The 55,705-nt window shown below is 61.2% G+C and carries 55 protein-coding genes and 2 pseudogenes (2 of these 57 cut by a window edge); 17 read left to right on the forward strand and 40 right to left on the reverse strand.

All coding sequences use genetic code 11. From position 1 onward, the window contains the following. From ACFSM5_RS21130 to ACFSM5_RS21140, 3 genes are all read right to left on the reverse strand, one after another. Window positions 1-1,681, reverse strand: the start of a protein-coding gene (locus tag ACFSM5_RS21130) for a cadherin-like domain-containing protein (RefSeq protein ID WP_379878743.1). Its footprint begins 2,492 nt before the window's first position; the window shows 1,681 of its 4,173 coding nt (coding positions 1-1,681); the start codon lies at window positions 1,679-1,681; its stop codon lies beyond the left edge, outside the window. A 2,022-nt stretch (window positions 1,682-3,703) separates the two neighbouring features. Continuing rightward, entirely contained in the window at window positions 3,704-5,047 is a 1,344-nt protein-coding gene (locus tag ACFSM5_RS21135) for an HlyD family type I secretion periplasmic adaptor subunit (protein WP_379878745.1), read from the reverse strand. After that, a complete protein-coding gene (locus tag ACFSM5_RS21140) occupies window positions 5,044-7,275 on the reverse strand; it encodes a peptidase domain-containing ABC transporter (protein ID WP_379878747.1) in 2,232 nt (743 codons plus the stop codon). The genes ACFSM5_RS21135 and ACFSM5_RS21140 overlap by 4 nt, the downstream gene beginning before the upstream one ends. Window positions 7,276-7,644: 369 nt before the next feature. On the opposite strand from ACFSM5_RS21140, the gene ACFSM5_RS21145 reads away from it, so the two are divergent. Next, window positions 7,645-7,899, forward strand: coding sequence for a hypothetical protein (locus ACFSM5_RS21145; RefSeq protein WP_379878749.1), 255 nt, complete (start codon window positions 7,645-7,647; stop codon window positions 7,897-7,899). Window positions 7,900-8,059: 160 nt separating this feature from the next. Here ACFSM5_RS21145 and ACFSM5_RS21150 read toward each other — a convergent pair. The 5 genes and pseudogenes from ACFSM5_RS21150 to ACFSM5_RS21170 all read right to left on the reverse strand — a co-directional run. Next, a pseudogene (locus tag ACFSM5_RS21150) lies at window positions 8,060-8,455 on the reverse strand (transposase); the annotation flags it as partial. Window positions 8,456-8,510: 55 nt separating this feature from the next. After that, complete coding sequence (locus tag ACFSM5_RS21155; protein ID WP_379878751.1) at window positions 8,511-9,179, reverse strand: hypothetical protein; 669 nt, start codon at window positions 9,177-9,179, stop codon at window positions 8,511-8,513. Window positions 9,180-9,203: 24 nt separating this feature from the next. Next, entirely contained in the window at window positions 9,204-9,587 is a 384-nt protein-coding gene (locus tag ACFSM5_RS21160) for a hypothetical protein (protein WP_379878753.1), read from the reverse strand. A gap of 2 nt (window positions 9,588-9,589) precedes the next feature. Then, window positions 9,590-9,955 (reverse strand): hypothetical protein, encoded by a 366-nt coding sequence (locus ACFSM5_RS21165; protein WP_379878755.1) that lies wholly within the window; start codon window positions 9,953-9,955, stop codon window positions 9,590-9,592. A 649-nt stretch (window positions 9,956-10,604) separates the two neighbouring features. Further along, on the reverse strand, window positions 10,605-11,159 hold the full coding sequence (locus ACFSM5_RS21170; protein ID WP_379878757.1) for a hypothetical protein: 555 nt from the start codon (window positions 11,157-11,159) through the stop codon (window positions 10,605-10,607). Window positions 11,160-11,324: 165 nt separating this feature from the next. Between ACFSM5_RS21170 and ACFSM5_RS21175 the strand changes: the two genes are divergently transcribed. From ACFSM5_RS21175 to ACFSM5_RS21195, 5 genes are all read left to right on the forward strand, one after another. After that, window positions 11,325-11,945 carry a hypothetical protein gene (locus tag ACFSM5_RS21175; protein ID WP_379878759.1) on the forward strand — a complete coding sequence of 207 codons (621 nt, stop codon included), beginning with the start codon at window positions 11,325-11,327 and terminating at the stop codon, window positions 11,943-11,945. After that, window positions 11,942-12,841 carry a 3'-5' exonuclease gene (locus ACFSM5_RS21180; RefSeq protein WP_379878761.1) on the forward strand — a complete coding sequence of 300 codons (900 nt, stop codon included), beginning with the start codon at window positions 11,942-11,944 and terminating at the stop codon, window positions 12,839-12,841. The genes ACFSM5_RS21175 and ACFSM5_RS21180 overlap by 4 nt, the downstream gene beginning before the upstream one ends. 140 nt (window positions 12,842-12,981) lie before the next feature. Beyond that, window positions 12,982-13,524, forward strand: a complete 543-nt coding sequence (locus ACFSM5_RS21185; protein WP_379878763.1) for a hypothetical protein — start codon at window positions 12,982-12,984, stop codon at window positions 13,522-13,524. 12 nt (window positions 13,525-13,536) lie between these two features. After that, window positions 13,537-14,064: a hypothetical protein gene (locus ACFSM5_RS21190; RefSeq protein ID WP_379878765.1), complete on the forward strand. Its 528-nt coding sequence runs from the start codon at window positions 13,537-13,539 to the stop codon at window positions 14,062-14,064. 178 nt (window positions 14,065-14,242) lie between these two features. Continuing rightward, window positions 14,243-14,923, forward strand: coding sequence for a hypothetical protein (locus ACFSM5_RS21195; protein ID WP_379878767.1), 681 nt, complete (start codon window positions 14,243-14,245; stop codon window positions 14,921-14,923). 426 nt (window positions 14,924-15,349) lie between these two features. On the opposite strand, the gene ACFSM5_RS21200 is transcribed toward ACFSM5_RS21195, so the two are convergent. The 6 genes from ACFSM5_RS21200 to ACFSM5_RS21225 form a co-directional block, all read right to left on the reverse strand. After that, a complete protein-coding gene (locus ACFSM5_RS21200) occupies window positions 15,350-15,721 on the reverse strand; it encodes a hypothetical protein (protein ID WP_379878769.1) in 372 nt (123 codons plus the stop codon). A gap of 110 nt (window positions 15,722-15,831) precedes the next feature. Beyond that, window positions 15,832-17,067 carry a hypothetical protein gene (locus ACFSM5_RS21205; protein WP_379878771.1) on the reverse strand — a complete coding sequence of 412 codons (1,236 nt, stop codon included), beginning with the start codon at window positions 17,065-17,067 and terminating at the stop codon, window positions 15,832-15,834. Then, the gene (locus ACFSM5_RS21210) at window positions 17,064-18,128 is read right to left on the reverse strand and encodes a hypothetical protein (RefSeq protein ID WP_379878773.1); all 1,065 of its coding nucleotides are present in this window, start codon (window positions 18,126-18,128) and stop codon (window positions 17,064-17,066) included. Before ACFSM5_RS21210 ends, ACFSM5_RS21205 begins: the two co-directional genes overlap by 4 nt. Beyond that, window positions 18,121-19,113 carry a hypothetical protein gene (locus ACFSM5_RS21215; RefSeq protein WP_379878775.1) on the reverse strand — a complete coding sequence of 331 codons (993 nt, stop codon included), beginning with the start codon at window positions 19,111-19,113 and terminating at the stop codon, window positions 18,121-18,123. Before ACFSM5_RS21215 ends, ACFSM5_RS21210 begins: the two co-directional genes overlap by 8 nt. A 146-nt stretch (window positions 19,114-19,259) precedes the next feature. Then, window positions 19,260-19,826: a hypothetical protein gene (locus ACFSM5_RS21220; protein WP_379878777.1), complete on the reverse strand. Its 567-nt coding sequence runs from the start codon at window positions 19,824-19,826 to the stop codon at window positions 19,260-19,262. Window positions 19,827-19,927: 101 nt separating this feature from the next. Further along, window positions 19,928-21,859: a recombinase family protein gene (locus ACFSM5_RS21225; RefSeq protein ID WP_379878779.1), complete on the reverse strand. Its 1,932-nt coding sequence runs from the start codon at window positions 21,857-21,859 to the stop codon at window positions 19,928-19,930. An 83-nt stretch (window positions 21,860-21,942) separates the two neighbouring features. Between ACFSM5_RS21225 and ACFSM5_RS21230 the strand changes: the two are divergent. The 3 genes and pseudogenes from ACFSM5_RS21230 to ACFSM5_RS21240 form a co-directional block, all read left to right on the forward strand. Then, a pseudogene (locus ACFSM5_RS21230) lies at window positions 21,943-22,821 on the forward strand (YifB family Mg chelatase-like AAA ATPase); the annotation flags it as partial. A 435-nt stretch (window positions 22,822-23,256) separates the two neighbouring features. Further along, window positions 23,257-23,547, forward strand: a complete 291-nt coding sequence (locus tag ACFSM5_RS21235; protein ID WP_379878781.1) for a muconolactone Delta-isomerase family protein — start codon at window positions 23,257-23,259, stop codon at window positions 23,545-23,547. A 3-nt stretch (window positions 23,548-23,550) separates the two neighbouring features. Continuing rightward, window positions 23,551-24,198, forward strand: a complete 648-nt coding sequence (locus ACFSM5_RS21240) for a LysE family translocator (protein WP_379878783.1) — start codon at window positions 23,551-23,553, stop codon at window positions 24,196-24,198. Between the two features lie 8 nt (window positions 24,199-24,206). Here ACFSM5_RS21240 and ACFSM5_RS21245 read toward each other — a convergent pair whose 3' ends face one another. From ACFSM5_RS21245 to ugpB, 17 genes are all read right to left on the reverse strand, one after another. Next, window positions 24,207-24,614, reverse strand: coding sequence for a DUF3995 domain-containing protein (locus ACFSM5_RS21245; protein WP_379878785.1), 408 nt, complete (start codon window positions 24,612-24,614; stop codon window positions 24,207-24,209). After that, a complete protein-coding gene (locus ACFSM5_RS21250; RefSeq protein WP_379878787.1) occupies window positions 24,614-25,267 on the reverse strand; it encodes a class I SAM-dependent methyltransferase in 654 nt (217 codons plus the stop codon). The genes ACFSM5_RS21245 and ACFSM5_RS21250 overlap by 1 nt, the downstream gene beginning before the upstream one ends. Next, entirely contained in the window at window positions 25,264-26,190 is a 927-nt protein-coding gene (ubiA, locus tag ACFSM5_RS21255) for a 4-hydroxybenzoate octaprenyltransferase (RefSeq protein WP_379878789.1), read from the reverse strand. The genes ACFSM5_RS21250 and ubiA overlap by 4 nt, the downstream gene beginning before the upstream one ends. Window positions 26,191-26,209: 19 nt before the next feature. After that, on the reverse strand, window positions 26,210-27,022 hold the full coding sequence (locus ACFSM5_RS21260; protein ID WP_379878791.1) for an alpha/beta hydrolase family protein: 813 nt from the start codon (window positions 27,020-27,022) through the stop codon (window positions 26,210-26,212). Window positions 27,023-27,111: 89 nt separating this feature from the next. Then, complete coding sequence (gene pnp / locus ACFSM5_RS21265) at window positions 27,112-29,238, reverse strand: polyribonucleotide nucleotidyltransferase (RefSeq protein WP_379878793.1); 2,127 nt, start codon at window positions 29,236-29,238, stop codon at window positions 27,112-27,114. Between the two features lie 273 nt (window positions 29,239-29,511). Continuing rightward, window positions 29,512-29,781, reverse strand: a complete 270-nt coding sequence (gene rpsO, locus ACFSM5_RS21270) for a 30S ribosomal protein S15 (RefSeq protein ID WP_379878795.1) — start codon at window positions 29,779-29,781, stop codon at window positions 29,512-29,514. Between the two features lie 18 nt (window positions 29,782-29,799). After that, complete coding sequence (gene truB, locus ACFSM5_RS21275) at window positions 29,800-30,723, reverse strand: tRNA pseudouridine(55) synthase TruB (RefSeq protein WP_379878797.1); 924 nt, start codon at window positions 30,721-30,723, stop codon at window positions 29,800-29,802. Further along, window positions 30,707-31,150 carry a 30S ribosome-binding factor RbfA gene (gene rbfA, locus ACFSM5_RS21280; protein ID WP_379878799.1) on the reverse strand — a complete coding sequence of 148 codons (444 nt, stop codon included), beginning with the start codon at window positions 31,148-31,150 and terminating at the stop codon, window positions 30,707-30,709. The genes truB and rbfA overlap by 17 nt, the downstream gene beginning before the upstream one ends. Window positions 31,151-31,305: 155 nt before the next feature. Further along, the gene (locus ACFSM5_RS21285) at window positions 31,306-32,037 is read right to left on the reverse strand and encodes a substrate-binding periplasmic protein (RefSeq protein ID WP_379878801.1); all 732 of its coding nucleotides are present in this window, start codon (window positions 32,035-32,037) and stop codon (window positions 31,306-31,308) included. A 126-nt stretch (window positions 32,038-32,163) separates the two neighbouring features. Beyond that, a complete protein-coding gene (infB, locus tag ACFSM5_RS21290; protein ID WP_379878803.1) occupies window positions 32,164-34,935 on the reverse strand; it encodes a translation initiation factor IF-2 in 2,772 nt (923 codons plus the stop codon). Window positions 34,936-34,954: 19 nt separating this feature from the next. Then, complete coding sequence (locus tag ACFSM5_RS21295; protein ID WP_379878805.1) at window positions 34,955-35,593, reverse strand: RNA-binding protein; 639 nt, start codon at window positions 35,591-35,593, stop codon at window positions 34,955-34,957. Continuing rightward, a complete protein-coding gene (nusA, locus tag ACFSM5_RS21300; RefSeq protein ID WP_379878807.1) occupies window positions 35,590-37,086 on the reverse strand; it encodes a transcription termination factor NusA in 1,497 nt (498 codons plus the stop codon). Before nusA ends, ACFSM5_RS21295 begins: the two co-directional genes overlap by 4 nt. Before the next feature lie 57 nt (window positions 37,087-37,143). Further along, window positions 37,144-37,677 carry a ribosome maturation factor RimP gene (rimP, locus tag ACFSM5_RS21305; RefSeq protein WP_379878809.1) on the reverse strand — a complete coding sequence of 178 codons (534 nt, stop codon included), beginning with the start codon at window positions 37,675-37,677 and terminating at the stop codon, window positions 37,144-37,146. Between the two features lie 154 nt (window positions 37,678-37,831). Beyond that, window positions 37,832-38,899 carry a sn-glycerol-3-phosphate import ATP-binding protein UgpC gene (locus tag ACFSM5_RS21310; RefSeq protein WP_379878812.1) on the reverse strand — a complete coding sequence of 356 codons (1,068 nt, stop codon included), beginning with the start codon at window positions 38,897-38,899 and terminating at the stop codon, window positions 37,832-37,834. 26 nt (window positions 38,900-38,925) lie between these two features. Continuing rightward, on the reverse strand, window positions 38,926-39,774 hold the full coding sequence (gene ugpE, locus ACFSM5_RS21315; protein WP_379878815.1) for a sn-glycerol-3-phosphate ABC transporter permease UgpE: 849 nt from the start codon (window positions 39,772-39,774) through the stop codon (window positions 38,926-38,928). Further along, window positions 39,774-40,658 (reverse strand): sn-glycerol-3-phosphate ABC transporter permease UgpA, encoded by an 885-nt coding sequence (gene ugpA / locus ACFSM5_RS21320; protein ID WP_379878817.1) that lies wholly within the window; start codon window positions 40,656-40,658, stop codon window positions 39,774-39,776. The genes ugpE and ugpA overlap by 1 nt, the downstream gene beginning before the upstream one ends. A gap of 113 nt (window positions 40,659-40,771) precedes the next feature. After that, complete coding sequence (gene ugpB / locus ACFSM5_RS21325; RefSeq protein ID WP_379878819.1) at window positions 40,772-42,082, reverse strand: sn-glycerol-3-phosphate ABC transporter substrate-binding protein UgpB; 1,311 nt, start codon at window positions 42,080-42,082, stop codon at window positions 40,772-40,774. A 93-nt stretch (window positions 42,083-42,175) separates the two neighbouring features. On the opposite strand from ugpB, the gene ACFSM5_RS21330 reads away from it, so the two are divergent. Genes ACFSM5_RS21330 through ACFSM5_RS21350 form a run of 5 tightly spaced genes read left to right on the forward strand, consistent with a single transcriptional unit; the run spans window position 42,176 to window position 46,561 of the window. Beyond that, window positions 42,176-42,898 carry a M48 family metallopeptidase gene (locus tag ACFSM5_RS21330; RefSeq protein WP_379878821.1) on the forward strand — a complete coding sequence of 241 codons (723 nt, stop codon included), beginning with the start codon at window positions 42,176-42,178 and terminating at the stop codon, window positions 42,896-42,898. Then, a complete protein-coding gene (locus ACFSM5_RS21335) occupies window positions 42,891-44,111 on the forward strand; it encodes a multidrug effflux MFS transporter (RefSeq protein WP_379878823.1) in 1,221 nt (406 codons plus the stop codon). Before ACFSM5_RS21330 ends, ACFSM5_RS21335 begins: the two co-directional genes overlap by 8 nt. Then, complete coding sequence (gene tsaD, locus ACFSM5_RS21340) at window positions 44,111-45,142, forward strand: tRNA (adenosine(37)-N6)-threonylcarbamoyltransferase complex transferase subunit TsaD (protein WP_379878825.1); 1,032 nt, start codon at window positions 44,111-44,113, stop codon at window positions 45,140-45,142. The genes ACFSM5_RS21335 and tsaD overlap by 1 nt, the downstream gene beginning before the upstream one ends. Beyond that, window positions 45,139-46,131 (forward strand): NAD(P)H-dependent glycerol-3-phosphate dehydrogenase, encoded by a 993-nt coding sequence (locus ACFSM5_RS21345; RefSeq protein WP_379878828.1) that lies wholly within the window; start codon window positions 45,139-45,141, stop codon window positions 46,129-46,131. The genes tsaD and ACFSM5_RS21345 overlap by 4 nt, the downstream gene beginning before the upstream one ends. 16 nt (window positions 46,132-46,147) lie before the next feature. Beyond that, window positions 46,148-46,561 carry an EVE domain-containing protein gene (locus ACFSM5_RS21350; RefSeq protein WP_379878830.1) on the forward strand — a complete coding sequence of 138 codons (414 nt, stop codon included), beginning with the start codon at window positions 46,148-46,150 and terminating at the stop codon, window positions 46,559-46,561. Window positions 46,562-46,691: 130 nt separating this feature from the next. Here ACFSM5_RS21350 and ACFSM5_RS21355 read toward each other — a convergent pair whose 3' ends face one another. Continuing rightward, window positions 46,692-47,318 (reverse strand): LysE family translocator, encoded by a 627-nt coding sequence (locus ACFSM5_RS21355; RefSeq protein ID WP_379878832.1) that lies wholly within the window; start codon window positions 47,316-47,318, stop codon window positions 46,692-46,694. A gap of 126 nt (window positions 47,319-47,444) precedes the next feature. Here ACFSM5_RS21355 and ACFSM5_RS21360 point away from each other — a divergent pair, with 126 nt between their 5' ends. Both ACFSM5_RS21360 and ACFSM5_RS21365 read left to right on the forward strand, forming a co-directional pair. Next, window positions 47,445-48,113, forward strand: a complete 669-nt coding sequence (locus ACFSM5_RS21360) for a sulfite oxidase-like oxidoreductase (RefSeq protein ID WP_379878834.1) — start codon at window positions 47,445-47,447, stop codon at window positions 48,111-48,113. 28 nt (window positions 48,114-48,141) lie between these two features. Beyond that, complete coding sequence (locus tag ACFSM5_RS21365) at window positions 48,142-48,600, forward strand: tetratricopeptide repeat protein (protein ID WP_379878836.1); 459 nt, start codon at window positions 48,142-48,144, stop codon at window positions 48,598-48,600. A 123-nt stretch (window positions 48,601-48,723) separates the two neighbouring features. Here the strand turns inward: ACFSM5_RS21365 and ACFSM5_RS21370 are convergent, their stop codons facing one another. From ACFSM5_RS21370 to fsa, 6 genes are all read right to left on the reverse strand, one after another. Then, window positions 48,724-48,918 carry a hypothetical protein gene (locus tag ACFSM5_RS21370; protein WP_379878838.1) on the reverse strand — a complete coding sequence of 65 codons (195 nt, stop codon included), beginning with the start codon at window positions 48,916-48,918 and terminating at the stop codon, window positions 48,724-48,726. Next, entirely contained in the window at window positions 48,915-49,877 is a 963-nt protein-coding gene (locus ACFSM5_RS21375; protein WP_379878840.1) for a tyrosine recombinase XerC, read from the reverse strand. The genes ACFSM5_RS21370 and ACFSM5_RS21375 overlap by 4 nt, the downstream gene beginning before the upstream one ends. A 46-nt stretch (window positions 49,878-49,923) precedes the next feature. Beyond that, on the reverse strand, window positions 49,924-50,556 hold the full coding sequence (locus tag ACFSM5_RS21380) for a hypothetical protein (RefSeq protein WP_379878842.1): 633 nt from the start codon (window positions 50,554-50,556) through the stop codon (window positions 49,924-49,926). 76 nt (window positions 50,557-50,632) lie between these two features. Continuing rightward, window positions 50,633-51,256, reverse strand: a complete 624-nt coding sequence (locus tag ACFSM5_RS21385; RefSeq protein WP_379878844.1) for a hypothetical protein — start codon at window positions 51,254-51,256, stop codon at window positions 50,633-50,635. A gap of 100 nt (window positions 51,257-51,356) precedes the next feature. Continuing rightward, window positions 51,357-52,091, reverse strand: coding sequence for a DUF484 family protein (locus tag ACFSM5_RS21390; protein WP_379878846.1), 735 nt, complete (start codon window positions 52,089-52,091; stop codon window positions 51,357-51,359). Window positions 52,092-52,112: 21 nt separating this feature from the next. Further along, window positions 52,113-52,766: a fructose-6-phosphate aldolase gene (gene fsa, locus ACFSM5_RS21395; protein ID WP_379878848.1), complete on the reverse strand. Its 654-nt coding sequence runs from the start codon at window positions 52,764-52,766 to the stop codon at window positions 52,113-52,115. Between the two features lie 97 nt (window positions 52,767-52,863). Between fsa and ACFSM5_RS21400 the strand changes: the two genes are divergently transcribed. After that, a complete protein-coding gene (locus ACFSM5_RS21400) occupies window positions 52,864-55,071 on the forward strand; it encodes a primosomal protein N' (protein WP_379878850.1) in 2,208 nt (735 codons plus the stop codon). Here ACFSM5_RS21400 and ACFSM5_RS21405 read toward each other — a convergent pair. Next, a complete protein-coding gene (locus ACFSM5_RS21405; RefSeq protein ID WP_379878852.1) occupies window positions 55,004-55,381 on the reverse strand; it encodes a hypothetical protein in 378 nt (125 codons plus the stop codon). The two genes, ACFSM5_RS21400 and ACFSM5_RS21405, sit on opposite strands and share 68 nt — an antisense overlap. Further along, window positions 55,378-55,705, reverse strand: partial view of an alpha/beta hydrolase gene (locus ACFSM5_RS21410; RefSeq protein WP_379878854.1) — the 3' portion only. 320 nt of this gene lie beyond the right edge of the window; the window shows 328 of its 648 coding nt (coding positions 321-648); the start codon falls outside the window, past its right edge — the gene reads right to left on this strand; it ends in the stop codon at window positions 55,378-55,380. The genes ACFSM5_RS21405 and ACFSM5_RS21410 overlap by 4 nt, the downstream gene beginning before the upstream one ends.

A 55,705-nucleotide genomic window follows, 5' to 3' on the forward strand; every position in this document is an offset into this window, starting at 1 on the left:
GGGCGTTGGTATCCTCGGTCAGGGCCAGGGTCTCGCCAAAGGCAACCGGCGCATCGTCGGTGCCCTCGACCGTGAGGGTGACGGTGGCGGTGGAGAAACCGCCCGCGCCATCGGCGATCTTATAGGTGAGCTGAGCCTGCCCGAAGAAATCGGCATCGGGCGTGAAAAGGATATCGCCCTCGGCCGAAATACTCGCGGTGCCGCCGGAGAGGGCCTCGGCCCCCACGATGGTCAGCGTATCGCCATCGACATCGCTGTCGTTGGCCAGCAGATCGGCGGCTTTCAGCAGCAGCGGGGTATCTTCCACCGCATCGGCCGTATCGTCGGCGGCGACCGGGGCATCATTGACCGGCGCCACCGCGACCGCGATATCGGCCTGGGCCAGATGGCCGCTGCCGTCGGAGACGAGATAGCGCAGCACCGCCGGGCCGTTGAAATCAGGCGCCGGGGTGAAGCTGATGGTGCCGTCGGGCAGCAGAACCGCCGTGCCGCCGGACAGGCTCTCGACCCCGACGATGGTCAGGGTGTCACCATCGGCATCGCTGTCGTTGGCCAGCAGATCGGCAGGCTGCAGGATGAGGGTGCCATCCTCGTCCATCTGCGCGGCATCGGCGCCCAGGACCGGCACGTCGCCCACTCCGGCCACCGCAACGGTGACCGAGGCCGTGGCGGTGCCGCCTTCGCTGTCGCTGATGGTGTAGGAGAAGCTCGCCAGCCCGGTGAAATCCGCATCGGGTATGAAGACGACCTTGCCGCCGACCAGCTCCACCGTGCCGCCGACGGCATCGAAGACCGCCGTCAGGGTGGGACTGGTGCCGTCGGCATCGGAGTCGTTCTTCAGCAGGGTGGCGGGATCGAGCACCAGGACGGTGTCTTCGGCCGTCTGCACGGTGTCTTTGCGGGCGACCGGCACATCGGCGACATTGGCGACCTGGAGGGTCGCCACCGCCGTGGTAACCCCGCCCTGACCGTCGCTGACGGTATAGGTGAAGCTGGCGGTGCCGAAGAAATCGGGCCTGGGGGTGAAACTGATGGTGCCGTCGGGCATCAGCACCACCGTGCCGCCGACGGCCGTGCCGACGCCGTTGACGGTCAGTGTGCCGCCATCGGCATCGCCGTCATTGGCCAGCAGATCGGCCGCGCTCAGGATTAGCGCGCTATCCTCGGTGGCGGCCAGCGTATCGGCGCCTGCCGTGGGCAGGACATTGGCGGGCGGCAGGATCAGATTGGGACCCGAGCCTCCCAGCACACCGCCACCGCCCGCACCGCCGCCCGACGCCGTGGTATCGGCAGCGGTCGTGGCGGTCAGGCTCGCCGTGGTGCGGCTCGTTCCCGCCAGCACACCGCTCGCCGCATCCACCGCGCCGACGGTCGCCCCCTGGCCGATCAATCCGATATCGAACGTATGACCCGCCTGCAACTCCCACCCGGTATCCAGCGCAACAACCGGCGCCACATAGGCCTTGTCCGCGGTGATATCGGCAGCGGTGACTTTGTCGATCTTGGGCTTGTAAGGCTTGGGCTCCTGACCGGGGATGTTGAGGTCCATCAGAACCCGGCCATCGATCCACTCTGTACCGTCGGCTTCGTGGTGGAAGGTGCCGATAAATGTCGATAATTCCGCCTTCGAGCCATTCAAGACCTTAACGCCGAATTCGGTTACTTCGGCAACAGTGGGCATCGAGACGGAACTCGCAGCTGCCGCTGCTATAGCTACGAAAGCGTCACGATTTTTTCGGTTTCGACTTTTCCAAAAATCCAATTGGTTCATCGAGGCGTCTTGGAAATACACTCGATGATCATCGGATAGTTTTGTTCCATGATTTTTATCATAACCGAACGTGACGTCAGCCAATGATCGGATTTTTCCGTCTGTCGTCTCGTATATTCCAATATTGTTTATTTTGTTGTTTCCTATGTCTATGCCTCCTTTGAAGCTGTACACAGGATTTAATTCTATTGATTTTACTTTTGCTTTCTTGAGCGTGAGTAGCTCGCCGGTTTGACTTATTCCATCTTGGTTCTTGTCGACCCAAATCCTGAATTTATTAAATTTTTCATCTTTCGCGTCGAAGCGACCGTCTTTATTGGTATCGAAGGCAGTTAATCCCTCTAAATCAGTGGTTGCCCCCTCCATGTGAGCGGCCATTGAGAGTTCTCGTCTTCCGGAAATCTTGCCGTCGCCATCTTCATCAAAGGCCAGCATTCCTGTGTTGGGGCCTGCCCAACCGGTCCTATAGCGATAGCCACTCGCTTCATTCCATGTATATGTGGTTGCACCCATGTTGACGATCTCAATCCCATCGCCAAGGTCCAGCAAAATAGGAGGTACTTCGCCGGTCTCTTCGCCGTCGCCTTTGTTTCCGCCGGTATTGCTGTTTGGGCTTGGGTCAGAGAAATCGCCTGCCTTATTGCCATTGCCCGGAGCTCCCATTGGGCCATGCTCTGAAATTCCATGATAATTATCGTGCCAAAAGCCGCCGACATACGAGCCATTGAATCGGCCAGCATACGCACCTTGGGCTTGGCCGAGAGTGCCAGTAGCTGCCCGACCAATAAAATGGTGTCCTAGGGGAAGGCCGGTCGACGTCATGAAGACGTTACCCATCATCAGATCTGTTACTGTGACGAGGCCGGTATCTCCCCATGTGGGATAGCCGTACGGGGTTAAGCTGCCGATCCCTCCTCCTAGTGGTTGCGCATATCCAATGGGGCCGCCAGTAAAAAAGCCGGCAGCATCTGTTGTGAATCCAAATATTGCGTCTTTATCTAAAGTGATATCAGTGCCTGGAACTCCGCCTTGGGCATTTGTCAATACATTGTAGTTATTTTTGTTACCAGATGCGAGATGATTTCCCATAAATACAGAAAGTGAACCATAGTTTATCATGTCTACGGCAAGAACTGCTGATAGGGCGGGTCCAATAGTTGTCATAAGGTGATTGTTGACTCTAATTACATCGGCTATGATGTTCCCGATGGTGTTTGTTCGTTGTGCAAATGAATTATAGTCTATTCTTATTCCTCCAAACGGATTTGATGCTATGTTTGCTATGAAATCATTTTGAGTTGGATTTACGGTGACTGAATTAGCAAGATTTTCAAGTTGTGGAAATGAATTTAGTATTCCTGGGGAGCTTAATGTTTGGGAGTATTCGACAATATCTGTCATGACGGCGCCGAGAACTTCAGCCCAATAACCTCCAAGGGAGTGGCCAGTTACTGAGATTTTATCGCCAACGAGATTTGATATGCTACGAGTGAAATCAGCAATTGTATTAAATTGAGCTCCGTGCAGGGCGCTAGATACTTCGTTGAGTAAAGCCTGGCCTATTGGGCCAGTGATGGTAGGTTGACCCGCTAAATTAAAGTCGGCCATCAGATCAGCGATATCTGTCGGCTGCGTTCCTGCAATGGCAACTGTTACCTGAGATGTTGAAATATTTTGTACGGCTATCGCCTGAACGCCGGTAGCGCTATTCATCGAAGCCATTACTTCGAATCTGTCTACAAAGGATTGAGCGACTTCGGCGCTAAAGCCGTTTCCCCTGATGGCGTCCATTATTTGAGCATTAGTGGAGGCTCCATTAATGTTCGTATCGTATGCCAATGCTGTCGCAACGGCGTTGTCAACTATAGATTGAGACAGAGATGTCGCCATTGTTTTTCCTATATTTAAAATTTAATGTGTTTGCGGTTTTGTTCACCGCTCTCTTCCCGCTTCATTCACCGCCCGCAGTACCGGCGTCAGGACGTATTCTATCAGCCGCCGTTCGCCGGTGACGATCTCCGCCGTTACGGCCATGCCCGGCGTCAGGCGCTGCGATTGGCCGTCGATGGTCATGCGGTCGCTGTCGAGCGCGATGCGAGCCGTATAGACGAGGCCCTGTTTCTCGTCCTTCACCGCATCGGCCGAGAGGCCCGTCACGGTGCCGGTCAGCAGGCCGTATTTCGTGAAGGTGAAGCTTTCGATCTTCACCTTCACCGGCTGGCCCGCCTTCACGAAGCCGATGTCCTTGTTCGGCAGCTGGGCGCGCACCTCCAGGGCGGTGCCCGACGGGATCAGCGCCATCAGCGGCTGGGCGGCGGTGACGACGCCGCCGACGGTGGCGAGCACCAGCTGCTGCACGGTGCCGTCCACCGGGGCGGTCAGGCGGGTGAGGTCCAGGCGGCGGCGCGCCTTGGTGGCGGCCAGATCGGCCGCCTGCCGCTTGCGCAGGGCCTCGGCCAGTTCGGTATTCAACGAGCGCTCATATTCCGCCTCCACCTGGGCGAGGGTCGCGCGGGCGGCATCGGCATTCGCTTCGGCCTCGCGCTGGCGCTGACGGCGCACCGGCACTTCACGGGCCTGTTCGATCTGCTGCTGTTGCAACTCCAGGAAGGCCATCTCCGATCCCGCCTGCCGGTCCAGCAGCGTGCGCCGGGCCGAAACCCGCCGCTCCAGCAGCGGCAGGATCGCCTCGATCTTTGTCGCTTCCGCCCCGTAGGCGGAGGCCTCGGCCGAGCGTTTGGCGATCTCCGCTTCCGCATTGCGGCGCTTGGCGATCTGTTCGGCGGCACGGGCGCGGATCAGGCTGCGCTGCAGGATCTCCGCCGCCGGTGCCGTGCCCGCGGGCGGAATGAAGGCGGCATCGGGCGCCTCCGGCTTCTCGATCAGCGCGGTCAGGCGGGCGATGTCGAGGGCGGCCAGATGGGATTCAGTTTCGGCGGCCTCCAGGTCAGCCTCCGCCGGTGTGGGGTCGAACTCCACCAGCAGGTCACCGGCCTTCACGCGCTGACCTTCGGTGACATGGATCGCCTTGACCACGGCCGGTTCGGAGGCCTGCACCTGCTTGATTTGGCCGGTGGGGACGATCTGGCCGGTCGCGCTGGCCACCACATCCATCTTGCCGAACCAGCCCCAAGTCCCCGCCGCCACAATGGCCGAGCAGAGCAGCAGGGTCGTCAGGCGCGCGGTGGGCGAGGGCGGCGTCTCCAGGATCGCCAGCAGCCCTGGCTTGAAGGCGGCGATGGAGCGGTCGCTGGCCGTGGTTTCGATGTTCGTCATTCGGCGGCTCCTGTGGCGAGGGGACCATCCCCTGTCACCAGAGGCTCGGCGTCCATACTGGCCTGGGCTTTTAGCAGCTGGGCGAATTTGCCGCCGGCCTTGGCGGAAAGCTCGGCGGGGCTGCCATCCTCGACAATTCTGCCGCCGTCGATCACCAAAATGCGGTCGGCCCAGCGCAGGGTGGAAAGGCGATGGGCGATCATCAGCACCGTGCGCCCGACGCAGAGGTTCTTCAGCGAGCGCTGGATCAGCAGTTCGCTCTCGCTGTCGAGCGCGCTGGTGGCTTCGTCCAGGATCAGCAGCTTGGGATTGCGGATGAGGGCGCGGGCAAGCGCAATGCGCTGACGCTGCCCGGCGGAGAGGGTCGCCCCGCGCTCGCCCACCGGCGTGTCATAGCCGTTGGGCAGGCCGAGGGTCGTCTCATGGATGCCCGCCTGCATCGCGGCTTCGGTGACGCGGGCAAGGCTGGCGGAGGGATCGGAGAGGGCGATATTCTCGCGAACCGTGCGATTGAACAGCACGGCTTCCTGGGGGACGGTGCCGATGCCTGAGCGCAGCCAGCCGGCATCTACCTGGGCGATGTCGATGCCGTCGACCAGCACCCGCCCGCGTTCGGGCGTGAAGAGCCGCTGGCTGAGACGGGCGAAGGTGCTCTTGCCCGATCCGCTGGCGCCGACGATGCCGACCACCTGACCTGCCGGGATATCGACCGAGATCTGGGACAGCACCAGCGGGCCATTGGGGCGATAGCGGAAGTCGACCTCCTTGAAGCTCACAGCACCATGGAGGGTGGCGGGCATGGAGCGGCCGCCGCGATCCACGGCTTCGGTCTTCTGATCCATCACCTCGGCGAGGCGCGAGACGGAGACGCGCATCTGCTGGAATTCCTGCCAGACCTGGGACAGGCGCAGGATCGGCTGCGCCACCCGGCCCGCCAGCATGTTGAAGGCGATCAGCTGGCCGACCGACAGATGTCCGTCGATCACGGCCCCGGCACCCACCCACAGCAGCAGGACGGTCACGATCTTGCCGATGCCACCGACCAGGGCGGCGCCGGTCTGGCTGATCTGCCCGGCCTTAAAGGCGGCTTCGGTGGAGGAGGCGAGCTGTTCTTCGAACTGGCGCTTCAGGCGCGGCTCGATGGCCATCGACTTGGCGGTCTCGATGGCACCCAAAGTCTCGATCAGGAAGGCCTGATTCTCGGACTGGCGCTGGCCTTTGATCTCCAGACGGCGCTTGAGGATCGGGGTGATAACCGCCGACACCAGGACATAGATCGGCAGGGACGCCAGGACGATGCCGGTCAGCAGCGGGCTGAACATCCACATGACGGCGAAAAACAGCAGGGTGAAGGTACCGTCGACCATCAGCGTCAGGGCCGATCCGGTCAGGAAGCCGCGCACGCCTTCTAGTTCTTTCACGCGGGCGGCGACGTCACCCACCCGGCGGGCGGCGAAATAGCCCAGCGGCAGATCCAGCAGATGACCGAACATCCGTCCGCCCAGTTCGGCATCCAGCCGGTGGGTCGTGTGGCTCAGCAGATAGGAGCGCAGAGCGCCCAGCGTGCCCTCGAACAGGCTGACCAGCACCATGCCGATCACCATCACGTCGAGGGTGGTGAGGCTGCGATGCACCAGCACCTTGTCGATCACCACCTGGAACAGCAGCGGCGAGATGAGGCCCAGGGTCTGCAGCAGAACGGAAGCCAGCAGCACCTCGGAAAACAGGCGCTTGTATTTGGCTGCCAGACGCATGAACCAGCCCGCCGCAAAGCCCGACGCGGGCTGCGTTCCTTCTCCCGGTTTGCCCACGAGCACAAGACGTCCGCTCCAATCACCCAGGAAGGCAGGTGCGGGCTGCACGGCCGGGCGTTCGGCACCGGCGGGCATCACCAGCACCCGATCCCCTTCGACCTTCGCCAGCACGACGGCCGACCCATCCCGCATCAAGGCCAGGGCGGGTAGAGGAAGTTTGGGCAGTTTGCTCCAGCGGGTCTTGACGGCCTTGGCGGTCAGGCCTGCGCGCTTGGCAGCGCCGACCAACTCATTCGATCCGACGACCTCGGGCCACCCGGCTTCCGCAGCAAGGCGCTGTGCTTCAAGCGCCACCCCCAGGGTTGCGGTCAGCAGCGAAAGCGCTGCCCAAGGACCATAAGTCAATCGATGTTCGTCGGTATCGTTTGCGACAACCTTATCCGCAAAAGCGGTATCAACCTCTACCAACGACATCTGAAGAATCCTGCACACAGTGGTATGCAGGACGGTCGCGGATCGGTTGCATAAGAGTCAATGAATACATGTGTATTCATCTGGTATTTGAGATGTATTTTTAAAACTTGTTTGTTCTCAATCGCTTGATTCTAAATTGTTTTACGCAAGGTCGTTAATCCGATGGAGTTGCAATCCGCGCATATCGCATATCAGTCATGCGTATTGTGCATCCGATCGCGGTATCAAGGTAACGGTGATCGAGTCGCGAAATGCTTGCGTACATCTTAAAATGAATTATTGACGAAAATTAATATTCTGATTTTGTAATTATTAGTGACTGGGATTTTTGCGAATGCTCAGCTTTAAGATAATTAGGAAGATGAAAAATTGACACCGACTGATTTGCCTGGATTTTATATTCAGGACATTGGCGATTTCCTGACAACCCCAGCAGTTCGCATTCGCTTCCTGAAGGACGCGTTAGCATCCGGGGACGAAAAGATGATGGTCTATGCCTGCTTGGTGCTCAGGCGGATCCTGGAGTTGCCAGTTCGGCAGGAAGCTACTCCGACAGTCAGCAATCTGATGGAGATCGCTTCGGCGCTGGGTGTCCAATTGACTGTCACGAAGTCTAAAACCTAGCAGCAAGCGATGTGGATATCACCGGAGCGAAAGATGGCACCGCCGCAACATCATGTCGAGGTCGTATGCTTCAATGGACGATCGCGGTCGGCGCCAACGGCTTCTGCAGGCTCGCCTCTAGCAAAGTCATGGGCCTCAGAGGCCAACAGCGAATACAGAGTTAGGAGCCTGCGGGGTTAACCGCGAGGCCAGGATCGACATAGTCGCTGCCATCGCGCAACATGGCGAACATCTGGACCGCGAGTTTGCGTCCAACGGCAGCCATGACCTTTCTACCAGACCGACTGGCTGCGAGCTTCTTGCCCCAATTGCCGAGAGCCGTTTCCCGGACATTGCCATAAGTCAGCCGCATGGCAGCTTGGCACAGCAGCGTTCTGGTCATGATGTCGCCACGTCTGGAGATGCCTCTGGGGCCAACTTGTTTGGTGCCTGTTCGCGATAGGCGAGGGGCAAGGCCGAAGTAGGAGGCGACCTGGCGGCCATTGGCAAAGCGGGACGGATCGTCGATAGCCGCGGTGAAGGCGAGGGCCGTCAGGGTGCCGACGCCTGGGATAGACTGAAGTCGTTTTGCTGCGGGTGATTCTCATGGCTTACGTCCTTGGTATGCGAGATCACGAAGCCGGGGCGACGGGTTTCTTCTTCGGCGGAGTCTTGACCGGCGGCTTCGGAGGCGGTGCCGGTGGGGTGGCTGCCGCGATGAGGGCGGGTTCGGCCCCCACGATGACCTGGTTCAGGGCTTCCACCAGGGCGGGATTGTCGGCCTCGAGCCGGTTCTGTGCGGTCTCATACGTGGTCTTGGAATAGCCGTATTGGGCCGAGCCCGAACCCAGGATCTTGCCGGTGGCGATTTCCTTCAGATCCATCCGGATGGCTTCCTGGATATCGATGCTGGTGGGGATCGCCGCACCGGCGATGGCGCCGACAAAGGGGATATGGGCCAGGCCGATCGACGCCGCGCCCTTGGCGACCCCAGAACCGTTGTTTGAGACGCCGCTGTCGCGGCTGACGGTCAGCACGTATTTCACGTTCGAGGTTGAGAGTGCGACCGACGGCAAGACGGTGAAGCAACCGCTATTGCTGGCGGTCTTCTCCACGGCTTCGACGCCAGGCGCGCGGCCGTGGTCGACGACGATGGTCGCGCGTATGGCAGAGCAGGTCCGCGGTACGACCTGGGCGACGGCCGCTGGTGTGGTGGCGGATGTTGTCGGGGCGTCGTTTCCGGGCACGCATCCGGCAAGAAACAGGGCGGCGGGAAGTGGAAGAGCGAGGATATTCTTCATGGAGGGGATCTTTCAGGAAAGGGTCTAATCGGCTGCTGCGGGTGCCTGGGCCCATTCGTCATTCAGGGCGGCCAGGGTTTCGAGCAACCGGAGCAACTCGCTGTCGGTCTCGGCATAGAGTTGGAAAACGTTGAGTTCGGCCGCGTCCACGAGGATCGCCCAGCCCTCGGGGAGCAGACGGCGTAGGCCCTCGACCACGAAGTCACTCCCGATCACCGGCAGGTCGATGAACTCGACGACGAAACCGCCGTCGGAGTGGACGGTGATCGAAAGTTCGAGCACGGGCGCGTAGTTGTGGAGCGGAGGCATGGGGGTGCTTTCGGGCAGACCTGGAGAGGCCGCTGGTTGCAGCAGTTGCGTCGTGTTGGGATCGGAAGGAGCTGGCGCCGCCGAACAGGGCGGCGCCAAGCTTAGTCGATCATTCGGATTCGATCGGAGACACGTCGCCAGGCCCGGTGTGTGACGAAGGCGATCAAGCCTGGAATCAGGGTGGCTGCGACCTGCGAAACCGGATCGGCTTCGAGGGCCCTGGCAATACCGAAGCCCGCGACCGCCCACAGGACAGTCGAGGCGCCGTGCCAGATGCGTTGGCCGATGTTCGAGCGTGTGACTAGGTGGATCGACAAGCCAAGGACGACGAACACGACGATGCCGACGGCCACATGCTGGAAGAGTCGCGCGGCGCCGTACGCGAGGGCGGCGCTGACGACAATCCGCTCGAAAAGCATCAAGCGATCGCCGGCGCTGATGTCGATGACTTCGATTTTGTCGTTCATGCCGGACCTCCCGAAACCAGGAGGACACGCAGGCATAGGCGAGTGGGCCGCAAAGTGGCCTGAGGGGATGTGTACATCTTTGTTCCCTTGCTACAGGGTGGGTCGCTCCGAACGGATGTTCGAAACGAGCGGCAGCTATAAGCACAGGGCAACCCACCTTGTCTGACGCTGCGGGGTTGGAAACCGCAGGTCAGCAACGGTCAGGTGGGATCTTCCGGGGAAGTGTTCTGTGCGAACGGCTGGCCGCTTCAGTGAGCTTAAAACGGGGGCGGGTCCATCGCAATCGCGGGTTGCGACATGGACAAGTTTTAAGGACGCCTTCCGGCGTCTCTTTGTTTTCTGAACAACACCCGTACTAACGCCGAAAGCTCGACTGCCATGTCAGCGCTGTGTTTGCCAACCGCTATCGACGCCAAGCCGAACCGACCTGGCGTCGGGCGGTTAGCAAGCGAACAAAGTACGCCCCCAGCCTTTTCCAATGATCGCGCGGTTTTGGACGCCTCACGAACAGCTTGGTGTTTTATGGGCTAGGCCGCCCGACCAAGAGGTAGGGCTGTAGGTCTTTGTTCCGGTTGCTAAGCCGTAAGTTCTGGCTAACACGCCTCGGTCCGGCGTGCAAGGTGGCGCGCGTCCCGATTTCAGGCAGGCATCACTGGATCAGATCGTCCCGTAAAAGCGCCAGCATCGCGTCTAAATCGAGCTTCAACATCGGCATGGACGCGCGGATCCGCTCGAAGGTCAGATCCAGGGCGCCCGGGCTGATCTGTCCACTGAAACGCAGCCACTCGAGGCAGAGAATGGCAACGCCAAGCGAGGGCCGAAAGATCGGTCGGAGCGCCAACGGCACGCGCTTGACCATCAGTTTTTCGGCTCGCACCTCGGATAGCTCGATTTGGGCGCTGTCACGCTTGCTGCCGAGCAAGGCGCGCTCGTGGGTTTCGAATTCGAGCTGCCGAGAGCTGGGCGGCCCGAAATAGGGGCGACACAGGATACTCCCGCGGCTAGTAGGTCCACACTCGTTCAAGCGCAACCCCTCTGCCAGGATGTCGAGCGGCAGCGGATCGTTCAGCCGGACGGCGCCGACCTGTGCCGGGCTGAACGCGCCATCGTCGGCGCGGTCGAGGCTTAAAAAGAACGTGATGTCGGTCAGGTTAACGGTGAGCGGAGCGGAGGTGATCAATCGGACTGGCGGGTCGAAAAGCATGCAGAAGCCTCCTGGATTGGGAAGGAGGCGCAGGTGGTGCTTAGCTTGAGATCGTCAAGGCCGGACGGGCCTGAAACCGAGCAAAATTGCGGGTTTCAGAAAGCTGAACCTTGAAGATTAGGAATGTTAGCTTAGATGCCCGTCCCCAGAATGGAGGGACGGCATATGAGGTTTCTACGCCTGGTGTTGAACGACCCGAACTCTCCCCCGCATTACCCGATTACGGGCATCGCGGTCCTGAACGCAGACATCAATCGGCCGGTGCCTGGGGTGGTGGATTTTAAGGTGTTGTACGGGGCCGAACTCACCGATTCATTCGAAGTAATGTGGGACCATTGCACCGAGCCGACGATGTTAAGCCACGACTATTCGACGGCAGAATCCATTGCCAGGCTCCGATTGAGGTGGCTGGGGTTGAGCGGGCGATCAGCCAATCCCCGCGCGGTCTTTCTGGGGGACCGGCTTCCGTCATTCGGCGTCAGCATTTCGTCCCTCTACGAACTGGCCGCTTTGATCGGTTTGCCGGTTGAGCCGGCGTTCAGCAATGACGGGCCCAACAGCCGGGAGAAACTCTTGAGATGTCTGTTGACGTCTGCTGCGCTTGAACTTCTGCTCATGAAGAATGGGCGCGAACGGATGAGTGCGTTTTTAATCGATCTCTGTGCTGGCAATGGCCTCGAAGGGCCGGACCAGGACATAGGGCGGGCCTTTGCGGACCAGGCGATTGAACAGATAAGATTTATTCGATGGCAACCGCCTCAAGATTGTCGGGAGATCGAATTTTGAGTGATGACATCGCCGCAGCCCGGGCCCTCCTGGAAGCGCAAGGCTGCCGGGTTATCGATCGGCTTGAGCCCCGGGCGAGCTACGGCGACCTCGACTCCGGCGAAGAGGTCGGCCAACTGGTGTTGATCGATTCCGAGACGACGGGTCTCGAAGTCGAAGCCGACGAGGTGATCCAACTGGCGATGGTCAAGCTCGAGTACGGTCGATCCACCGGCCGACTTGGCCGGGTGCTTGGTACCTTCGACAGGTTGAGGCAGCCCTCGAGGCCTATCACGCTGGAGATTACGAAGCTCACCGGCATCACGAACGAGATGGTCGCCGGCCACCGGATCGATGATCAGGAAGTGGCAGCTTTCCTGGGGGGAGCGGCTCTAGTCGTGGCCCACAACGCCAGTTTCGACAGACCGTTCACGGAAAAGCACTGGCCAGTATTTACGGACGTCGGCTGGGCGTGTTCGCTCACCGAAATCGATTGGCGGTCCGAGGGATTTGAAGGGTCGAAGCTCGGCCATCTGGGCTTGGCATCGGGCTTTTGGTTTGCGGGCCACAACGCGTTGAATGACGTATGGGCGTTGGCTGAATTGCTTGCTCGCCCGCTACCGGTGACTGGCGATCTGGGGTTGGCGGCCCTGTTGTCGCATGCCCGTCAGCCGGTCTGCCGGGTCTGGGCGGTCGATGCGCCCTATGAGGCGAGGTTGATGCTGAAGGCCAGAGGGTATCGATGGTCGCCGGGGGAGAAGGGTGCACCGCGGTGCTGGTTTAAGGATGTGCCGCGCGTTGACCTGGAGGTCGAGGAGCTGTTCCTGGTCGATGAGTGCTTGGCACCCGCAGCTAGTATGCGAGTTGTGGCGGTTCCACCCCGGAATCGATATTCAGCTCGCGCCATAGTCGGTTAAGCGATGGTGCGGAACTTGAGCGGACAGAATTTATATAGATCAATAAGTCATTAAAATTACTAACGTTTTTCAAGGTCGACTCTTGAAAGTCGACAGCTTGAGCGAATCTGTGAGGGCCTCTCTTAGCAAGGAGCTGGTCTTTGAAACTGAATGATTTGCCCGATCGGGCTCATGTTTCCGCGCACTTCGCGGTTCGCGCAGGTGCTTTCGTCACTATGCTGGAATTGGAATCGATCCATGGCGCACTTCGCCTGAAGCGTATCGTTTCTAGGCGATACTCTGGTGTGGTTCACTCGATTGAACCGCAGGAGAATCTGGTTGTCGCGGAGGCGCTTGGCGGTTCAGGCGCTATCGTCCTGCACGAATCGACGCCCGATGCTGATCGTGCGAGGCATGATCGCAGGGAGCTGATGCGCCGATCTCATCCCGGGGCGGGGCAAGTCGAGACCCTGATCGCCGCTGGCCAACGGATAGCCTTGAGATCACGGGAGCCGAAGATCGCCTCTTGGCCTCGCGCGCAGAAACTTGGGCTCGGCGCCGCGCTCGGATTGGCGTTCTTGACGCTGGACTATCTCTACAGCCGGGGGCGGCTGACAGCTGAAGGCCTCAGGGCCTCGATGATGTCAGTCGAAGAATTGCTGGATGTCGAGCCGGTGCGCCGGCGTGCGCGTCAGGCCGCTTAGGGGAGGATCGCGATGAGCTATGAAAGCATTAGACTCAGGTTCGCGGTCCCGACGGTCAAGCCGGAGGGCGTGTTGTCGATGGAGGCGCGCCTGAGCAAAGGCGGTGAAGCCTTCCAAGTGAAGGACTTCAGCTTCCAGGCCATGCCCGATACGACGGAAGTAGACCGTTTGGTCTCTGCCGTTTTATCGGCGGGTATCGGTGCAAGGGCGATGGTCGACCAGGTACTAGTTGACGTGAATGTTGTCGCGGATGAACGGAATGACGAGTCCATTTGGACGACCGTGTTGCCGATCGTCGGCAGCAATGGGGTTGCGGTGACAGAATGCCGCCTTTCCGTTGCAGGGTTCCTCAAGGGGATCAGTTTCAGCAGGCCTTCGGGATTGGCTGGCGAGCCTCTGTGCCGGTTGCTGTCGGCGTATATTTTGATGCTCCGTCTGTTGGTGCAGATGGGTTACCTCAGCCGTCAGCAACAGGAGCATACAATGCTTGAACTGGAGGCCTCTCTCTTGTTTGATGGCATTCGAGGTTTAGCCGCCTAAACTATTTGCGACATTGCAGCCGCTCCTATGGGGCGGCTGTTTTGCTTTTTGCTGAAAGCCAGGATGTAAAACTTTATACCTCGCCCTGGCTTTCGGGCAATTAGCTTGGGTTTTTGTTCCTATGAGTTTCCTGACAAAAATTATTAGGTCATGTGTTCGATTTGGTCGGTACGTGCTCATGGGTAAAGCATTGCCACCCATCAAAAAGGAACAAGTGCTGAGCCTGTGTATTGTTTTCGCTTCTTGCGTGGCGGCATGTTCATTTTACGTCGGTGTTGTTGGTTGGCTGCAATATGGCGGTTGTTTCGCCGATGAGCCCTGCTCACTGTTTTTGGTGCCGCCTCAGGTAAGGCCTTATTTCATCGCATTCTTCCCGCCCGTAATCTGCGTTATTGCGTGGCAGTTTTTCGAACGGATTCTGTTTCGAATTTTGACAGTTTTCGCGATCGCGATGGCTATGATTTGGTTCTTTAGCCTGAGCTTCGATCCGATATACGCCTTAGTAGCTTTGGGCGGCACGACGATTATGACGGTGGCGTCTTTGGTGACGTTACTGATGCAGATAGCCGCCCAATACCGTTGGTTTCAGAATCACCGGTCGCGGATCGAAGAGCTTTTTGATCTCCAATGGGTTCTTTTCAGCCTGAGCTTGGCAGTTTTAGGCGCGGCAATTGCGATCGCCAAGGCGGCGAGAATTGATACGACTTGTTTGCTCCGAGAGTGTGAGATTCTCAGGAGCATTCCCGATCGAGATCTATTGGATTACGGGATCTCGATTATGTGGATTTACCTCTTCAGTAGCTCGCTTCGGCTCGCGAAAAATCTTTCCAGGTTACTGATCGTTTCACGCGCAAGCTGATAGTCATTTTGCCGGTTATAATTTGGTGTCGCTCCGCATGGTTTTCCCATTTGGGAAATCGGTGTGCTAAGCGACAATTTCCGCTTCTAATTTTGCAAGCATTCCGGGTTTCTGAATAGGCTGATTTGACATTCAATTTTGTAATTGTTAAAATAAATTTGTGCTTCGATCTTTAATTTTTTCAAGCATAAATAAATTCAATGGCAGTTTCGAAACCTTATCAAGGAAAATAAAGTCGATTATTAGGAGTGGTGACCTCGAGTCTGCCGTTGATCTAAAGCTTTACGTTGATTAGAGACAAAGATCCGCAAAAGATCGAAACAACCACGTACTAAAATCCGAAATTACCATTACCCTTTTTTGAGCATGAAAAAACGCGACCGTGAAGGCCGCGTTTTCTTTAGATATTTGATCGAGGCGAGCTGATTAGGCGGCTTTCGGCAGACTTTGCTGGGACTTTATGATCCCTTTGAGTTTCGCGATTTCCTGACGCAGATCTTGGATGATTTTCAGGAGTGCGATGAGGTCGTTCTCCAGGTCGCGTACTCTGATGGCCGAGCTTTTTTCCTCGCGTTTGGGCTTCTGGAAGAAAAGAGACCCAAGCGCTGGAAAGCGCTTCTTGAGTTTTCTGATATGGGGTTCGCTGATGCCGGTTTTGGCATGAGCGTTGGCGACGGTGCGATCTTGAGAGGGCAGATCTCGGATAGCATCCGCGATCCTATCAGCAGACCTTTGCGATTTGATCAGGCCGGTCTTTTGGTTTCTTTCTTCGATACCATTGTTGCGTTTGATTTTCATGCTTTGGGTCCATGCCGTTACTTTCCATGTTCAACAAACTCTCGGGCATTGCGCCCCGTATTTGGGTGATCACTAGGGCATGATCGTGTCTCCTCGTGCAGGGTGGGTTTTTAAGATCCGAGCTTTCGCCGACGGGCCGAAGGAACGGCACTGAACGGGATGCGTTCAGGCAGGCGGTCCTGGCCATAGTGGGCGTTTGAGCTTTCGGAGGCATGGATGGCCTGTTTGGCGCTGGCGATATTGCCGTCCCGCAACTTCTTCATCTCGCCTATCAGAACATGGCGGCCGACCAGCGGTGTGATGGAGACGCCTTGCAGGCGGGCGCCATAGAGCTGCTGGTATTTTGTCAGCAACTCGTTGATGGCTTGCGTCGTCGCGCCTCGCTTGCCGCGAAAGAACAGACTTTCAATGCCGTGCCGCATCCGGTGTGTCCGGAAGGTTTCCTCAAGAATCGCCAAGGTCCGGTCGGCGATGCCGCTGGGCCGGGTTCGGGTTGAGCGCTCGATCTTGCCGATGCGGCCAACGACGCAAGGGATTTCCTTCCCTTCACGGCTGATTTTAAGGGTCCGGCAGCTGTGGCGCAGAAGTGCCATTTCCTGCCTGCGGGCTCCGATGAGAAAGGATAGCCGCAGGATCCCGGCCCCCTGAACTGCACACATCAGGCTATCAATGCAGCTATCATTCGGGAGGGGGGTGACGAAGTCGCCAAGATCGTCTGGAATCCTCGACTTAACCTTGGCACTGGCATCAAGGTATGCCTGGAGGCGTGGAGCGTCCTTCAGCAGGATTTCCTCGGCATGCTGCAACATAATCCGGACCTCTTCGGGCGACGGAAGCCGACGCCGTTCTTTTACCGGTCGCGTCCGCTGGAACCTCTGAAAGGCCAGGCGAAGGTCGCTGGCTAGCAGCGTGGGAGCGCCGTCGAGGCCGAACTCCTGGGCCACAGTTGCCATGTTGGTGAAGGCCAGATACAGACTCCGGCGCCGGGAGGGGTCCGTCGGCATCGCCAGGTTTGTCAGCATTTCGACTGTGATGTCCGCTAACTGGAGCGCCGGTAGCTCGTGTTGCTCGGACAGATCCAGCATGGCGGCTCGGATCAGGTACAGCGTGCGCCTGATCGTCGAGACAGTCCGCTGTCCGCTGATATAGCTGTGGTAGGCCCAAGCCTTTAAAATGTTGAGATCCTGGTTGCGATGTCGGTTGGAGTAGGGGATCGCGCAGGTCGACGGCCAGTCGATTTTCCGTTCCGAGATCGGGACTGTGGCATCCATTTCGTGCTCAAATGACCAGACGTCATCATTGAAACGCGCGTGATCGTTGATTCGGCGATTTTCAAGCTGGCTCATGCCGAAGCTCCTGATTGGGTCATGTTTGATTGAGCGGCGCGCAGGATTTCATCCCAGCGGGCGAGGCCCATTGAGCTTTTGAGATAGCTGAGGGCGACGCGGGAATTTGGCGTCTTGTGGCCAAGTCGCGTGGTATCGAGGCCCAAACGCTGTAATTCTCCGGCTTTGGCGTCGCGCAAGCGATCAGCTGTGGTATTCGGCTGATCGATCCGCTGCATCGCGGCACGGAAACATTTGGATAGCGGGTCATGATCATCGATGCTGATCGTTGAGACGCTATTCCAGCGCCGATTTGCTTTCAGTGTATGCCAGGACCATAACGTCGGAGTTCCATGAAGCTCCTGAGCAGTTGCCAACAATTCGAGTACGTTGCGGACGCTCTGGAGCTGATCATGGTCATGCCATTTCACCCAGGTGCCCGGCCGCCTGGCGCGCGCTTTGTCCATCCAATATCGCCGTCCTTCGACATCGATACTGTCTGGCTGCATCATCAGAACGACGCTGACGTTGGCCCCTAGCGCGCGGATGATGAAGGCCGCGGCCATGCCGATATCATGGGCTGTTGGGCGGCACGGGCCATCAGGAGCGGTCACATATGCCTTGAAGTCCTGGTGCCAGTCTGCGAGGGACTGATCTAACTTCGTCTGGCAAGCCTCTGAGAGAGGTTCCGTGTGATCGCGAGCCGCCTTTTTGAGGGGATTGCGGTTTGCGCTCCGGCAACCCAACATCCGGGTTAACTTGATAAACGTCGCGCCGAGAAACCAGCGATAGCTTTCTGCCAGGTCGGGCAGGTTAGCAATCCGGCTTTGAGTGTGCCTCACCAGGTCTTGCGAGAGATCAGCAAGAGAGCGAGGGGCCGGTTGGCCGAGGTCAAGAGCCGCCTTCTCGAGGGCTGGGATGACATACCTGAGATTCCGCTCGATGTTGGTCAGCGTGGACAGGCGGTATCTGCGGTCGGCGCGGAGGGCGATCTGTTCGGCCACCCAGGCACCGGTCGGCGAGATATTCGCGATGCGGGTAAAGTCGATGCGCCGACCCTGACTGTCGATCACTTTAGTCATAGAACTTCCTCCGTCGGACGCTGGCGCGACGTGGTCGGAGCGTCGGGTCGGGCGCGTAACCCAATTCGTGGACGTAGTCCCAGGTGGTCTCAGGGTGAGCGTGGTGCAGAGTTTTCTGCAGGGCCTCGATGGGATTGAATCCTTCAGCCTGTCCGAACTGCTTCATGAACAGCGACGCGTAATAGTGACGGAAGCCGTGAGAGGTCAGTTTCAGGCCGCTGTCGTGCCGCGAGGGGAACGCCGATCCGTTGTTTTCATTGACCGCGAGAGGTTCATCCTCTGCTTTCAATAGTTTGGCATCGACGCAAGCCTGCTTGATGGCTGCGTTGAAGGCCTTGTTTGTCAGCCGTGCCTTTTCTGAAGGGGAAAGGCGCCAGAGAGCTTCGAAAGATGCTGCAGCCTCCTCCGAAACCCAGAGTGAGCCGGGGCGTCCCCCTTTGACGGTGACCGGCACTTCCTGGAGGCCGTGATCTCCCGTTGGATGTCGTTCAGGCCAGGTTTTGGTGAACGCCTGACGGATTTCATCCCAGCGGGCACCGGTATCCAGCATGCAGTCGGCAATGTGCTGAAACATTACCGGCAGGTGCGAGATCATCAGTTCCATGTTGTTTTCGGTGGGCAGACGAATCTCTTGTTTGCTCCGGCCGGTGATCTCGAAGTGCGGCACAGCTGCGCCGTCGATAACCTTCATCTCCGGTTTGGGAAAGTTGTTGGACACCAGGCCGCGCTCGCCGGCCAGTCGGAACAGCTCCCAGAGGATGTAGTGCTCCCGATAGACCGTAATGAGGGCGCGATTCCTGTGAACGGGGTTTGCCGCTTCGTACATGTCACCCGTGTGCTTGAAATAGGCCCAGAATGCCTCCTCTGGGAGGTTGCTGAGATCCAGCCCATTATCGTTGACGAAGTTCAAAAATCGCCCGAACACAGAGGCATAGGCCAGTTGTGTATTGGGTCTCAGCTTCGCAGGCGCTTTGATCTCAAGCATAGCGTTACCAAGAACGCTGATCTCAGGATTTCCTTGTATATAAACAACAGGTCGTGTATTAAGCGCGCGAAGGACGGATCTTTGATTTCGTCTGGACATAGGGCTGAAGTTCCTTGGTTTTGCTTGAAAAAGGCCGAACTTACACTTTAGCACAGATCATCGCGATTTTCAATAGATTTTCGCGATGATTTTCTACTTTCAATTTCATGATATCGAAGTAGATGTTCACAGAAGTGACGACAAGCCCCAGTTGAAGCTAGGGTCAGTAAGTCACTGACCGCGACGGTGAGAATCTCCCGCAGCGCTTGCGATTTGTCGTGCAGGCGGCACAACCTATTGTGGTCAAAAATATTTTCGAGTTGCTCCATTGAAACCCGGAGCGGAGCCCTGACGAGCGAGGGCGACCAGGGGATCAATGTGCGGAGATGCCCGTCATTGAGAACCAGAGGGCGATGGCCTTTCTGGATCCGCAGGGCCTCAAATTCGGCCAGCTTTTCTTCGGTACCGATCAGGGTGGAAGCGTAGCGTCGGGAGCGGACATCCCAGACGTTCTGCAACTTGGACAGGGCGGATGAGCCGTCGTAGACGTCCAAGGTCTCGATCTGCAGACCTGTACCAGCCTGCTTCGGCAGCAAGCCTGCCTGCAGGACGAGAAACTCCGGCCCGGATGGCGGGAGGTCGAAGGCGATGTAGCGGGTCGGAATCAAGCCCATGGTGCCTCCTTGGAAAGGGGAGGCCACAGGTGGGCTCGAAGGTCAGTCTTTCAAGTTTTTAAGGGGCAAAGCAAGGCTGAAGCCCGCATGAATCCTGGCTTTCAACCTCCGATCTCTGCAAGTTCATCATTGTATTTCCCAGCTTCCAGATCGCGTACGAACCGGTCAAACGGCGACTGGTCATAGCCTGTCAGCGGTGCGACCGCTGACAGATAGGGTTCCCGCCTTAACTCGGGCGACATCGCGAGGGCCCTCAAAAGCTCGTGCCGGAGATAGTCGCGCCGGTCATCTGGTAGATCCGGTTCCTGGAGGCGCATGATGACGCTGTCGGCCACCAGCTGCGCGAAGCCAAACAGGTGTTCGTCAGACCAGTCGAGGTGATCGTCGCCCATGGTTGGAATCAGAAAGGTATTCTTCAGATCGGGCTGGCCGTCAGCGGTCTTGGGGGTGATCCAATAGCCCCAGAGGTCGATCTCAGAGTCCAGGTCTACGACGATCCGGGAGACGTGCCGGCGCAGGATAACCGCCGCTTTTTGACGGTGGCTTTGGTGCTCGGGCGTGTCCTGGCCCAGTTCTTCGGCTTGGAAGGCCTCCCGGAAGACCTGCAAATTGGTCAGGTGGGCCTTATCGTCTTGGGCCGCCGCGGTGGTTTCTATCGCGGTGTGGAGACGGCCGATTTCAGCCTGGCACTCTTTTATCTGAGCGTTGGCAGCGTTCATCTCATCTCTGATTTGCTCATTGTCCATCGCCTGGGTCTTGATGAACTCGATGAGCTGCTTATTCCCGTCGCGCAGCTTGGCAATCTCGGCTTTCTTGGCATCGATTTGGCCCATCAGCACTGGCGTCTCGTCCTGGACGCCATGATAGGCGTGGAAGGCGCGCAAGGCGTTGAAGACCGCATCGATGGTGGTGGACTGCTCGTGTCGGGTCGGGGTCGTGCAGCTGATCCCACGGCGGTGGCCGGCGCAGATCAGCTTTCGGACGAGACGTCCGTTTTTCAGCCGCCCGCCTTCCCCGGCGGTCCAACTGATCAGGGCGGACCCGCATCCGCCGCACACGGCCAGGCCGCCAAAGGGTGAGCCCGCTTTGGCCCCGGTCCGCCCCTTCAGCTGCAGCAGGGCGCGACCTCTCAGCGCTGATTGCGCGGCGTACCACAGGTCTTCGCTGATGGCGGGTGGGTAGAAGTTCTTGATGGGTGGTCCAACCGGCTTCCGTCGCTTTTTATCCGGCTTCGTGGGATCGGTGCTCTCGATGACCTCCATCTTGTGCGGGTGGTAGGTCCCAATGGTGGCATCGTTTTCCAGGATCTTGATGATGTAGGAACTGTGCCAGGCTTGGCCGCGTCCAAAGACGGGCACGCCCTCTTCGTTTAGCTGCTTCGCGATCGTGTGGCGGCCTAGGCCATTGGTAGCCTCGCGGAAGATGCGCTCGACGATGCGGACGTGTTCGGGGATCAGCTCGAACCGCTTGGTTCCGCGTTCTTGGACCATGCGGATCCAGGCCGGCACGATCCGGGTCATCGGCTCGAGATGTTCCTGGGCCTTCTTGCGTTTCTCGGTCCAGGCTGCAGTTAGGCGCTTGGACTTTGTCTTCGATTCCTCATGGGCGCGCGCCATCACCATGATCGAGCCGAACAGCAGGAAACTGTCCTTGTTGATCGACTCGCGGGTGAAGTGCTGACCGTCCCCGCCTGTGACGATCGACACCCCCGCGTTGAGCAGTGCTGTGAAGATTGGAAGAGCGTCGAGTGGTGCCTGGCGGGACAGGCGATCAAGAGATTCGACCACCAGTACGGAGCCCCGTGGGATCTCGCCGGCCTTAACCTTCGCCAGGAAGACGCCCAGGGCGCCGCCGTCGGCGATGTTGGCACCGCTGTATGCCGAGACGCCTTCGTCCATGTAGGCCTCGGCGATTTCCAGCTTTAGCTTCTCGGCCCATTCCTTGATCAACTCGTTCTGACGGCGCTTGGAATCGCCTCGCTTTTGCTGGGGGGAGCTGAAGCGGAGGTAGCTGTAGATGCGGGCTTTTGCCATGCTGTCGTTTCACGCGGGGACGGTGGGGGGCCACTGAGCCTAGCGTCGTGCTGGAGCCGCGTCGATTGGAAAGGATTATCGAACACAATATGTTGATGATCGGGCCTCCAGGGTCGGGCAAATCGATGCTGGCGGCGCGTCTGCCCGGCATCCTGCCGCAACTCACCCCGCGCGAAGCCTTGACCGTCAGCATGGTGCATTCGATTGCGGGTCAGCTGGAGGGCGGGCGGCTGCTGACGCGGCGGCCCTTCCGCGATCCCCATCACTCGGCCTCGGTCCCGGCATTGGTCGGCGGTGGGCACCGGGCGCGGCCGGGGGAGATCAGCCTTGCCCATGCCGGCATCCTGTTCCTGGACGAGCTGCCGGAATTCCAGCGCGGCGCCCTGGAAGCCCTGCGGCAGCCGCTGGAAACCGGCAAGGTCTCGGTCGCGCGGGCCAATGCCCATGTGACCTATCCGGCGCGCCTGCAGCTGGTCGCCGCCATGAATCCCTGCCGCTGCGGGCATCTGGCCGACCCCTCGCGCACCTGTGGCAAGGCCCCGCGCTGTGCCGTCGATTACCAGGCCAAGCTGTCCGGGCCGCTGCTGGATCGCATCGACCTGCATGTGGAGGTTCCGGCAGTCTCCGCCGCCGACCTGACCCTGCCGCCCCCGCGAGAAGGTAGCCGCGAGGTGGCATCGCGGGTTGCCAAAGCCAGGGCGATCCAGACAGATCGCTATGCCGATAGTCCCGATATCGCCACCAATGCCGAGGCCGATGGCGATCTGCTGCTCAAAGTGGCTGAACCGGACGCTGCCGGGCGTACCCTGTTGACCGAAGCCATCGACCGTCTGAAGCTTTCCGCCCGTGGCTATGCCCGCACCCTGCGGGTGGCACGCACTCTGGCCGATCTGGCGGGCGAGGCGCGGGTTGGGCGGCTTCACGTAGCCGAGGCACTGGCTTATCGAAGAATTGGTATCTGAGCAGAGGAACTATAGTGACTTCGACGAATGAGAGACGGCTTACAATCGGCACTGACTCTGCGGAGGCTTTGAAGCGTGATATAAAGGGTTATCTCATAATTTCGGCTATAGTGTCATTTGTATTGTTCTTAAGTGCGAATCCATTTCTAATAACCGCAGAAAATAAAATCTATAATATAATATTTGTAAGTCTTTTCTTGATTTTATTTCTATTTTTCAATTCAAAGCTGGATAAGGCGTTCCGGGAGGTCTATGATTTAAAGGGAAAGCTGAGGTTTGCTGCACTTCTATTTTTTGTCACATATGTTTCTCCGATTATAGTTTCTTCTATGTTTTTGGCTGGACTTGGCCTCTTGTTTTTCCTTTGCACCCCGATAGGGATTGTGATCCTGCTTCTAATCCTGATTTTCAAAAAGAAGTAGTCGAGTCATCGTCATGCAGTTCTTCATCCTGATTCGCCGTCGTGTCGAAGCCCTGTCGCCCGAGGAGTTCGAGCCCTGGTTCCCGCCGGAGCAGGAGCGGGTGCGCGAGATGTATGCGGAAGGTTTCGTGCGGCAGATCTGGCGGCGCGGCGATATGCCGGGCGCGGTGATGCTGGTCGAAGCGGCGGATGAGGCCGAGGTGCGGGCCAAGCTGCAGACTCTGCCGATGCTGGCGGCCAATCTGCTCGAACTGGTCGCGGTGACGCCGCTGGAGCCCTATCCGGCCTTTGGTCCGAGGGCCTAGATCATGAGCATTCTGACGATCCTGGCCTTCGGCTTTGCGTTCTTTGTTGGGGCGGCGACCCCTGGGCCGACGGTGCTGCTGGCGATGACCAACGGGTCGCGCTTCGGGGTGAAGCGGGCACTGCCGGGCATGGCCGGGGCGGTGGCGTCGGACTTTGTGCTGATCGGTGCGGTGGCCCTGGGGCTGGGTGCGCTGCTGGCGGCGTCGGAATTCTGGTTCACGGTCGTCAAATGGATCGGCGTTGTCTATCTCGCCTTCCTGGGGATCATGCTGCTGCGCTCCAAAGGCTCGCTGGACGGGGCTTTGGCTCAGGCGGCGGAAGGCAGCACGGGGTCAGGCAACGTGGGGTCGGGGCGCCGGATCTTCCTGAAAAGCTTCCTGGTCGCGGTGACCAATCCAAAGGGGTATCTCTTCTTCTCGGCCTTCCTGCCGCAGTTCGTGAACCTCGATCTGCCCCAGGCGCCGCAATATCTCACCCTCGCCCTGGTGGCCGGGGCGGTCGATACGCTGGTGATGCTGGGCTATGCGGTCTTCGGGTCGCAGGCGGTGCGGTTGCTGAAGGCGCGCGGCGCCCTCTGGCTCGACCGGATCAGCGGCGGTGCCTTGCTGACCCTGGCGGGATCGCTGGCGTTTTACCGCCGGGCAACGTAAGGGGCCGCCTAAGCGGTCAAGATCATGAAGCCGATGCCGGATGCGATGCAGAACGGCGAATAAAACAGCGTGTCGAGGGTCGCAAAGCGAGTACCCCGGATCCGCTTCAGCAGGCCCAGGTACCGGCGCTCACCAATGCCCCGGAACAGCAGCAGGGCGCCGATAGCGGTACCGCTATAGCGGATGATGTCGCCCGGCGGTGGCACCATGCCCAGGCGCCACGCCACGGCCGCGATGGCGAACAGGCTGACGGCGATAAGAAGCGTCCCCCGAGGTTTGGGGTGAAAGACGGGCCTACCGTCGGGCAAAGTCGGAATGGCGGCAGCTTTGCCAATCTTGCCGCCCAAACCCCAATAGAGATGCACCAGCCCCAGCAGGGCAAAACAGACGGCAAGCACGGTCGGTATCAAGGTCATCAGGGGGCCATCAGTCGGAAGATTGCGGTTTCCCGGCTCTCGTGGTCCTCAAGGTCCAGGTTCGTCGGGATCGTATAGGTGGTGATGCGTTGCAGGCCGGTTTCCGGCAGGTAGGCGCGGCCGGGATCCGCCAGCAGCACGGGAATGCCGCGCGCGGCCTGCGCCCTCGCCCAGGTCGTCACCCGCTCGGCCAGGGGGCGCTCGTAACAGAGATCGCCGATCAGCAGCAGATCGCAGTCTTTCAAAGGCTCGGCCATCAGGTCGGCATCGCTGGTGGCGATGGTGACGCCGTTGGCGGCGGCATTCAGCTGAATCGCGGCTAAGGCAAAGACGTCGATATCGACAGCCAGCACCGAAGCCGCGCCGGCCTTGGCGGCCGCCAGGGACGTCAGGCCCGACCCTGCGCCCAGATCGACCACCCGCTTGCCTGCGACGATGGCGGGATGATCGAGCAGATAGCGCGCCAGCCCCTGTCCGCCGGGCCAGGCAAAAGCCCAATAGGGCGGCGGCAGTCCAGTTTTTTCGAGGGTTTCCTCGGTCGCCTGCCACAGGTCCACGGCGACATCGGCCAGATGCAGACGCAGCTCGGGGACAAACTCCAGGGGCTTCAGAAGCGTCTCGGCACGGATGAAAGCGGCGGGATCGATTGTCATGCCAGGGCCCCGGCTATCAGCAGCGGCAGCAGGAACAGCCCGCCCGCGAAGCGATTTGATTTGAACAGGGTCAGGCAATTGTCCGGATTGTCGATATCGAGCCAGACCAGCTGCCAGAGGAAATGCCCGCCCATGCCGATCAGGGCCAGAGCACTCGCCCAGGCCGGTACCCCGGCGCCCCAGCAGGCCAGGCCCAGCAGCAGAAGGGTCGCGGCATAGAAGCCGGAGATCCAGAATTTTGTTTCGGATCCGAAATGAAGGGCGGTGGATTTCACGCCGATCCGCTCGTCATCGTCCTTGTCCTGGTGGGCATAGATCGTGTCGTAGCCGAGGGTCCAGAGGATACCTGCTGCATAGAGCGCCAGGGCTGGCCAGTGCAGGGCACCGAAGCTCGCAGTCCAGCCCAGCAGCGCCCCCCAGTTGAAGGCGAGGCCCAGGACGAACTGCGGCCAGTTGGTAAAGCGCTTCATGAAGGGGTAGGCGATGATGATCGCGACCGATCCGAAGGCCCAGAGGATGGTCGGCAGATTGAAGGTCACCAGCACCGCAAGCCCGACCAGCATCTGGGCCGCCAGGAACACCAGCGCCTGCCGTTTGCTGACGGCCCCGGAGGGCAGCGGGCGCTGCGCGGTGCGGGCAACCTGCCGGTCGAACTCCACATCGGCGAGATCATTGATCGTGCAGCCAGCCCCCCGCATGGCAACAGCCCCGATGGCGAACATCAGATAGGGCAGGGGGCTGAGGTTCCCGGCCAGCGCCAGCCCCCACCAGCAGGGCAGCAGCAGCAGCCAGGTTCCGATAGGCCGGTCGAGCCGCGCCAGCGCCGCATAGGGGCGCCAGCCTTGGGGCAGCAGGCTCAAAAGATCGAAACGGATATCGGAGCGGGTCAGCATGGCGGCGAGCTTAGGGGAAATGTCCGCCAAGAGCACTGCAAACTACAAACTAGGTCGCAGGCGTGCGGGTGAAGAAAGCCGCCGTGGCGGCGATCAGATCGTCGAGCGTCTCGCGGGTGGTGCCGCTGTTGAAAGCGTGATCCATCGGGGCGGTCCAGAGCTCTTGAGGCCCGCGATGCGCCGCTGCGAATTTCCCGGCTGTCCCGACGGCGATGGCGCGATCCAGGGTGCCTTCGGCAAAGAAAGCTGGCCCGCGATAGGCGGCGATATGGGTCAAAGGATCCATCGCCGCCACCTCGGCAAAGAAAGCGGGGCCAAGCGTCAGACTCGCGCCCCACGGCATCTGAATGTCCACGGGCCGGTCGCTGGCAAGGCCGCGCTGATAGGCTTCCTGTCCAATGAGGGTGGGAAAGGACACGGCGGGTTCACCCACGGCGGCCCACAGCGCGATCCCGGCTGGCCGGTTCGTCTGTCCGGCAGTGACGGCGGCGACCAGCCCGCCCTGGCTCCAGCCCAGCAGGTAGAGGCGGGAAGGATCGATCGCAGGATGTGCTGCTATAAACTCCATCGCAGCGACGCAATCGGCGATCTGGCAGCTATAGGTCGTATCGGCAAACCGGCCGCCGCTCTCTCCTGACCCCCGGAAATCGATCCGCAGGCTGGAAAAGCCGAGAGTTTCAAGTCGCTCGGCGACGTAGGCGAAGATCCCCATGCCAAGGGCCGGTGTCGCCAGCTCGTCCCTGGTGCCAGCGAAACCATGCAGCAGAAGCACGACGGGCGAGGCATTGCCACCGGCAAGCCGCAAGGTGCCGACGACAGCTTCGCCTTCCACCTCGAAGGTTACGATTTCTTCCCGTGCCATCGTTCCGATCCTAGCGAGGACGGAGGTTCCGGCAAAACAAAACCCCGCCGGTTAGGGCGGGGTCTGTCTTCGTCGGGAGAACCGAGCCGTTAGGCCGACGGCTCTTCCTTCTTCTTCGAGATGTCTTCGCCAGTGGCCTGGTCGACCGACTTCATCGACAGCTTGATCTTGCCGCGATCGTCGAAGCCCAGGACCTTGACCTTCACGGCGTCGCCGACCTTCACCACGTCGTCGGTCTTGGCAACGCGCGAGGCGGCCAGTTCCGAGATATGGACGAGGCCGTCACGGCTGCCCAGGAAGTTCACGAAGGCGCCGAAATCGACGGTCTTCACGACCTTACCGTTGTAGATCACGCCCAGTTCGGGTTCGGCGACGATGCCCTTGATCCAGTCGATGGCGGCCTTGGCCTTCTCATCGTCCGTGGCTGCAACCTTGATCGTGCCGTCGTCTTCGATGTCGATCTTGGTGCCGGTGGTTTCGGTGATCTCGCGGATCACCTTGCCGCCCGAACCGATCACGTCGCGGATCTTGTCCTTGTTGATCTGGATGACGGTGATGCGCGGGGCATTCGAGGACACGGTGCCACGGGCAACGGTCAGGGCCTTCGCCATCTCGCCCAGGATGTGCAGGCGGCCGCCTTGGGCCTGGCCCAGGGCGATCTTCATGATCTCTTCGGTGATCGAGGTGATCTTGATGTCCATCTGCAGGGCGGTGATGCCCTTTTCGGTCCCGGCGACCTTGAAGTCCATATCGCCGAGGTGATCTTCGTCACCCAGGATGTCCGACAGAACGGCGAACTGGTCGCCTTCCTTGATCAGACCCATGGCGATACCGGCAACCGGGCGTTCCAGCGGCACACCGGCGTCCATCAGCGCCAGCGAGGTGCCGCAGACGGTGGCCATCGACGACGAACCGTTCGATTCGGTGATTTCCGACACGACACGCAGGGTGTACGGGAACTTTTCCTTGGCCGGGAGCAGCGGGTGAACCGCGCGCCATGCCAGCTTGCCATGACCGATTTCGCGGCGGCCCGGCGAACCCATACGGCCCGTTTCACCGACCGAATACGGCGGGAAATTATAGTGCAGCATGAAGTTTTCGCGGTATTCGCCGGCCAGCGCGTCGATGACCTGCTCGTCCTGACCGGTGCCCAGGGTGGCAACGACCAGCGCCTGGGTTTCGCCGCGGGTGAACAGGGTCGAACCATGGGCGCGCGGCAGCACGCCGACTTCGGCCAGGATCGGGCGGACGGTTACGAGGTCACGGCCGTCGATGCGCTTCTTGGTGGCGAGGATGTTGCCGCGCACGACGTCGGCTTCCAGGTCCTTGAACTTGGAGGCGGCGAGATCGGCAGGCAGACCTTCGGCGACCAGGGTCTCGATGGCCTTCTTTTTGACTTCGCCGACGTTCTTGTAACGCTGCTGCTTCACCGTTTCGGTATAGGCAGTGGCCAGATCCTTGCGGGCGACTTCCGACAGACGCTTGGCAACGACAGCTTCTTCAGCGGCCGGTTCCGGCATCTCGTAGGGGTCCTTGGCGGCCTTCTGGGCGAGATCGATGATCGCTTCGATGACGGCCTGGAATTCCTTGTGACCGTAGGTCACGGCGCTCAGCATCACGTCTTCGCTGAGTTCCTTGGCTTCCGATTCGACCATCAGCACGCCTTCGGTCGTACCGGCGACAACGAGGTCGAGGGACGATTCGAGCGACTGCTTGGCGGTCGGGTTCAGGACATACTGGCCGTCGATGTAAGCAACGCGCGCAGCGCCGATCGGACCCAGGAACGGGGCGCCCGACAGGGTCAGGGCAGCCGACGCGCCAACCATGGCGACGATATCGGGATCGTTTTCCAGATCGTGGCTGAGCACGGTGCAGACGACCTGCACTTCATTGCGGAAACCATCGACGAACAGCGGACGGATCGGACGATCGATCAGACGCGAAACCAGCACTTCCTTTTCGGAAGGACGGCCTTCGCGCTTGAAGAAGCCGCCCGGGATCTTACCGGCGGCGAAGGTCTTTTCCTGATAGTTGACGGTCAGCGGGAAAAAGTCCTGACCCGGCTTCTGAGCCTTTGCATAGACCACGGTGCAGAGCACGGCGGTGTCGCCATAGGTGGCGAGGACCGAACCATCGGCCTGGCGCGCGATGCGGCCGGTTTCGAGGGTCAGCTTACGGCCGCCCCACATGATCTCTTTTTTGTGGATAGTGAACATCTAATCGTCCTTCCCATTCATGTGGGCGGGTGGGAGTGGCCCCAAACGCCCCGGACCTTCAAATTTTCCAGGGTGCGGTCCGCGACACCCTGCCCGCCGAACGATGGCTCGGCGGCAGCATTTCGATGCATCGGCCAGGAACAACGCGCCTCAAGTAGGCCAAGGGCCGGTAGGCGCCCGTAAAGGGCCTTAGCAAAATAGACTACGACCCGCCACCGAAGCCGGTAGCGGGTCGCACGTCTTATTTCCGATCTAGCGAGAAGCCAGCAGCCATTAACGGCGCAGGCCGAGACGCTTAATCAGACCTTCGTAACGCGACTGGCTCTTGCCCTTCACGTAATCCAGCAGGCGACGACGCTGACCGACCAGGACCAGCAGACCGCGACGCGAATGGAAATCCTTCTTGTGCGTGCCGAGGTGGTCGGTGAGGTTGCGGATGCGCTCCGACAGGATCGCGATCTGCACTTCGGGCGAACCCGTGTCATATTCGCCGGTGGCGTATTCTTTGATAAGCTCTTGCTTACGTTCTGCAGTAATCGACATCGGATGGTCCTTTCAAATCTAGAGGTTGAACACCCGCTGTGGACGAAGAACACCGGCTTCGAACGTCACCAGGGCGACAGGCGTTTCACCGCAGGTCGCAATGGCAATATTCTCGTCGGTCTGGGGTAGGTCAGGGGGGATGCGGGAGGGTTCCAGCATCACCGGCTGCCCTTGAGCCAGGCGCTTCGCCTCTTCCTCCGTCACGGCCAGAGCCAGGATGTCGTCCAGCACGGTCATGAGCGGAAGCAGGCGTTCCGATAGCGGCGCAAGATCGTTGGATTCGGGACTTGAGTCCAGCGAAATCGCATGTTTTTCGGTGAAGGGGCCGACCCGCGTGCGGCGCAGGGCGGCAATATATCCAAAACACCCCAAGATCTGGCCGAAATCGCGTCCCAAAGCCCTAACGTAGGTACCTTTGCCGCAATCCACCTCGAACTCGGCATTATCGGCGTCGATCACGCGGATCAGGCGCAGATCGTCGATGCGCACCGTTCGTGCAGCCAGTTCCGGTATTTCGCCGTCGCGGGCCAGATCATAGGCGCGCTGCCCATCGACCTTCAGAGCTGAAAAAGCGGGCGGCATCTGCGAGATATCGCCGATGAAGCGGGGCAGGATCGCACGGATATCTGCTTCGGTCGGGCGGCTGTCGCTGGTGGCGATAACCTCACCCTCGGCATCATCCGTAGAGCGGGCTTCACCCCAGCGGACCGTGAAGCGGTAGGATTTCGCGCCATCCATCGCATAGGCGACCGTCTTGGTCGCTTCCCCGAAGGCCAGCGGCAGCAGCCCGCTCGCCAATGGGTCGAGCGTTCCGCCATGGCCGACCTTGGCGGCATTCAGCAGCCGTTTGGCCTTGCCGACAACGGCAGCCGACGACAGACCCAGGGGCTTGTCGATTACCAGCCAGCCGTGAATGGCCTCGCCCTTACGACGCCTTGCCATCGTCCTCGCCATCTTCGGCCGTATCGTCTTCCGGCAGATCGGCGCGGACCTTGGGTTCGCTTAAGAGCGCGCCGATGCGGGCGGCCTGATCGAAGGATGTATCGGCCTGGAAAGCCAGTTCCGGCACGAAGCGCAGATTGACCTCCCGCGCCAGCTGGCCGCGCATATAGGCGCTGGCCCGCTTGCAGGCCTTGACCAGATCGGCGGTCGTCCCGCCATCAGGCATCGAACCCAGCGGGGCGACGAAGCAGGTGGCGTGGCGCATATCGGGCGACATGCGGACTTCGGTCACCATGATGGTGACGCCGGTCAACACCGGATCGCGCAGCCCGTCGCGGGTCAGGATCCGCGTCATGGCGTGGCGGACTTCCTCGCCGACTTTCAGCTGACGGGGCGACGGCCCCGAACCCCCCTTGGAGCGGGTCATGGCATTCTACAATCGTTGGTGAACAAGATCCGGGTAGAAACACCGCAAGGACGGCGCTGTCAATCTTTGTGCGGGTCCTGCCCTATATGGCCTACCGCGCCTTGCGCTACTTGAGGCTGGTATTTTGCCTATCGCGCTTTGCGCTACTTGAGGCCTTATTGGGTCAGGGCGGTGCCGACGGTATCAGCCAGCAGCCGCTCCAGCGTACCGTCCGCTTTCATCTCGGCTAGCGCCTTAGTGACGGCCTGGATTGCCGGGTCTTGAGTCCGCCCCTCGGCGGCGACAACGTAAAAAGGCAGTTGCGCCAGGATGAGGCGGCTGCCAAAGACTGGCCTCATATCCTCCTCTTTTGCCTGGGCGGCGACCGAAAGCGCTGTCGTCACCACGGCATCGAGCCGCCCGGCAGCCAACATGCGCAAGGCTGTGGAGACTTCGACCACTTCGACCTTGGTGATCAAGGGGTCGGTATCGAACTTATGGCCGAAGCGGGCTTTGCGCATCACGCCCACACCGCGTAGCCGATAGAGATCATCATATTTGGCAAGCGACATCCCGGATCGCCCGACCGCGATCAAAGGGACAGTAAAGCTTTCGCCGACAAATTCGACCCCCGGCACGATGGCCGGGCTGTGGGCGAGTTGGGACTGACCGGCCTGCAGGCGTTCGTAAATGCGGGTCAGCGGCATCTTCTCGAGCCTGATCTTGATGCCGGACCGCTGGCTGAGCAAATCGATGAAGGGGGGCATGAGGCAGATTGTCGGTCGGGCGTTCGATGGGCAGGTCCAGCCCACCTGATCGACAACGTCAAAGATCAACCCGTCCGCCTGAGCCTGGGCAGTTACCGTCACGCCAATCAGAAATGCGCCCGTGCGGGCCCAGGAGAACATTGGCCGCCCTTCTTTCATCTATTCCGGAATAGCGTACCTCTCAAAAGCAACGGGGCGTGAGTCCTAAACAAAAGCCCCGCTCCTGTTTCCAGGGCGGGGCTGTTTGATCGCGTATGAGATGTAAGATTAAAGTGTACGGGCTTCTTCAACCATTTCGAAGCCTTCGATCACGTCACCAACCTTAAGGTCGTTATAGTTCTCGAAAGCCATACCGCATTCGAAGCCTTGCTTAACCTCACGGACTTCGTCCTTGAAGCGACGCAGAGTCTTGAGGGTGCCTTCGTGAATGACGACGTTGTCGCGCAGCAGGCGAACCTTGTTGCCGCGCTTGACGATGCCTTCGGTGACGAAGCAGCCGCCGACGGTCCCGACCTTGGTGATGTTGAAGACTTCGCGAACCTCGGCATAGCCCAGGAAGTTTTCACGCACTTCCGGCGACAGCATGCCGGACAGCGCCGCTTTCACGTCATCGACCACATTATAGATGATCGAGTAGTAGCGGATATCGACACCATCGCGGCGGGCCAGTTCGCGGGCCTGGGCATTGGCGCGGACGTTGAACGCGATGATCATCGCGTTCGAGGCACGGGCCAGCGTCACGTCGCTTTCCGAAACCGCACCGACGCCCGACGACAGGATGCGTGCCTGGACTTCTTCGGTGCCGAGCTTGCCCAGCGAGGCCGAAATGGCTTCGAGCGAGCCCTGCACGTCCGACTTGATCACCATCGGCAGCTCTTTGGCTTCGCCGGCAGCAATCATCGACAGCATTTCCTGAACCGTGCCGCGGGCGGCGCGCTTCACTTCGGCTTCGCGCTTCACGCGGGCACGATACTCGCAGACCTCACGGGCGCGGGCTTCGGTCTCGACGACCACCAGCTCGTCACCGGCCATCGGAGTACCCTGGAGACCCAGGACTTCGACCGGCGAGGCGGGACCGGCTTCCTTGACCTGTTCGCCACGGTCGTTGACCAGGGCGCGGACACGGCCCCATTCGGTACCGGCAACGAAGATGTCGCCGACACGCAGGGTGCCGCGCTGAACCAGGACGGTCGCCACCGAACCGCGACCGCGATCCAGCTTGGCTTCGACCACGGTACCTTCGGCAGCACGATCCGGATTGGCGGTCAGCTCCAGGATTTCTGCCTGCAGCAGGATCGCTTCTTCAAGCTTGTCGAGGTTGGTGCGGGCCTTGGCCGACACCGGCACGGCGATGATATCGCCGCCCAGCTCTTCGACGACGAGGCCGTGCTGCAGCAGTTCGTTATGGACGCGGGTCGGATTGGCATCCGGCTTGTCGATCTTGTTGATCGCGACAACCAGCGGCACGTTCGCTGCCTGGGCATGCTTAATGGCTTCGACGGTCTGCGGCATGATGCCATCGTCGGCAGCCACCACCAGGATGACGATATCCGTGACGTTGGCACCGCGGGCGCGCATTTCGGTGAAGGCTTCGTGGCCCGGGGTATCGATGAAGGTGATCTTCTGACCGCCTTCCATCTGGACCTGATAGGCACCGATATGCTGGGTGATGCCACCGGCTTCGCGGGCAGCCACGTCGGTCGAGCGCAGGGCGTCAAGCAGCGAGGTCTTGCCGTGGTCGACGTGACCCATGACAGTGACGACCGGGGGACGCGGGGACAGATTGACCGCATCGTCCTCGCCGCCGCCCAGACCGATCAAAACGTCGGCTTCCGAAGCGCGCTTCGGCGTATGGCCGAATTCCGCGACGATCAGTTCGGCGGTATCGCCGTCGATCACCTGGTTGATAGTCGCCATGACGCCCATGCGCATCAGGGACTTGATCACCTCGGCGGCCCGTTCGGCCATACGCGAGGCAAGTTCCTGAACGGTGATGGCATCGGGGATGATGACTTCGCGCAGGATCTTCTCCTGACCGCGCTGCATCATCCGCAGACGTTCTTTTTCACGGGCACGACGCATGGAGGCGACCGAACGGACGCGCACCTTGTCGTCGCCATCCAGCGCCTGGGTGACGGTCATCTTGCCGCCGCGACGCTTATCATCCACGCGCTTGGCGGGCGGGGCTGCCGGACGCTTGGCGGCGGCGGCGGGCGGCGGTGCGCCGCGCTTGGGTGCAGCGCGGGCAGGGCCTTCGTCTTCTTCTTCTTCGACCGCGCGACGGCCGACGGCCTGGGTCGGCGGAGCGACCTTCGGCGGTTCAGTCGTGCGGACGACGCCGCCCGGCGCGGCGGGATTGGCGATCGGCTTCGGCTCGACCTTGGGCATCGCTGCCTCGCGGGCGGCTTCCTCGGCTTCGCGGATCTTGCGCTCTTCTTCTTCCTTGGCCTTGCGGACAGCCTCTTCGGCGGCGCGGATCTTTTCCTCTTCCGCGCGCTTGGCGTCTTCGATGGCCTTCAGGCGCGCTTCTTCGGCGAGGCGAATCTTGTCTTCTTCGGCGCGCTTGGCGGCTTCCTGCAGCACACGGACGCGGGCTGACCGTTCTTCTTCGGTCAGAGTCGCCAGGGCGCGGCCGGTTTTACCTGTCTGGGTCGGGCGGACCGGGATCTTGTCGCCAGCTTGCGTCGGCACATTGGGCGACGGAGCCGACGGGTTCGGTGCGACAGCCGGAGCAGCCGCCTGAACGACTGGGGTTGGTGCCGGAGCGGGCGCCACCGGAGTTGCGGGCGCGGGCGCGGCAGGGGCTGCAACCGACGCGGGGGCTGCTGCAGGTTGGGTCGGCGCAGGCGTCGCCGCCGTCGACTGACCGGCGTCAGCCTGACCATGGCGCTGCTTGCGCACTTCGACCTGAACCGTCTTCGAACGCCCGTGCGAGAAGCTCTGGCGCACGCTGGCCTGTTCGATCGGCTTCTTGAGCTCGAGCTTGCCCCTGCCCAAGGTCAGAGGCTTTTTGCTACCTTGCTCGTTCTCGTTGCTCATGCTCTTTCCGACGTCCTTCTCAGCCAACCTTCGCGCGCAGCCCAGAGAGACGCGTCAGTTCGCTTTTCAAGCGCGACGCTAAACCGCCTCGGGCAACAGCCACATGCACCAAATGATCGCGACCGAATGGCGCTGCCAATTCGACTGCGGTCAAAACCGACCATTCCGCGGCGCCCACTGCCTTGGCGAGATTGGCCAGTTTTGACCGTCCCCCTTCAGCTGCGTCGACCGCCTGTAACAACAAGGCTGCTTTTCCGTTTCGCAGCAGGCTTTCGGCCTGGTCGTAACCAGCCGCCACCTGCCCGCCCCGTCGTGCGAGCCCCAATAAACTACCGCAGCGCCCCGCGATCAACCTTTCGAGCCGCGCCGCCAGATCATCCGGGACCTGCACGGCACGCTTAGCAGCGCGCGCAAATCCCTTTTTCTTAACCGCCGCCGCGATCGCATCGAGATCCGGCGAGATATAGAGCCCACGCCCCGGCAGTTTGCCGTCCAGGTCGGGAACCAGCGAGCCGTCCGGAGCTACCACGCACCGGACCAGCTCGTCTTTTAGTTTGACCTCGCCGGTTCCGACACACCGCCGGTGCGGCCCGCTTTCGGGCAACTCCGGCAGGTCGTCAGAGGGATCCGGCGCGTCGTTAGGCTCTTCCTGCGTCAAGCCTGCTCGCCGCCCTCGAACCAGTGAGCGCGCGCGGCCATGATGGTCTCGTTCGCTTCTTCTTCGGTCAGTTCGCCGACGATCTCGATCAGTTCGTCAGCGGCCAGATCGGCGACGTCATCCAGGGTCTTGGCACCCTTTTCGCCCAGCTTCACCAGCATGCGCGACTTGAGGTGCGGCAGGGCGGCAATGGCGTCTTCGACACCCAGCGCGATGCGCTTTTCGGTATCGGCAACGTCGCGCTGCTCCAGATAGACACGGGCGCGGTTCTGAAGTTCTGCCGCGACGTCTTCGTCGAAGCCTTCGATACCGGCCAGCTCGTCCGTCTCGACCTCGGCCACTTCCTCGAGGCTGGTGAAACCTTCACCGACCAGCAGATGGGCAATGAGCTCGTCAACGTCCAGGGCTTCGATGAAGAGTTCCGAACGGGCACGAACTTCTTCGTTGCGGCGCTCCGACTCTTCCTTCTCGGTCATGATATCGATGTCCCAGCCGGTCAGCATGGCGGCAAGGCGCACATTCTGACCACGACGGCCAATGGCCAGCGACAGCTGATCGTCGGGAACGATGACTTCGATACGCTTGGTCGCTTCGTCAAGCACGACCTTGGCAACTTCGGCAGGTGCCAGGGCATTGACGACGAAGGTCGCGGGATCGACCGAGTAGGGGATGATGTCGATCTTTTCGCCCTGCAGTTCGCCGACGACGGCCTGCACGCGGCTGCCGCGCATACCGACACAGGCGCCGACCGGATCGATCGAGCTGTCGTTCGAAAGCACGGCGATCTTGGCGCGGCTGCCCGGATCGCGGGCAACGGCGCGGATCTCGATGATGCCGTCATAAACTTCCGGCACTTCCTGGCTGAAAAGCTTAGCCATGAACTGCGGATGCGAGCGCGACAGGAAAATCTGCGGGCCGCGCTGTTCGCGGCGCACGTCATAGATATAGGCGCGCACGCGGTCACCGGGGCGGAAGGTTTCGCGCGGCAGCAGCTCGTCACGGCGCAGCACGGCTTCGGCGCGGCCCAGGTCGATGGTGACATTGCCGAATTCGACACGCTTCACGAGACCATTGATGATCTCGCCGACGCGGTCCTTGAATTCCTTGAACTGGCGGTCACGCTCGGCATCGCGCACGCGCTGCACGATCACCTGCTTGGCGGTCTGCGCGGCAATGCGACCAAACTCGATCGGCGGCAGCAGATCGGTAATGAAGTCGCCTTCCTCGGCTTCCGGATTGCGAACCTGCGCTTCTTCGAGGCTGATCTGCGTCGCGTCGTTATCGACAGCGGCGACCACTTCGCGGAAGCGGCGCAGCGAAATCTCGCCATTGCCGCGGTCGATCTCGGCGCGGATGTCATGCTCGATACCATATTTGGAGCGGCCAGCCTTCTGGATGGCCTGTTCCATGGCAATCAGCACTTCTTCGCGGTCGATGCCCTTTTCACGGGCGACGCCATCGGCAATTTGCAGCAGTTCGACTCGGGTCTGCACGGCTCGTTGTCCTTAACGTTCATGCGGGCCGCGGGAGGCGGCGGTTGATCTTAAAAACTAGAGGACCGGGCGGTCCGGAGAGTTCTTCAGGAGATCGTCGGTCAGCACCAGCTTGGCGCGCACCACGGACCCCAGGGGGATGGAATAGTCGATGCCCGCATCGCGCAGGCGGACGATATCCTGATCATCGACGCCCAGCAGGCGGCCCTTGAACCGCTTGCGGCCATCGATCAGGCGATCGGCGTCGATCTTGACCTCGAACCCGGCAAAGCGCGCGAAATCGCCGCGTTTGGTCAGCGGCCGGTCGATACCGGGCGAGCTGACTTCCAGGTGATAAGCGCCAGTGATGATATCTTCGACGTCCAGAATGGCCGAGCTGGCGCGGCTGATATCGGCGCAATCGTCGACAGACATCGGGGCGTTGTCGATACGCTCGGCCATGATCTGCAGGGTCGGGCGCTTGCCACCCGTCAGCTGCACACGCACGACACCATAGCCCATCGCTTCGAGCGACGGGTCGATCAGCGCTTCAATCTTGGTCGCCAGGCCCTGGGCCTCCGGCGTAATGCGAATATCGTCGTTATCGTCCATGGGCGAGGCCCGGCATCCCTTCGCTTCCTTGACGGAAGCGCTAAAGAAAAAGGTGGGCCAATGGCCCACCCTTCGTAAGAAGCGTGGTCATAAGACACTTCTGCCTTATGACGATGCCCCTAAAATACTCAAAAATTCTGCAACCGCAAGCGATTCAGTTAAGACGCAGACCTGTGTTGCTGTCGAAGAGGTGCAGATCGCTGGAATTGGGGGCCAGCGTCAGCTTGTCGCCGACGGCAACCTGGGTCGAGCCGTCGAAACGGGCAATCACGCTTTCGCCACCGGCGAGTTTCACGTGCACCAGGGTGTCGGCGCCCAGGGCTTCGACAACTTCGACCGTACCCGCCAGCGCGCCTTCACCGGCGACTTCCAGATGTTCCGGGCGAACGCCCAGCACGACCGGCGCCCCGGCCTTGCCCGTAACCCCGGTGCCGACCGGAACGCGGATGCCACCGGCAAGCTCGACCGACGCGCCATCGGACCCGATGGTTGCCGGAACGAAATTCATCGCGGGCGAGCCCAGGAAACCTGCCACGAACTGTGAGGCCGGACGGGCATAGAGATCGAGCGGCTTGCCGATCTGTTCAGCCCGGCCACCGTTCATGACGATCAGACGGTCGGCCATGGTCATGGCTTCGACCTGATCGTGGGTCACATAGATCGAGGTCACGCCCAGCTTCTGCTGCAGCTTCTTGATCTCGACGCGCATCTGCACGCGCAGCTTGGCATCGAGGTTCGAGAGCGGTTCGTCGAACAGGAAGCAGGCCGGTTCGCGCACGATGGCACGGCCCATGGCGACGCGCTGACGCTGACCACCCGAAAGCTGCGAGGGCCGACGCGGCAGATATTGGCCAAGCTGCAGGATCTGGGCGGCGTTCTGCACACGCGCTTCGATCTGTTCCTTGTCGATACCGCGGTTCTTCAGGCCATAGGCCATGTTCTCCGCCACGGTCATGTGGGGATAGAGCGCGTAGTTCTGGAAGACCATCGCGATATCGCGATCCTTGGGCTCCAGATCATTCACGACCCGGCCACCGATCTCGATGGTGCCGGCGGTCATGGTCTCGAGACCGGCGACGATGCGCAGCAGGGTGGACTTGCCGCAGCCCGACGGGCCGACGATGACGATGAATTCGCCGTCCTGGATCGCGCAGTCGATGCCGTGGAGGATATGGGCGTCGCCGAAGCTCTTCTTAACGCCCGCAAGGGTAACGGTTGCCATTCTGATTATCCTTATACGCGGGTGCGTTATTTCTCGTTGTCGACCAGGCCCTTGACGAACCAGCGCTGCATGAAGATCACCACCAGCACAGGCGGGATCATCGCCAGCATCGTCGTGGCCATGACGACGCCCCAGTCGGTGATGCTGTCATTGTCGGCCATCATCTTGCGGATGCCGATGACGATGGTTTCCATCTCGCCCTTGGTCGTGATCAGCAGCGGCCAGAGGTACTGGTTCCAGCCATAGATGAACTGAATGACGAAGAGGGCGGCGATGTTCGTCTTCGAGAGCGGGATCACCACGTCCTTGAAGAAGCGGAACGGCCCGGCGCCATCGATCTTGGCGGCTTCCACCAGTTCGTTCGGCAGGGTCATGAAGAACTGCCGGAACAGCAGCGTCCCGGTCGCCGAAGCGATCAGCGGCAGCGACAGACCGGTGTAGGTATCCAGCAGGGCGAGATCGCTGATGACCTTGTAGGTCGGCAGGATGCGCACTTCGACCGGCAGCATCAGGGTCAGGAAGATCAGCCAGAACCAAACCATGCGCAGCGGCAGGGCGAAGAAGATGATCGCGTAGGCGGCCAGCAGCGACAGGAAGATCTTGCCGCAGGCGATCAGCATCGCGACCACGGCCGAATTTAGCATCATCTTCCAGGCGGCGTTATTGGAGGTGCCGGTGGCGCCCTGGGTAAGGGCGGTCCAGTAGTTGTGAGCGACCGAGTCGCCTGGCACCAGCGAGATGGCGCCGACCATGATCTGCTGGGTGCTCTGGGTCGACGCCATCAGGGTGACGAAGACGGGGAACACGATGATAAGGACACCCAGCCACAGGACGGCATGGGCAAGGACGGTCAGCCAGCGGCGATTCTCGACCATTAGTAGTGGACCTTCCGCTCGACATATTTGAACTGGACGACGGTCAGGCCGATCACCAGCACCATCAGCACGACGGACTGGGCCGCCGAACCGCCGATATCAAGACCGACGACGCCATCGTGATAGACCTTGTAGACCAGGATTTCGGTCGACTTGGCAGGACCGCCACGGGTCACCGCATGGATCACGCCGAAGGTCTCGAAGAAGGCATAGACGATGTTCACGACCAGCAGGAAGAAGCCGGTCGGCGACAGCAGCGGGAAGACGATGTCGCGGAAGCGCTTGAACGGGCCTGCGCCATCGATGGCTGCGGCTTCGATCAGCGACTTGGGGATCGCCTGGAGCCCTGCGAGGAAGAAGATGAAGTTGTAGGAGATCTGCTTCCAGGCGGCGGCGAAGACCACGAGGCCGAAAGCCTGATCGCCTTTCAGAATGTAGTTCCAGCCCCAACCGGCCAGCACCATTTCCTTGCCCAGCACGCCGATGGTCGGGTGGAAGACATACATCCACATCACGCCTGCGATGGCGGGGGCAACGGCATAGGGCCAGAGAATAAGGGTCTGATAGAAACGTCCGCTGGTCCGGGCGACGCGCATGGTCGCAACCGCGAGCAGCAGGGCAACCGACAGCGAAATGACGGACACCAGGGTGCCGTAGATCATGCTGCGGACGAAGCTTTCGACGTATTCTTTCTGCCCGAAGAGCTGAGTGAAATTCTCGAGCCCGACGAATTCGGAGAAACCGCCAAACGGATCTTCAAGGAACAGCGATTGCTGAACGGCCTGCCCGGCGGGCCAGTAGAAGAAGATCAGGCAGATTGCGACCTGCGGAGCCACGAACAGCAGCGGCAGCAATCGGCTGGAATAAACGACGCGGCGTTGCATGCCTTGCCTCGAAGCCTTTTAGGCAAAAGGGGTCAAAGAAAACCGCCGCGCCGTTGCCGACGCGGCGGAGTGTGTTCGGCCAGAGTTACCTCTAACCCGAGTTTAGTTAAGGTTTAGCGATTGGCAGTGCGCTCAAAGCGACGCAGTTCGTCGTTCGACTTGGCAACCGCATTGTCCAGGGCCTGCTGCATGGTCTGCTTGCCGGCGAAAGCGCCTTCGACTTCATCCATGATCAGGTCGCGGACTTTGGCGAGGTTGCCGAAGCGGACGCCCATCGAATTTTCGGTCGGGGCCTTGTTCAGCAGTTCCTTCACCGGGGTCTCGCGGGCCGGGTTCTTGTCGTAGAAGCCCGACTTCTTGGTTTCTTCGTAAGCAGCCAGGGTGATCGGCAGATAGCCGGTCTTCTGGTGGTTCACTACCTGCACCGGCAGGGTCGAGAGGTAGCTGAAGAACTTGGCAACGCCCTTATATTCCTCGGGCTTCTTGCCGCCCATGGTCCAGAGGGTCGCGCCGCCGATGATCGAGTTCTGCGGAGCACCGGCAACGTCCGGATAGTACGGCAGGAAGCCGGTACCGTAGTTCAGGCCAGCCTTGTCGAGGGTGCCGGTGGTGCCCGACGAGCCCTGCATCATGCCGCATTCGCCCGACAGGAACTTAGCTTCCGGCTGGGTGGTACGACCGCCGTAGACGAACACATTGTCCTTCTGCAGCTGGTTCAGGGTGTCGAGATGCTTCACGATCAACGGGTTGTTGAACTTGAATTCGGTGTCGAAGCCCTTGAAGCCGTTGGCCTGGGTTCCGTAGGGGATGTTGTGCCATGCCGAAACCTGTTCCATCTGGGTCCAGGTCATCCAGGCAACGGTGAAACCGCAGTTGGCAGCGCCGGTTTCACGGATCTTCTTGGCGGCGGCGAACCATTCCGGCCAGGTTGCCGGGGCCTTTTCGGGGTCGAGGCCGGCCTTCTTGAAGATGTCTTTGTTGTAGTAGGAGATGGAGGTCGAGCTGTTGTAGGGCATCGACAGCATCTTGCCGTCAGCGGTCGAGTAGTAGGCGGCGATCGAGGGCATGTAGCTCTTCGGATCGAACTTTTCGCCTGCTTCGGCCATGACTTCGAAGACCGGCTTCACTGCACCCTTCGCGCCCATCATGGTCGCGGTGCCGACTTCGAACACCTGGGCGATGTGCGGAGCATTACCGGCGCGGTAAGCCGCGATCAGCTGGTTCAGCAGTTCGTCGTAGCTGTTCTTGAAGACAGGAACGACCTTATAGTCTGCCTGCGAGGCATTGAATTCGGTGACCAGTTCGTTGACGCGGTCGTTGTTCGCACCGGTCATGGCATGCCACCATTGGATTTCCATCGGGGCAGCATGGGCGGTACCAGCCATAAGGGCGGCGACGGCAACGGCGGACGTGAGAATACGCATCGTTTTCCTCCAAGTTTCGGGCGACCCAGCTTGACTACGCGGGTTCTGTTTCAGTTTTGTGACTCTCCTACCATTGTTTCGTGACGAAGGTCGATGCTTTTTTTTTCGCGCAAACCGAAGATCAATACGAAAGTCCCGAAGGTCGAATTTTCGGTTGGCGAAATAACGATCCTTGTGCGTCGTCTTGCGACAGCGCGGCGCCTCAGCTTGCGCGTCAAGAGTGTCGATAGCGCAATCCTGACGGCGCCGCCGCGGGTTTCGCTGCGCGAAATCAAGGCCTTTACCGAAAGCCAAAAGGAATGGATCGAGGCCGCGGCGGCGCGTGTGGGCGCTGCAGCTAATCCGTTCGCGCCCGATGCCCGGATCGACGTGGCGGGCAGCCCGCTCCTGCTCGTCCATCGGCCCGAGGGTCGGGGGGTTAAGCGCGTCGATGATCGATTGGAGGTCGGGGGCGGGATCGAGCACTTCGGGCGCCGGGTAACCGACTACCTTAAGAAGCTCGCGCGCGAAACCCTATCCGAACGCACCCGCGTCTATGCGCAACTGGCGGGGGTCACGGTGAAACAGGTTTCTGTGCGCGATACCCGCTCGCGCTGGGGCAGTTGCAGCGCCAAGGGAGCCATTTCCTATTCCTGGCGCCTCATCCTGGCGCCGCCCGCCGTCCTCGATTATGTTGCCGCGCACGAGGTGGCCCATCGGCTGGAGATGAATCATTCTCCGCGCTTCTGGGCCGTGGTCGAGCGCCTTTATCCCGATTACGGTCCGCCGCAGCGCTGGCTGAAAACCCAAGGGTCGAGTTTGCATCGTTATGGCTGATGTCACCGCCACTCCGGCCAAGCCCGACCGGGGGCTGCTTGTTCTCCTCACACTGCTGGTCGCCATTGGTCCGCTCTCGACCGACATGTATCTGGCGTCGCTGCCGGGGCTGGGTATCTATTTCTCGGCCGGGCCTGAGCGGGTGCAGCTGACGCTGTCGGTCTTTCTGGTCGGCTTTGCGGTCAGTCAGCTGATCTACGGCCCGCTGGCAGACAGGTTCGGGCGCCGCCCCGTGATCCTCGGTGGGTTGGTGCTGTTTGCCCTGGCGACGGCGGCCTGTGCTTTTGCTCCTTCGCTGGAGCTGCTGATCGCGGCGCGGCTGGCCCAGGCCATCGGCGGCTGCGCGGGGCCGGTTCTGGGCCGCGCCGTGGTGCGCGACATCTACACCAAGGAGGAGGCCGCCCGCGCGCTCGCCCTCTTGGGGGCCGCCATGTCGGCCGCCCCGGCTTTGGCGCCGGTGCTAGGCGGTGTGCTCGAAGCACATTTCGGCTGGCGGGCGAATTTTGTCGTGCTGACCGTCTTTGCCGTAGCAGTCGTCAGTCTTGTCTGGCTAAGGCTGCCGGAAACCAACAAACGTCTCGACCCAGCTGCGACCAGCCTCAAGGGTCTGGTGCGCAACTACGGCGGCCTGATCACCAACCGCAGCTTCCTGTCCTATGCGGCAGCAATCGGCTTTGGTTACAGCACGTTGTTCTGCTTCATCTCCGGCTCCAGCCTCGTGCTGATCAGCGGGCTTGGCTTGCCGCCTGATCTTTACGGTTTCTGTTTCATGGCCTGTGTCGGCGGCTATCTGACAGGCACGCTGACGACGGCGCGTCTTGCCCGGAGGGTTGGGGTGGAGAGGTTGGTGGTTGCCGGGCTTGCCATCAGCGCCATCGGTCTGGGGCTGGGATTGCTCTATGCCTTGATCCGACCGGATGTGTCGCAAGGTGTGGCGGTCGTGGGTATTCTGATACCGGCGATGATCGGCATGCTTGGCGTGGGGGTCATGCTTGCAAATGCCATGGCTGGGCTTTTGAGCCCCTTTCCCCATATGGCAGGGACGGCAGCGGCGCTGTCGGGCTTTCTGCAGATGGCGGTCGCCAGCGGGATCGGTATCCTGGTCGCGGGCGCCTATGACGGCAGCGAGCGGCCGATGATGGCGGGCATGGCGATCTGCGCGACCCTGGGGCTGTGCTTGCATCTCGCCCTGCGGCCCCGTAAGGAGACGTGATGCATATTCTGGGGATCGAGACGAGCTGCGATGAGACCGCCGCTGCCGTTGTGGCGGCGGACGGGACGATTCTGTCCAACGTGGTTTTCAGCCAGCTCGACGAACATACCCCCTATGGCGGTGTGGTGCCGGAGATCGCGGCGCGCGCCCATCTCGACCATATCGAAGCCGTGGTGAAGGCCGCCCTCGATCAAAGCGGGATCGGCTGGGACAGGATTGATGCCGTCGCGGCGACCACCGGCCCCGGCCTGATCGGCGGGGTGATCGTGGGAGCAACGGTCGCCAAGGCGCTGGCGATGGTGCAGGACAAGCCCTTCGTGGCGGTCAATCATCTGGAAGGCCATGCGCTCACCTGTCGCCTGACCGACGATGTGGCGTTCCCCTATCTGCTGCTGCTGGTATCGGGTGGCCATTCGCAGATCCTGATCGTCGGGGGCGTGGGACGTTATAAGCGCCTGGGCAGCACCATCGACGACGCGGTGGGCGAGGCGTTCGACAAGACCGCCAAGATGCTCGGCCTCGGCTTTCCCGGCGGTCCGGCCGTGGAGCAGGCGGCAAAGTCCGGCGATCCGACCCGCTTCGATCTGCCGCGCCCGCTGATGGGGCGCCCCGGCGCCGATTTCTCCTTCTCCGGCCTTAAGACCGCCGTGCGCAACACGGTCGAACGGTTGCCCGATCCGATCACGGATCAGGATCTGGCCGATGTCGCTGCCTCCTTCCAGGCCGCCGTTGCCGATGTGCTCGCTGACCGCATGAAAAATGCCATTGCCGAGTTCCGCGCCGCGCATCCCGAGGGCGATACGTTGGTCATCGCCGGGGGCGTTGCCGCCAATCAGGCGATCCGCGCCCGGCTGTCGACCCTGACCGATAAACTTAATATGCGCACCGTTGCGCCGCCCCTGAAGCTCTGCACCGACAATGGCGCCATGATCGCCTGGGCAGGGTTGGAGCGCTTCCGCCTGGGCAAAAGCGACGGCTTCGATGCCGTCTGCCGCCCGCGCTGGCCCCTCGACACGATGGAGCCGGCATGACCATCGCGATTCTCGGGGCAGGCGCCTGGGGCATCGCGCTGGCTCAGTCCCAGGCCCGTGCAGGGCGCCCAGTACTGCTGTGGGGCCGGGCAGGTGCCGAGCTGGATAGCCTGAAGGCCACGCGGCAATCGCGCCGTCTGCCCGGTCGCACGCTGCTGGATGGCATCGAGGTCACGGATGACTTCAACCGGCTGTCGGAAGCCGAAGCGGCGCTGCTGCTGGCCGTCCCCAGTGCGGCGCTGCCCGCCCTGGCCGTGCGGCTTGCGATGTTGCCGGGCAAGGCGCCGCTGGTGCTCTGCGCCAAGGGGTTTGCCGCGAACGGTCGTCTCGGGACGCTGGCCCTGGCGGAAAGCCTGCCGGGCCGCAGTATTGCGGTACTCTCCGGCCCCTCTTTCGCGGCCGAGGTGATGGATGGCAAGCCGACCGCGCTCGTCATCGCCCATGATAAGGCCGGACAGGCCGAGCGCCTGATGCAGACCCTGGCCGCGCCGGGCCTGCGGCCCTATGCCTCCACCGATACCGTCGGCGTGCAGGCGGGCGGGGCGTTGAAGAATGTGCTGGCGATTGCCTGCGGTATCTGTGATGGGCTGCAACTGGGCGATAATGCGCGGGCGGCCTTGGTGACCAGGGGCCTTGGCGAACTGACGCGCCTCGGCATGGCGCTCGGCGGCAAGGCGGAGACGATGGCGGGCCTCGCGGGGCTGGGCGATCTGATTCTGACCGCGACCAGCGGGCAGAGCCGCAACTATGCCCTGGGGCGACGGCTGGGGGCAGGCGAGACGCTGGATGCCGCCCTGGCCCAGTCGGCTGGTGTAGCGGAAGGGGCAAGCGCGGCGGGTCTGGCGGCGGCGCAGGCCATCCGTCTGGGTCTCGATTGCCCGATCATCGCCACCGTGGACGCCGTTTTGAATCGCGCTGCCCCCATCGGGGCGGCAGTAGAAAGCCTGCTGACGCGTCCGCTGCGCGCCGAAGTTATTTCGATACTGTAACGAACGAGGTCTGCCGATGGCCTATTGGCTCGTCAAATCCGAACCCTTCAAATACGCCTGGGACAAGATGGTCGCGGATAAGCGCACTCATTGGGATGGCGTCCGCAATTATCAGGCATCCAATAACCTCAAGGCGATGAAGATCGGCGACCGCTGTTTCTTCTATCATTCGAACGAAGGGCTCGCGATTGTCGGCATCGTCGAAGTGGTGAAGGAATATTATCCCGACGACAGCGACCCGGCGGGCAGGTTCGGCATGGTCGATGTGGCCGCCGTCGCGCCGATGCCGAACCCCGTGACCCTGGCCCAGATCAAGGGCGATCCGCGCTTTGCCGAACTCGGCCTCGTGCGCCAGTCGCGCCTGTCGGTCAGCGGCGTGTCCGATGAGGCCTGGGCGCAGATCTGCGAACTGGGCGGGTATAAGGGCTAACCGTTTTTCTGTCATCCCGGCCCCCGAGCCGGGATCTCGGGTAGACGAACTGCGTCGATGCGGCTGAGGGTTGAGCTACGCGGTGTGGCTACACAAGATCCCGGATCAAGTCCGGGATGACAAAACCCACTTAAACAAAAAACAGGCTCGCCAAGGTCCCTGCGCCAAAGACCAGGAGCAGGCCGCCTGACAGATGGTGCAGCCAGACGAGATTGCGGTGGGTGCCGACCCAGGATCGCAATCCAGTGGCGATGCTGGCCAATCCCAACCACCAGATGGCGCAGCCCAGTGCGATACCGACCGCCAGCACGGCGGTTCCGGCCGTGCTCATATCGTGGCTGACGATGTCGAAGGCGGCAAAAATACCGGTGAAGGCAAAGATGGTGATCGGGTTGGTGATGGTCAGGGCGAAGGCCGACAGCAAGGCCGCGATTAACCCCCCGGCACCATCGGTGACCTCTTTGTTTTCGGTCTTGCGCCAGGTGAGGGCACCCAGGATCAGCATGAAAAGCCCGCCGATCACGCGCAGGGCGTTCTGATGGTCCAGCAGCAGCCCCGAGACGGCGGCGACACCGAAGGCGGCCAGCGATCCGAAGATCGTATCCGCGATCACGGCGCCAAGTCCCGTCGCCAGCGCGACCGCGAAACCGCCGATCAAGGCCCGGCGAATGCAGAGCACCGCGACCGGCCCGACGGGGGCGGCGACGGCGATGCCGATCAGCAGGCCTTTGAGGAAGAGCGTCAGGAACGGAGACATTGGGGCAATCGATAGCGAATTGCAGGCAGGCGGCACAAGCTGGAAAACTGCATGGCTTTCCTTGGCGCATCCGGCCTCCTATTTTTGCAGTATCCATTTTGGGCAGATGAGAGAAGGCCACGGGCCATGAGTGACGACACCAGCCTCTTTGGCAAACTGAAGACCAAGCTGATCGAGCGCAAGCAGGAGTGGGCGCGCGAAGGCCGTCATCTGACCGGCCATCTGGGCGACCGCAGCCGCGACCGCCTGCCGCCTGGCCAGCATGAAGTGCGCACCTGGCCGGTTCTGGATCTGGGCATCCAGCCGAAGATCCCGATGGAGAAGTTCCAGCTGACCGTGGACGGGCTTGTGGAGACTCCCATCGTCTGGGACTGGCAGGCGCTGATGGATCAGCCGCCTGCGACCTTTATCTCCGACATCCATTGCGTCACGGCCTGGTCGCGCTACGACAATCGCTGGGACGGGGTGGCGGTCAGCCATCTTCTGTCCGTCGTGAAGCCTAAACCCGAGGCGAACCATGTGGTCCTACACAGCCACGACGGCTACACGACCAATCTGACGGTTGCGAATTTCTCGGCCCCCGATGTGATCCTGGCCCATTCCTGGGAAGGGGAGCCGCTGACGTCCGAACATGGCGGGCCGGTCCGTCTGGTCGTGCCGCAGTTCTACTTCTGGAAATCCTCGAAATGGCTGAAGCGGATCGAGTTCGTGGCCGTGGACAAGCCCGGTTATTGGGAAGTCCGGGGCTATCATAATGAGGGTGACCCCTGGAACGAGGACCGCTACGGTCGTTGATGGGTCTTTGACGGCAAGGAAGCAGACGATGAAGGTAGTAGCGGCAGCCCTGGTGGCGGTGGTCCTGGCAGGCGTGCCCGGGGCGGGTTTTGCGATGGGTGCCGTTGGTCAACCGACCCCGGCCAAGGAAGGCTCGACCGAACAGGGCAGCCAGCTTGCCAAGGACGGCAAGTTCAAGGAGGCCATCGCCGTGCTGACGGGCGTGGTTGAAAAGACCCCGACCGATGTCGAAGCCCATAATATGCTGGGCTTCAGCTATCGCAGCCTGAAGGATTATCCGATGGCGGCGACCCATTATCGGGCCGCCCTCTCGCTCGACCCCCGCCACAAAGGCGCGCTGAACTATTATGGCGAGCTGTTCTTGTCGACCGGCGATCTGACGTCGGCGCAGGAAATGCTGGACCGCCTCGTCCAGGTCTGCCCGTCAGGCTGCGCGGAGCGTGACGAGCTGGCGGCGCATCTGGCGAAGGCTAAGGGCGCGAGCTGATTTTCATTTTGTAGAGGTCGTCATCCCGCACTTGATGCGGGATCTCTCTTGGGTGGTTCCGCCTCGGATAGACCCCGTATCAAGTGCGGGGTGACGAAATGGAAGGGGGAGCCGCCTATGCCCTCAATCCGGACCCCAGTCATTGGCGAAATTGACATAGTCGGTGCGCAGACGGGCCAAGGCTTTGCCTGCGCTGACCAGGGCGTTGCGGGCGTCTTCGGACAGGTTTTCCTCATTCTCCAGGCGGATGAGGCAGCGACGCAGTTCCAGCATCAATTGGCCCTTCTGGCCGTAGGTCAGGGCAACGGGATCGGTCACGCATGTTTCCTTGCTCGGGGATGGGCGGATTGGTGCACCGCCTTCAGGCGGGCAGCATCCACCTCGGTATAGCGCTGGGTGGTTGAGAGTGACGCATGGCCCAGCAGTTCCTGAATGGCGCGCAGATCCCCGCCCGACCGCAGCAGATGGGTCGCAAAACTATGGCGCAGGGCATGGGGCGTCGTGCTGTCGGGTAGGGCAAGGGCAACCCGCAGCCGCCGCACTTGCCGCTGGACGACACCGGGATTGAGCGGTCCGCCGCGCGCGCCGACAAACAGCGGCCCCGCCGGATCGAGCGGATGTGGGCAAGCGGCGAGATACTCCGACACCGCCTCCCGCACGATGGGAAGGACAGGGACGATGCGCTCCTTGTTGCCTTTGCCGCGCACACGCAGGGCGTCGTCGGTCGGGGCCTGGGCGCGGGTCAGGCTCAACGCCTCGCCCAAACGCAGCCCGCAGCCATAGAGCAAGGTCATGAGCGCCAGATCGCGCTGGCCGATCCAGGGTTCGTCGGAAATATCGGCAATCGCGGCCAAACCATCGGCAGCTTCGGTAACCGTCAAAGCCTTGGGCGCCGTCTTGGGCAGACGCGGCGTGCGCACGCCCGCCATCACGGCATTGGTCAGTTTCCCGCGCGCCGTCAGAAACTTGAAGAAACTGCGTAAGGCCGATAGCTGCCGCGCGACCGAGGTGCGGGCGATCCCCTGCCCCTGGCGCATGGCCAGGAACGCGCGAATATCGGCAACCCGCAGCGCTTCAAGCGCCGCGATATCCGGCAGTTGACCCAGATGCTCGCCTAGGAAGGCACAGAAGGTCGCCAGATCCCGCCCATAACCATCAAGCGTATGGCTCGACACCCGCCGTTCACCTTTCAGGTGACCAAGGAAATCCCGAATGCCGCTCCCCAGATCGTCGGCGGCATTGAAAGGCAGGGTCAGCGGATCTGTCGAGGCAGGCATGGAGCCAGGATAGCCTCCCTTGCTCCACTTCGCCAATGCTTGCAGCCTAAAACTTATCGGCGGCAGCCTTGTTGCGTTCATTCATCAGTAGTTTCAGCCCGTCGATATTTGTGAAGACGACGGTCATTTCTTCACCCGATAAAGTGAAGACCGCAATGCGATCCGATGGTTTCAACCGCGCGGCGACATTCTGTGCCGAGGTGTTGGCCGGATCTCGAGTAATGCCTGTCGCCAGTACAGCTGTCAGGTCGTTGTTATAGATCGCGGTGTTGATGGCCTTGGCGAAGGATTCTTGCTTGCCGCCGTTGGCAAAGAAAGCGATGGCGTCGATCTCATTTTGGGAATCGCGCAGGGTGAGCGGAATAAACTGGTTTTTGACCAGAGCCGCCAGCACCAGGTCGGCGTCGTCGCTGGGATCGAATGTCAGATGAACACCGACCAGCTTATTGGCGTCATCGAAGCCAATTTCGCCCTCCACTTCGATCTGGGCGAAGGTGTCTCTGAAGCTGAGCGTGCCGTCCTTATTTGGTTGGAATTTGCCAGTCTTCAGTAGCTCTGCGCGAGGCTGCCCATACCAGAGGTCGCGATAGACTTTCGGCAGATCGGCAGCCGAGACGGATAGGGAAAGCAAGGCGGCGCCTAGAAGGGTGAGCAAAAACCTGGGCATGGCAAACCTCACGGGCATTCATCAATGGGTTTAAGTATCAATAGTAGATGATTTTATAAGATTTCAATTAAAAGCATTTTCGATGCTGCTAGGCCCGATGCCGCAGCACATCCATCGCCCAGAAATGCGCGGCGAGCAGGGTAGCGGCGATGGTGGTGGCGGAGATCGACTGCACCGGGTCGGTCAGCAGCGTGTCGACGCAGCTATAGTCCAGCAGCACATCGACAAGGCTATAGACCTTGATCACCAGACAGCCCCCGAAGGCCCAGGCGAGCCAGCGGTGTTTCCGGCCCGGCAGGCTTAGGAACACGACGGTATTGAGAAGACAGAAAAGGATATGGCCGGGGATCACGGCGGCGGCCAGCGACACGTAACAGGGTGTCGTGAGATGCTGGAAAATGAGGAAACCGGCGGCGATCAGCGCCGACATCCCCTGCAGCGCGGCAAACAGGATGCGCCGTTCCGGCCGCGCCACGGCATAGAGAAAAGCGGCATAGCCGATATTGATCAGGCTAAGCCCAAGCACCAGACTGACCCAGGGGCTCAGGATCATCTTCAGCATCAAAAGAACGGTGCCGGTGATGATCATGAAAATCGACAGCCGATAAGGCCGGCGATAGTTCTGCAACCCGCCATGGGGCGCGATGATCAGAAAAGCAAACCCGAAGATGCTCAGGATCATCAGCAGAACGTAAATGATCGCTGCCAGCACGGATTGGCCCTCGCAAACCGAAGATTGACACGGCGAGGATCTAGCTTAGAGCAGTCTTGTCATAAAAGCGCTAAGGGAACGTGGCTGCTATTCCGAAGCCTTATTCCGGCAGGTCCAGCCACGCGCGCAGGGTCAGTTCGATGGTCTGGGCCAGGAAGGCGATCAGTTCGGTGCCCTGACCCGGATGGAAGATGCCGGGGCGGCGGGCGCCCAGGGCCAGCAGGGCGGGCGGGGCGCCTTCGCCGATCTTCATGCGGATCAGCGCGTCGGAGCGGACAAGCCCGGATGCAGCTTCCCCGAAGATCCGCACATCACCCGAAATGTCCGAGCGCAGCAGGATCTCCTCGTCCCCCATCAGTTCGCTGACGGTGCCGGGCGCGAGGATCATGACGGAGGAGGTGGCCGAAACGCCGGGTTCTTCATCCGGGCGGCTGGCCTCGACCCCGAAGCCGACGGCGTCGACATCCAGGATGGGGGCCAGTTCTTCGGTGATGATCTGGACAAACGTCTCGAAGCTGCGCGCGCCGATCAGCGAGATGACGGCGGTATGCACACGCCCCTGGCTGACGAGGTTGTTGCGGCTGGTCGCGATCAGCTTGCGCTGGGTCAGCTTGAGGCGCGAGACATCGGCGCGCAGGCGGTCGACGATCAGGGCCTGCAGGTCCACGACCCCATTGCCAAGCTGGCGGGGCGGTGGCTTCAGAACGCCCAGCAGATCCGGGTGTTCGATCAGAAAATCGGGATGCCGACGCAGATAGGCAGCGACGGCCGCTGGGGTGAGAGGTTCGTCGGTGCCGCCCTGCTTGGGAGGCTTGCCGGTGCCCTGACGCTCCATGCTGCCGTCGCTCCTGCTTTTCTAGAGAATCGACTGGCCGGTCTTGGCCCAATCTTTGAGGAAGGCGTCGAGGCCCTTGTCGGTCAGCGGATGCTGATACATCTGCCACAGAACCTTCGGCGGCAGGGTCGCGACATCGGCGCCCAGCTTGGCGGCAGCGACCACATGGTTGGGGCCGCGGACCGAGGCGACCAGGATTTCGGTGCCGTAGGTGTAATTGGAATAGAGCTCGACCATATCGGCGATCAGTTCCATGCCGTCCTGGCCGATGTCATCGAGGCGACCGACGAAGGGCGAGATGAACGCAGCACCGGCCTTGGCGGCCAGCAGGGCCTGGGCGGCCGAGAAGCAGAGGGTCACATTGACCATGGTGCCTTCGTCGGACAGGATCTTGCAGACCTTGAGGCCATCGACGGTCAGCGGCACCTTGACGGTGACGTTTTCGGCCAGACCCGCGAGGTACTTGCCTTCCTTCAGCATGGTCTCGAAATCGGTCGACACCACTTCGGCCGACACGGGACCTTCGACGATGTCGCAGATTTCCTTGATCACGTCGGCGATCTTGCGGCCCGACTGGGCGATCAGCGACGGGTTGGTGGTGACGCCGTCGATCAGGCCGGTCGGGACCAGCTTTTTGATCTCTGCAACGTCTGCGGTATCGATAAAGAACTTCATGATGGAGCCCGTGCTTTCTTCTAGACCGTTTGCCAGGGGGCAAGCTTTGGCCGATAAAGCCGCTCCCACCCTTCACTCATTTTCGCGACATTAGCGCATGCCTGCCGCCGCCGTCACCCTCCAGCCGACAGAACCCGTCACGCGCGTGTCGGTCCTGCTGCCGTTGCCATTGGCCGGACCCTATACCTATGCCGTGCCCGAAGGGGAAGAGGTCTCTTTGGGCAGCGTGATTTCTGTGCCCTTCGGCAAGCGGGTTTTGCCCGGTGTCATCTGGGATACGCCACCGGATGCGGCGGTCCCGGCCCTTAAGTTAAAAGAGATCGGGTTACCGTTCGATGTCCCGCCGATGACGGGGGAGATGCGGCGTTTTATCGATTGGGTGGCGGGCTATACCCTCACCCCCCAGGGCGCGGTGCTGCGCATGGCGCTGTCGGTTCCCGCCGCCCTTGAAGCCCCCAGCCCGACCGAAGTTCTGGCCGCCAGTGGTCTGCAACTGCCCGGCAAGTTGACGGCGGCCCGGCAGAAGGTGCTGGAGGTTCTGAAGGAAGGCCCGGCCCAGACCTCTGCCGCCCTAGCCGAGCTGGCGGGTGTTTCCACCAGCGTCGTGAAAACCATGGTGAAGGCAGGGCTGTTGACGCCCCATGCGCTGCCGGAGTTTGCTTTTAGCCCCCGCCAGCCAGATCCCGGCTTTGCCGTCCCCACCTTCTCGCCCGAACAGCAGGAGGTTGCCGATACCGTGGTGGCGGCGGTGGAGGCGGAGAGTTTCGCAGTCAGTCTGCTGGATGGCGTGACCGGGTCGGGCAAGACCGAGGTGTATTTCGCCGCCATTGCCGCAGCCTTGCAGGCGGGCAAACAGGTACTGGTCCTGCTGCCGGAAATCGCCCTTTCCGCCCAATGGCTGTCGCGCTTTGAAGGCCGGTTCGGCGTGAAACCGCAGATCTGGCATTCGGAAATCGGCCCGGTTGCACGGCGCAAAGCCTGGCGCCGGATCGCCTATGGTCAGGTGCCGGTGGTGGTGGGCGCGCGGTCGGCCCTGTTCCTGCCGCTCAATAACCTGGGCCTGATCGTCGTCGACGAAGAACATGAAGGCAGCTTCAAGCAGGAGGACGGCGTCCTCTATCAGGCGCGCGACATGGCGGTGGTACGGGCGCAGTTCGCCAAGGTGCCGATCATCCTCGCTTCCGCCACGCCGTCGCTGGAAAGCCTCGCGAATGTGGAGGCCGGTCGCTATACGCGATTAGAACTCGGCAGCCGTCACGGCCCCGCGGGCATGCCGGAGATCCAGGCCATCGATCTGCGCAAGGATCCGCCGCCCCGTGGCCGCTGGATCGCGCCGGGGCTGGAGCGGGCGGTGACGCAGACGCTGGAGGCGGGGGAGCAGGCGATGCTGTTCCTCAATCGCCGGGGCTATGCGCCGCTGACCCTCTGCCGGACCTGCGGCCATCGTTTCGCCTGTCCGAACTGTTCAAGCTGGCTGGTGGAGCATCGCGCCCGCCAGCGCCTGATCTGCCATCACTGCGGCCATACTGAAGCCGTACCGCCTGCTTGTCCTTCCTGCGCCGATACCGGCTCCCTCGTCCCCTGCGGGCCGGGCGTGGAGCGGTTGGCGGAGGAAGCGCAACTGCTCTGGCCCGACGCGCGCCTCGCCATCATGTCCTCCGACATGCTCGGCAGCCCGGAGAAGGCGGAGGCGCTGGTATCGGCCGTGCAAGCGCGGGAGGTCGATATCCTGATCGGCACCGCCATGATGGCAAAGGGTCACCACTTCCCGCATCTGACCCTGGTCGGTGTGGTCGATGCCGATCTGGGCCTTGGCGGCGGCGACCTGCGGGCGGGCGAGCGGACGTTCCAGCTGCTGCATCAGGTCTCCGGTCGCGCAGGCCGTGCCGAACATCCTGGCCGCGTCCTTCTGCAGACGGCTGCGGTGGAGCATCCGGTGCTCCAGGCCCTGCTGGCGGGCGACCGCGACGGCTTCATCGCGCAAGAGATGGAGGAGCGGCGCTACCACGGTATGCCACCCTATGGGCGTCTGGCCGCCATTATCGTCTCCGCCCCCGATGCCGGGGTGGCCGATACACTGGCGCGGGCCCTGGCGCGGGCGGCGCCCCGGATGGACGATCTGCTGGTGCTGGGTCCTGCGCCTGCCCCGCTGGCCCTGCTGCGCGGCATGCACCGCCGTCGCCTGCTGGTGAAGGCCCCGCGCGCTCTGAAGCTCCAGCCGATCCTGGCCGACTGGCTCAGCGCGGTCCCCATCCCCAATGCCGCACGGGTGGCGGTGGATATCGATCCCTATAGCTTTTTGTGATCAGGATTGCGGCCATGGCCAGGGCGTAAAAGGCGATCAGCGAATAGGCGGCTGTCACGATGAAGGCCATGGGTAACAGCAACCGACGCTCTCCCAGCCAAAGGCCGATCCCCCAGACGGCGAGGCCGGGTGCGAGGGGCAGCAGGCAAGTGATATCCATCACGTAGGGATAGACGGTGCCCAGGCGATAGTTATCGATCCAATGGGCCTCCATCATCAGCGGCGACCGCATCATGGCGATATAGAGGATCGCCAGCAGCCCAGCCCAGACGGCTCCCGTCCATTGCAGACTGTCGCCAATCCCCTTCATCGCAGGCCCATTTCGTAAAGCTGGCGGGCGAGGGCGCGTCGTCGTTCCTGACCTGTTGGCCCAGCGGCCGTGTACCAGAAGTGACCGTCCTGACGGATCAGCGACAGGACAAACTCGATGCTATTGAGCGGGCCACCCAAGGCCAGCAGATCGGTGACGCCCATGCCGTCATGGATCTTGTCGCCCAGATTGCCGAGGTCGATCAGATGGACCTTGCCGATCCAGGGATTGTTGAAAAGCCTCTCCAGTTTTTTCTGGCTGATGGGGGAGGCGATCAACACGAGGTGATCGACCTTGCTGCCCAGCGTGGTCGCCACCTCAGCG

The organism is Lacibacterium aquatile (assembly GCF_042683105.1).
GTDB lineage: Bacteria > Pseudomonadota > Alphaproteobacteria > Elsterales > Elsteraceae > Lacibacterium > Lacibacterium aquatile.

Excerpts from the sequence above, each read along its gene's own strand:
- ACFSM5_RS21135 (WP_379878745.1), bottom strand. The coding sequence starts at position 5,047 with ATGACGAACATCGAAACCACGGCCAGCGACCGCTCCATCGCCGCCTTC.
- ACFSM5_RS21140 (WP_379878747.1), bottom strand. The coding sequence starts at position 7,275 with ATGTCGTTGGTAGAGGTTGATACCGCTTTTGCGGATAAGGTTGTCGCA.
- ACFSM5_RS21155 (WP_379878751.1), bottom strand. The coding sequence starts at position 9,179 with ATGAAGAATATCCTCGCTCTTCCACTTCCCGCCGCCCTGTTTCTTGCC.
- ACFSM5_RS21165 (WP_379878755.1), bottom strand. The coding sequence starts at position 9,955 with ATGAACGACAAAATCGAAGTCATCGACATCAGCGCCGGCGATCGCTTG.
- ACFSM5_RS21170 (WP_379878757.1), bottom strand. The coding sequence starts at position 11,159 with ATGCTTTTCGACCCGCCAGTCCGATTGATCACCTCCGCTCCGCTCACC.
- ACFSM5_RS21175 (WP_379878759.1), top strand. The coding sequence starts at position 11,325 with ATGAGGTTTCTACGCCTGGTGTTGAACGACCCGAACTCTCCCCCGCAT.
- ACFSM5_RS21190 (WP_379878765.1), top strand. The coding sequence starts at position 13,537 with ATGAGCTATGAAAGCATTAGACTCAGGTTCGCGGTCCCGACGGTCAAG.
- ACFSM5_RS21195 (WP_379878767.1), top strand. The coding sequence starts at position 14,243 with ATGGGTAAAGCATTGCCACCCATCAAAAAGGAACAAGTGCTGAGCCTG.
- ACFSM5_RS21200 (WP_379878769.1), bottom strand. The coding sequence starts at position 15,721 with ATGAAAATCAAACGCAACAATGGTATCGAAGAAAGAAACCAAAAGACC.
- ACFSM5_RS21205 (WP_379878771.1), bottom strand. The coding sequence starts at position 17,067 with ATGAGCCAGCTTGAAAATCGCCGAATCAACGATCACGCGCGTTTCAAT.
- ACFSM5_RS21210 (WP_379878773.1), bottom strand. The coding sequence starts at position 18,128 with ATGACTAAAGTGATCGACAGTCAGGGTCGGCGCATCGACTTTACCCGC.
- ACFSM5_RS21215 (WP_379878775.1), bottom strand. The coding sequence starts at position 19,113 with ATGCTTGAGATCAAAGCGCCTGCGAAGCTGAGACCCAATACACAACTG.
- ACFSM5_RS21220 (WP_379878777.1), bottom strand. The coding sequence starts at position 19,826 with ATGGGCTTGATTCCGACCCGCTACATCGCCTTCGACCTCCCGCCATCC.
- ACFSM5_RS21225 (WP_379878779.1), bottom strand. The coding sequence starts at position 21,859 with ATGGCAAAAGCCCGCATCTACAGCTACCTCCGCTTCAGCTCCCCCCAG.
- ACFSM5_RS21235 (WP_379878781.1), top strand. The coding sequence starts at position 23,257 with ATGCAGTTCTTCATCCTGATTCGCCGTCGTGTCGAAGCCCTGTCGCCC.
- ACFSM5_RS21240 (WP_379878783.1), top strand. The coding sequence starts at position 23,551 with ATGAGCATTCTGACGATCCTGGCCTTCGGCTTTGCGTTCTTTGTTGGG.
- ACFSM5_RS21245 (WP_379878785.1), bottom strand. The coding sequence starts at position 24,614 with ATGACCTTGATACCGACCGTGCTTGCCGTCTGTTTTGCCCTGCTGGGG.
- ACFSM5_RS21250 (WP_379878787.1), bottom strand. The coding sequence starts at position 25,267 with ATGACAATCGATCCCGCCGCTTTCATCCGTGCCGAGACGCTTCTGAAG.
- ACFSM5_RS21260 (WP_379878791.1), bottom strand. The coding sequence starts at position 27,022 with ATGGCACGGGAAGAAATCGTAACCTTCGAGGTGGAAGGCGAAGCTGTC.
- pnp (WP_379878793.1), bottom strand. The coding sequence starts at position 29,238 with ATGTTCACTATCCACAAAAAAGAGATCATGTGGGGCGGCCGTAAGCTG.
- rpsO (WP_379878795.1), bottom strand. The coding sequence starts at position 29,781 with ATGTCGATTACTGCAGAACGTAAGCAAGAGCTTATCAAAGAATACGCC.
- truB (WP_379878797.1), bottom strand. The coding sequence starts at position 30,723 with ATGGCAAGGCGTCGTAAGGGCGAGGCCATTCACGGCTGGCTGGTAATC.
- rbfA (WP_379878799.1), bottom strand. The coding sequence starts at position 31,150 with ATGACCCGCTCCAAGGGGGGTTCGGGGCCGTCGCCCCGTCAGCTGAAA.
- ACFSM5_RS21285 (WP_379878801.1), bottom strand. The coding sequence starts at position 32,037 with ATGTTCTCCTGGGCCCGCACGGGCGCATTTCTGATTGGCGTGACGGTA.
- infB (WP_379878803.1), bottom strand. The coding sequence starts at position 34,935 with ATGAGCAACGAGAACGAGCAAGGTAGCAAAAAGCCTCTGACCTTGGGC.
- rimP (WP_379878809.1), bottom strand. The coding sequence starts at position 37,677 with ATGGACGATAACGACGATATTCGCATTACGCCGGAGGCCCAGGGCCTG.
- ACFSM5_RS21310 (WP_379878812.1), bottom strand. The coding sequence starts at position 38,899 with ATGGCAACCGTTACCCTTGCGGGCGTTAAGAAGAGCTTCGGCGACGCC.
- ugpE (WP_379878815.1), bottom strand. The coding sequence starts at position 39,774 with ATGGTCGAGAATCGCCGCTGGCTGACCGTCCTTGCCCATGCCGTCCTG.
- ugpA (WP_379878817.1), bottom strand. The coding sequence starts at position 40,658 with ATGCAACGCCGCGTCGTTTATTCCAGCCGATTGCTGCCGCTGCTGTTC.
- ugpB (WP_379878819.1), bottom strand. The coding sequence starts at position 42,082 with ATGCGTATTCTCACGTCCGCCGTTGCCGTCGCCGCCCTTATGGCTGGT.
- ACFSM5_RS21330 (WP_379878821.1), top strand. The coding sequence starts at position 42,176 with ATGCTTTTTTTTTCGCGCAAACCGAAGATCAATACGAAAGTCCCGAAG.
- ACFSM5_RS21335 (WP_379878823.1), top strand. The coding sequence starts at position 42,891 with ATGGCTGATGTCACCGCCACTCCGGCCAAGCCCGACCGGGGGCTGCTT.
- tsaD (WP_379878825.1), top strand. The coding sequence starts at position 44,111 with ATGCATATTCTGGGGATCGAGACGAGCTGCGATGAGACCGCCGCTGCC.
- ACFSM5_RS21345 (WP_379878828.1), top strand. The coding sequence starts at position 45,139 with ATGACCATCGCGATTCTCGGGGCAGGCGCCTGGGGCATCGCGCTGGCT.
- ACFSM5_RS21350 (WP_379878830.1), top strand. The coding sequence starts at position 46,148 with ATGGCCTATTGGCTCGTCAAATCCGAACCCTTCAAATACGCCTGGGAC.
- ACFSM5_RS21355 (WP_379878832.1), bottom strand. The coding sequence starts at position 47,318 with ATGTCTCCGTTCCTGACGCTCTTCCTCAAAGGCCTGCTGATCGGCATC.
- ACFSM5_RS21360 (WP_379878834.1), top strand. The coding sequence starts at position 47,445 with ATGAGTGACGACACCAGCCTCTTTGGCAAACTGAAGACCAAGCTGATC.
- ACFSM5_RS21365 (WP_379878836.1), top strand. The coding sequence starts at position 48,142 with ATGAAGGTAGTAGCGGCAGCCCTGGTGGCGGTGGTCCTGGCAGGCGTG.
- ACFSM5_RS21375 (WP_379878840.1), bottom strand. The coding sequence starts at position 49,877 with ATGCCTGCCTCGACAGATCCGCTGACCCTGCCTTTCAATGCCGCCGAC.
- ACFSM5_RS21390 (WP_379878846.1), bottom strand. The coding sequence starts at position 52,091 with ATGGAGCGTCAGGGCACCGGCAAGCCTCCCAAGCAGGGCGGCACCGAC.
- fsa (WP_379878848.1), bottom strand. The coding sequence starts at position 52,766 with ATGAAGTTCTTTATCGATACCGCAGACGTTGCAGAGATCAAAAAGCTG.
- ACFSM5_RS21400 (WP_379878850.1), top strand. The coding sequence starts at position 52,864 with ATGCCTGCCGCCGCCGTCACCCTCCAGCCGACAGAACCCGTCACGCGC.
- ACFSM5_RS21405 (WP_379878852.1), bottom strand. The coding sequence starts at position 55,381 with ATGAAGGGGATTGGCGACAGTCTGCAATGGACGGGAGCCGTCTGGGCT.